57 protein-coding genes are annotated in these 54300 nt (G+C 72.2%); 30 read left to right on the top strand and 27 right to left on the bottom strand.

Going from position 1 to position 54300, the window contains the following annotated elements; all coding sequences use genetic code 11:
• The 3 genes from Q0817_RS16080 to Q0817_RS16070 form a co-directional block, all read left to right on the top strand.
• A partial coding sequence (locus Q0817_RS16080; RefSeq protein WP_298590494.1) for an HpcH/HpaI aldolase/citrate lyase family protein occupies positions 1-801 on the top strand: 801 nt, incomplete at its 5' end.
• The gene (locus Q0817_RS16075; RefSeq protein WP_298590491.1) at positions 798-1712 is read left to right on the top strand and encodes a hypothetical protein; all 915 of its coding nucleotides are present in this window, start codon (positions 798-800) and stop codon (positions 1710-1712) included. The genes Q0817_RS16080 and Q0817_RS16075, both read left to right, overlap by 4 nt.
• 88 nt (positions 1713-1800) lie before the next feature.
• Positions 1801-2754, top strand: a complete 954-nt coding sequence (locus Q0817_RS16070) for a hypothetical protein (RefSeq protein ID WP_298590488.1) — start codon at positions 1801-1803, stop codon at positions 2752-2754.
• A gap of 69 nt (positions 2755-2823) precedes the next feature.
• On the opposite strand, the gene Q0817_RS16065 is transcribed toward Q0817_RS16070, so the two are convergent.
• Positions 2824-3456: a hypothetical protein gene (locus Q0817_RS16065; RefSeq protein WP_298590485.1), complete on the bottom strand. Its 633-nt coding sequence runs from the start codon at positions 3454-3456 to the stop codon at positions 2824-2826.
• Positions 3457-3618: 162 nt separating this feature from the next.
• Between Q0817_RS16065 and Q0817_RS16060 the strand changes: the two genes are divergently transcribed.
• The 3 genes from Q0817_RS16060 to Q0817_RS16050 all read left to right on the top strand — a co-directional run bounded on the left by Q0817_RS16060 (position 3619) and on the right by Q0817_RS16050 (position 5558).
• Complete coding sequence (locus tag Q0817_RS16060; RefSeq protein ID WP_298590482.1) at positions 3619-4755, top strand: Gfo/Idh/MocA family protein; 1137 nt, start codon at positions 3619-3621, stop codon at positions 4753-4755.
• A gap of 63 nt (positions 4756-4818) precedes the next feature.
• Positions 4819-5160, top strand: coding sequence for a nuclear transport factor 2 family protein (locus Q0817_RS16055; protein ID WP_298590479.1), 342 nt, complete (start codon positions 4819-4821; stop codon positions 5158-5160).
• 35 nt (positions 5161-5195) lie between these two features.
• Complete coding sequence (locus Q0817_RS16050; RefSeq protein ID WP_017834993.1) at positions 5196-5558, top strand: YciI family protein; 363 nt, start codon at positions 5196-5198, stop codon at positions 5556-5558.
• Positions 5559-5580: 22 nt separating this feature from the next.
• On the opposite strand, the gene Q0817_RS16045 is transcribed toward Q0817_RS16050, so the two are convergent.
• The gene (locus Q0817_RS16045) at positions 5581-6477 is read right to left on the bottom strand and encodes a hypothetical protein (protein ID WP_298590472.1); all 897 of its coding nucleotides are present in this window, start codon (positions 6475-6477) and stop codon (positions 5581-5583) included.
• Between the two features lie 147 nt (positions 6478-6624).
• On the opposite strand from Q0817_RS16045, the gene Q0817_RS16040 reads away from it, so the two are divergent.
• The 12 genes from Q0817_RS16040 to Q0817_RS15985 all read left to right on the top strand — a co-directional run bounded on the left by Q0817_RS16040 (position 6625) and on the right by Q0817_RS15985 (position 17698).
• Positions 6625-7173, top strand: coding sequence for a CueP family metal-binding protein (locus Q0817_RS16040; protein WP_298590469.1), 549 nt, complete (start codon positions 6625-6627; stop codon positions 7171-7173).
• 25 nt (positions 7174-7198) lie between these two features.
• Positions 7199-8122: an alpha/beta hydrolase gene (locus Q0817_RS16035; protein WP_298590466.1), complete on the top strand. Its 924-nt coding sequence runs from the start codon at positions 7199-7201 to the stop codon at positions 8120-8122.
• A 111-nt stretch (positions 8123-8233) separates the two neighbouring features.
• On the top strand, positions 8234-8953 hold the full coding sequence (locus Q0817_RS16030) for a GAF and ANTAR domain-containing protein (RefSeq protein WP_298590463.1): 720 nt from the start codon (positions 8234-8236) through the stop codon (positions 8951-8953).
• A gap of 9 nt (positions 8954-8962) precedes the next feature.
• Positions 8963-9244 (top strand): hypothetical protein, encoded by a 282-nt coding sequence (locus tag Q0817_RS16025; RefSeq protein ID WP_298590460.1) that lies wholly within the window; start codon positions 8963-8965, stop codon positions 9242-9244.
• A gap of 192 nt (positions 9245-9436) precedes the next feature.
• Positions 9437-10156, top strand: a complete 720-nt coding sequence (locus Q0817_RS16020) for a GAF and ANTAR domain-containing protein (protein WP_298590457.1) — start codon at positions 9437-9439, stop codon at positions 10154-10156.
• Between the two features lie 84 nt (positions 10157-10240).
• Positions 10241-11308, top strand: a complete 1068-nt coding sequence (locus Q0817_RS16015; protein WP_298590454.1) for an FAD-dependent oxidoreductase — start codon at positions 10241-10243, stop codon at positions 11306-11308.
• A gap of 35 nt (positions 11309-11343) precedes the next feature.
• A complete protein-coding gene (locus Q0817_RS16010) occupies positions 11344-11484 on the top strand; it encodes a hypothetical protein (RefSeq protein ID WP_298590451.1) in 141 nt (46 codons plus the stop codon).
• A gap of 463 nt (positions 11485-11947) precedes the next feature.
• Complete coding sequence (locus Q0817_RS16005; RefSeq protein WP_298590448.1) at positions 11948-13243, top strand: extracellular solute-binding protein; 1296 nt, start codon at positions 11948-11950, stop codon at positions 13241-13243.
• 3 nt (positions 13244-13246) lie between these two features.
• The gene (locus tag Q0817_RS16000) at positions 13247-14239 is read left to right on the top strand and encodes a carbohydrate ABC transporter permease (protein WP_298590446.1); all 993 of its coding nucleotides are present in this window, start codon (positions 13247-13249) and stop codon (positions 14237-14239) included.
• Positions 14236-15162 carry a carbohydrate ABC transporter permease gene (locus Q0817_RS15995; RefSeq protein WP_298590443.1) on the top strand — a complete coding sequence of 309 codons (927 nt, stop codon included), beginning with the start codon at positions 14236-14238 and terminating at the stop codon, positions 15160-15162. The genes Q0817_RS16000 and Q0817_RS15995 overlap by 4 nt, the downstream gene beginning before the upstream one ends.
• The gene (locus tag Q0817_RS15990; RefSeq protein ID WP_298590440.1) at positions 15159-16628 is read left to right on the top strand and encodes a GH1 family beta-glucosidase; all 1470 of its coding nucleotides are present in this window, start codon (positions 15159-15161) and stop codon (positions 16626-16628) included. The genes Q0817_RS15995 and Q0817_RS15990 overlap by 4 nt, the downstream gene beginning before the upstream one ends.
• A complete protein-coding gene (locus Q0817_RS15985) occupies positions 16628-17698 on the top strand; it encodes a LacI family DNA-binding transcriptional regulator (protein ID WP_298590437.1) in 1071 nt (356 codons plus the stop codon). Before Q0817_RS15990 ends, Q0817_RS15985 begins: the two co-directional genes overlap by 1 nt.
• A gap of 79 nt (positions 17699-17777) precedes the next feature.
• On the opposite strand, the gene Q0817_RS15980 is transcribed toward Q0817_RS15985, so the two are convergent.
• From Q0817_RS15980 to Q0817_RS15970, 3 genes are all read right to left on the bottom strand, one after another.
• Positions 17778-18092, bottom strand: a complete 315-nt coding sequence (locus tag Q0817_RS15980; protein WP_298590434.1) for a hypothetical protein — start codon at positions 18090-18092, stop codon at positions 17778-17780.
• 110 nt (positions 18093-18202) lie between these two features.
• Complete coding sequence (locus Q0817_RS15975; RefSeq protein ID WP_298590431.1) at positions 18203-19693, bottom strand: amidase; 1491 nt, start codon at positions 19691-19693, stop codon at positions 18203-18205.
• A gap of 136 nt (positions 19694-19829) precedes the next feature.
• Positions 19830-20327 (bottom strand): DedA family protein, encoded by a 498-nt coding sequence (locus Q0817_RS15970; RefSeq protein WP_298590428.1) that lies wholly within the window; start codon positions 20325-20327, stop codon positions 19830-19832.
• Positions 20328-20517: 190 nt separating this feature from the next.
• Here Q0817_RS15970 and Q0817_RS15965 point away from each other — a divergent pair, with 190 nt between their 5' ends.
• Complete coding sequence (locus tag Q0817_RS15965; RefSeq protein WP_298590425.1) at positions 20518-20928, top strand: hypothetical protein; 411 nt, start codon at positions 20518-20520, stop codon at positions 20926-20928.
• Here Q0817_RS15965 and Q0817_RS15960 read toward each other — a convergent pair.
• The 3 genes from Q0817_RS15960 to Q0817_RS15950 form a co-directional block, all read right to left on the bottom strand.
• Positions 20912-21616, bottom strand: coding sequence for a TrkA family potassium uptake protein (locus tag Q0817_RS15960; protein WP_298590422.1), 705 nt, complete (start codon positions 21614-21616; stop codon positions 20912-20914). The genes Q0817_RS15965 and Q0817_RS15960 overlap by 17 nt on opposite strands.
• 73 nt (positions 21617-21689) lie before the next feature.
• Positions 21690-23135: a potassium transporter TrkG gene (locus Q0817_RS15955; RefSeq protein ID WP_366139887.1), complete on the bottom strand. Its 1446-nt coding sequence runs from the start codon at positions 23133-23135 to the stop codon at positions 21690-21692.
• A gap of 40 nt (positions 23136-23175) precedes the next feature.
• Positions 23176-23772: a LysE/ArgO family amino acid transporter gene (locus Q0817_RS15950; protein WP_298590416.1), complete on the bottom strand. Its 597-nt coding sequence runs from the start codon at positions 23770-23772 to the stop codon at positions 23176-23178.
• Positions 23773-23842: 70 nt separating this feature from the next.
• On the opposite strand from Q0817_RS15950, the gene Q0817_RS15945 reads away from it, so the two are divergent.
• The gene (locus Q0817_RS15945; RefSeq protein ID WP_298590413.1) at positions 23843-24730 is read left to right on the top strand and encodes a LysR family transcriptional regulator ArgP; all 888 of its coding nucleotides are present in this window, start codon (positions 23843-23845) and stop codon (positions 24728-24730) included.
• 453 nt (positions 24731-25183) lie between these two features.
• Positions 25184-25672 (top strand): GNAT family N-acetyltransferase, encoded by a 489-nt coding sequence (locus tag Q0817_RS15940; protein ID WP_298590410.1) that lies wholly within the window; start codon positions 25184-25186, stop codon positions 25670-25672.
• A gap of 345 nt (positions 25673-26017) precedes the next feature.
• Here Q0817_RS15940 and Q0817_RS15935 read toward each other — a convergent pair whose 3' ends face one another.
• From Q0817_RS15935 to Q0817_RS15900, 8 genes are all read right to left on the bottom strand, one after another.
• Positions 26018-27007, bottom strand: a complete 990-nt coding sequence (locus Q0817_RS15935) for a cyclase family protein (RefSeq protein WP_298590407.1) — start codon at positions 27005-27007, stop codon at positions 26018-26020.
• On the bottom strand, positions 27004-27252 hold the full coding sequence (locus Q0817_RS15930) for a hypothetical protein (protein ID WP_298590404.1): 249 nt from the start codon (positions 27250-27252) through the stop codon (positions 27004-27006). Before Q0817_RS15930 ends, Q0817_RS15935 begins: the two co-directional genes overlap by 4 nt.
• 19 nt (positions 27253-27271) lie before the next feature.
• Positions 27272-28612 carry a TRAP transporter large permease subunit gene (locus tag Q0817_RS15925; protein ID WP_298590401.1) on the bottom strand — a complete coding sequence of 447 codons (1341 nt, stop codon included), beginning with the start codon at positions 28610-28612 and terminating at the stop codon, positions 27272-27274.
• Positions 28613-28723: 111 nt separating this feature from the next.
• Positions 28724-29518, bottom strand: a complete 795-nt coding sequence (locus Q0817_RS15920; protein WP_298590398.1) for an NAD(P)-dependent oxidoreductase — start codon at positions 29516-29518, stop codon at positions 28724-28726.
• A gap of 31 nt (positions 29519-29549) precedes the next feature.
• Positions 29550-30191 (bottom strand): methyltransferase, encoded by a 642-nt coding sequence (locus Q0817_RS15915; protein WP_298590395.1) that lies wholly within the window; start codon positions 30189-30191, stop codon positions 29550-29552.
• A gap of 62 nt (positions 30192-30253) precedes the next feature.
• Complete coding sequence (locus Q0817_RS15910; RefSeq protein ID WP_298590392.1) at positions 30254-31252, bottom strand: tripartite tricarboxylate transporter substrate binding protein; 999 nt, start codon at positions 31250-31252, stop codon at positions 30254-30256.
• 89 nt (positions 31253-31341) lie between these two features.
• The gene (locus tag Q0817_RS15905; RefSeq protein WP_298590389.1) at positions 31342-32847 is read right to left on the bottom strand and encodes a tripartite tricarboxylate transporter permease; all 1506 of its coding nucleotides are present in this window, start codon (positions 32845-32847) and stop codon (positions 31342-31344) included.
• A 2-nt stretch (positions 32848-32849) separates the two neighbouring features.
• Positions 32850-33362 (bottom strand): tripartite tricarboxylate transporter TctB family protein, encoded by a 513-nt coding sequence (locus Q0817_RS15900; RefSeq protein WP_298590386.1) that lies wholly within the window; start codon positions 33360-33362, stop codon positions 32850-32852.
• A 253-nt stretch (positions 33363-33615) separates the two neighbouring features.
• Between Q0817_RS15900 and Q0817_RS15895 the strand changes: the two genes are divergently transcribed.
• Positions 33616-34356 (top strand): IclR family transcriptional regulator, encoded by a 741-nt coding sequence (locus tag Q0817_RS15895; RefSeq protein WP_298590506.1) that lies wholly within the window; start codon positions 33616-33618, stop codon positions 34354-34356.
• Here the strand turns inward: Q0817_RS15895 and Q0817_RS15890 are convergent.
• The 3 genes from Q0817_RS15890 to Q0817_RS15880 form a co-directional block, all read right to left on the bottom strand.
• Positions 34304-35029 (bottom strand): MFS transporter, encoded by a 726-nt coding sequence (locus Q0817_RS15890; RefSeq protein ID WP_366139886.1) that lies wholly within the window; start codon positions 35027-35029, stop codon positions 34304-34306. The genes Q0817_RS15895 and Q0817_RS15890 overlap by 53 nt on opposite strands.
• Positions 35030-35157: 128 nt before the next feature.
• Positions 35158-35502: an MFS transporter gene (locus Q0817_RS15885; protein WP_298590384.1), complete on the bottom strand. Its 345-nt coding sequence runs from the start codon at positions 35500-35502 to the stop codon at positions 35158-35160.
• 347 nt (positions 35503-35849) lie between these two features.
• Entirely contained in the window at positions 35850-36596 is a 747-nt protein-coding gene (locus Q0817_RS15880; RefSeq protein WP_298590381.1) for a cyclopropane-fatty-acyl-phospholipid synthase family protein, read from the bottom strand.
• A 249-nt stretch (positions 36597-36845) separates the two neighbouring features.
• Between Q0817_RS15880 and Q0817_RS15875 the strand changes: the two genes are divergently transcribed.
• A complete protein-coding gene (locus Q0817_RS15875; RefSeq protein ID WP_298590500.1) occupies positions 36846-38303 on the top strand; it encodes an L-lactate permease in 1458 nt (485 codons plus the stop codon).
• Positions 38304-38471: 168 nt separating this feature from the next.
• Here Q0817_RS15875 and Q0817_RS15870 read toward each other — a convergent pair whose 3' ends face one another.
• Positions 38472-39320: a DUF1524 domain-containing protein gene (locus Q0817_RS15870; protein WP_298590378.1), complete on the bottom strand. Its 849-nt coding sequence runs from the start codon at positions 39318-39320 to the stop codon at positions 38472-38474.
• Positions 39321-39411: 91 nt separating this feature from the next.
• On the opposite strand from Q0817_RS15870, the gene Q0817_RS15865 reads away from it, so the two are divergent.
• On the top strand, positions 39412-40185 hold the full coding sequence (locus Q0817_RS15865; protein WP_298590375.1) for a Pr6Pr family membrane protein: 774 nt from the start codon (positions 39412-39414) through the stop codon (positions 40183-40185).
• A gap of 94 nt (positions 40186-40279) precedes the next feature.
• Here the strand turns inward: Q0817_RS15865 and Q0817_RS15860 are convergent, their stop codons facing one another.
• Positions 40280-42538, bottom strand: a complete 2259-nt coding sequence (locus Q0817_RS15860; RefSeq protein WP_298590372.1) for an esterase-like activity of phytase family protein — start codon at positions 42536-42538, stop codon at positions 40280-40282.
• 148 nt (positions 42539-42686) lie between these two features.
• Entirely contained in the window at positions 42687-43604 is a 918-nt protein-coding gene (locus Q0817_RS15855; RefSeq protein WP_298590369.1) for a peptidase, read from the bottom strand.
• A gap of 512 nt (positions 43605-44116) precedes the next feature.
• Here Q0817_RS15855 and Q0817_RS15850 point away from each other — a divergent pair.
• The 5 genes from Q0817_RS15850 to Q0817_RS15830 all read left to right on the top strand — a co-directional run bounded on the left by Q0817_RS15850 (position 44117) and on the right by Q0817_RS15830 (position 49504).
• Positions 44117-44743 (top strand): maleylpyruvate isomerase family mycothiol-dependent enzyme, encoded by a 627-nt coding sequence (locus Q0817_RS15850; protein ID WP_298590367.1) that lies wholly within the window; start codon positions 44117-44119, stop codon positions 44741-44743.
• Between the two features lie 145 nt (positions 44744-44888).
• On the top strand, positions 44889-46295 hold the full coding sequence (locus Q0817_RS15845) for an extracellular solute-binding protein (protein WP_298590364.1): 1407 nt from the start codon (positions 44889-44891) through the stop codon (positions 46293-46295).
• Positions 46296-46393: 98 nt separating this feature from the next.
• Complete coding sequence (locus Q0817_RS15840) at positions 46394-47248, top strand: carbohydrate ABC transporter permease (RefSeq protein WP_298590497.1); 855 nt, start codon at positions 46394-46396, stop codon at positions 47246-47248.
• Between the two features lie 28 nt (positions 47249-47276).
• Positions 47277-48164 (top strand): carbohydrate ABC transporter permease, encoded by an 888-nt coding sequence (locus Q0817_RS15835; protein ID WP_298590362.1) that lies wholly within the window; start codon positions 47277-47279, stop codon positions 48162-48164.
• The gene (locus Q0817_RS15830; protein ID WP_298590359.1) at positions 48161-49504 is read left to right on the top strand and encodes a glycoside hydrolase family 32 protein; all 1344 of its coding nucleotides are present in this window, start codon (positions 48161-48163) and stop codon (positions 49502-49504) included. Before Q0817_RS15835 ends, Q0817_RS15830 begins: the two co-directional genes overlap by 4 nt.
• Here Q0817_RS15830 and Q0817_RS15825 read toward each other — a convergent pair.
• Positions 49470-50495 (bottom strand): LacI family DNA-binding transcriptional regulator, encoded by a 1026-nt coding sequence (locus tag Q0817_RS15825; RefSeq protein WP_298590356.1) that lies wholly within the window; start codon positions 50493-50495, stop codon positions 49470-49472. The two genes, Q0817_RS15830 and Q0817_RS15825, sit on opposite strands and share 35 nt — an antisense overlap.
• Positions 50496-50580: 85 nt before the next feature.
• A complete protein-coding gene (locus tag Q0817_RS15820) occupies positions 50581-51915 on the bottom strand; it encodes an HAAAP family serine/threonine permease (RefSeq protein WP_298590353.1) in 1335 nt (444 codons plus the stop codon).
• A 148-nt stretch (positions 51916-52063) separates the two neighbouring features.
• Between Q0817_RS15820 and Q0817_RS15815 the strand changes: the two genes are divergently transcribed.
• Positions 52064-52276 carry a hypothetical protein gene (locus Q0817_RS15815; RefSeq protein WP_298590350.1) on the top strand — a complete coding sequence of 71 codons (213 nt, stop codon included), beginning with the start codon at positions 52064-52066 and terminating at the stop codon, positions 52274-52276.
• Positions 52277-52303: 27 nt separating this feature from the next.
• Here Q0817_RS15815 and Q0817_RS15810 read toward each other — a convergent pair whose 3' ends face one another.
• The 3 genes from Q0817_RS15810 to Q0817_RS15800 all read right to left on the bottom strand — a co-directional run bounded on the left by Q0817_RS15810 (position 52304) and on the right by Q0817_RS15800 (position 54254).
• Positions 52304-52468 (bottom strand): hypothetical protein, encoded by a 165-nt coding sequence (locus Q0817_RS15810; protein WP_298590347.1) that lies wholly within the window; start codon positions 52466-52468, stop codon positions 52304-52306.
• 290 nt (positions 52469-52758) lie between these two features.
• Entirely contained in the window at positions 52759-53595 is an 837-nt protein-coding gene (locus Q0817_RS15805; RefSeq protein WP_298590344.1) for a hypothetical protein, read from the bottom strand.
• Between the two features lie 206 nt (positions 53596-53801).
• Positions 53802-54254 (bottom strand): GNAT family N-acetyltransferase, encoded by a 453-nt coding sequence (locus Q0817_RS15800; RefSeq protein ID WP_298590341.1) that lies wholly within the window; start codon positions 54252-54254, stop codon positions 53802-53804.
• Positions 54255-54300: the final 46 nt, after the last annotated feature.

The following is a 54300-nucleotide window of genomic DNA, read 5'->3' as shown; positions in this document are numbered from 1 at the left end:
AACGGCAACGGCAACGGCAACGGCAACGGCAACGGCAACGGCAACGGCAACGGCAACGGCAACGGCAACGGCAACGGCAACGGGGTGCGTGCGGGGGTGTGGGCCACGCTCGGCGACGCCCGGACCGCGCCCGCCCTCGAGCGCGCCGGCTTCGACTGGGTGGGCGTCGACGCCCAGCACGGCCACTTCGACGACGCCGCCGTCCGCGGCCTCTTCGCCCTGCGGCGCGAGCCGTCCGCCCCGGTGCTGGTCCGGGTCGCCGCGAACGATCCCACGCTCATCGGCCGGGCGCTGGACGCCGGCGCCGACGGCGTCGTCGTTCCCCTCGTCCAGGACGCGGAGCAGGCCGAGGCCGCGGTCGCCGCGGCGCACTACCCGCCGTGGGGCGCCCGGAGCTGGGGGCCGCTCCCCGGGTCACGGGACCCCGCCGCCGGCGTGGCCGCCGTGCCCCGGCCGCTGTGCGCGGTGATGGTGGAGACGGCCTCCGCGATCGCCGGGGTCCGGGCGATCGCGGCGGTCCCGGATCTGGACATGGTCTTCGTGGGGCCCTTCGACCTCGCGCTCGCCCTGGGCCGGGACGTCGACCAGCTGCTCGCGGACACCTCGGAGGACGCGCCCCTGCCCACGATCGTGCGCGCGTGCCGGGAGGCCGGCGTCCTGGCGGGGGCCTACGCCGGGTCCCCGGAGCGCGCCGCCGCGCTGCGGGCGCAGGGATTCTCCTGGATCGCCGTCACGACCGACGCGGGTGTCCTGCAGCTCGGCAGCGAGGCGGCCCGGGCGGTCCTGGCGCGCTCGCCATGAGGACCCGGCCGGGAGGACGGGACCTGCACCCCCTGCGGTGGGTGCTGTCCCGGGAGCTGGTCCGCGACTGGCTGCGCTCGTTCCGGACCAGCCGCAGCGCCCTGTACTTCCGGCTCCGGAACCGCTTCTCGACGGCGCCCGTGCGGGGGGACGCCCCCGTGGTCGTGAGCCTCACGTCCTACGGGAACCGGATCCGGGCGGTCCACCTGGCCGTGGAGTCGATGACGCACGGCACCGTGCGCCCGCGGCGGCTGATCCTGTGGCTCCGGGAGGCCGACGTCGTGGCGGACCCGCCCCCGCCGCTGGCCCGGCTGGTGCGCCGGGGCCTCGAGCTGCGGTGCACCGAGGACTGGGGGCCCCACCAGAAGTACTACCCCTACGTCCGGTCCCGGGCCCGGCACGAACTGCCCCTGGTCATCGCGGACGACGACGTGCTCTACGGCGAGACGTGGCTCGAGGAGCTGCTGGCCGTCCACGCCCGGCACCCCCACGACGTGGTCGCCCACCGCACCCACCGGATCCGCCTCGGCGGAGGGCGGATCCTGCCCTACGCCACGTGGAGCCCCGGGGCCCCGCCCGAGGCGTCCTTCCGCACCTTCGCCACGGGCACCTCCGGGGTGCTCTATCCGCCGCACCTGCTCGACGCCCTGCGCGAGCTCGGCACCGCGTTCAGCGCCTGCGCGCCGATGGCCGACGACGTGTGGCTGCACGCCGTCGCCCTGCGGCACGGGACGAGGACCCGGCCCGTCGACGACGGCCGCACCGCCTACCGGCCCATTCCCCGCACGCTCTTCCGGGGGCTCAGCACCCGCAATGTGCTGCGCGGAGGCAACGACATGCAGATCGCAGCCACGTATTCGGCCTCGGACGTGGAAGAGTTGGAGCGTGCACGGGTGGCCGAGGGCCCCTGAGCACGTGGACGGGCAGTTCCCCCGCTTCCCGCCCACCGGCCGTCCCCCCACGGCCGCTGTCCGCGCTCCCATCCCCCCAGGAGTTCCCATGCCGAACGATCACCGCCGCCCGGGCCCGCCGTACCACGCCACCGCCGACGGGCCGCCGCGGGCAGCAGGGCACTCGATCGTCTTCGACTCGCCCGCCGAGCTGGCCGCCTACATCCGCCACGACCGCCTGACCAGCGAGGGCCCCCTGCTGCTCGCCCGCCGCGCCGGCTACCACCCCGACGGGTCGTGGCCCTGCTCGGCGCTCGAGTCCGCCCAGAACGTCCTCGCCACCCGGGCGCGCACCATGATCGAGATCGAGCTGCGCACCACGGTGGACGGCCGGTGCGTGGTCCTGCACGAGGCCGTCATGGGGCACGGCAGCACCGGCGCCGGCCCGGTGAGCGAGCAGTCGGCCGACTACGTGCTCAGCCAGCACCTGGTCGACAACTACGGCGAGGTCACCCGGTTCCCCATCCGGGAGGCCGCGGAGTTCCTCACCTGGGCGGTCCTGGCCGGCGCGGTGCTGTGGCTCGACGTCAGGAACGTGTCCCCGGAGGCCGTCGTCGAGCTCGTCCGCACGCACCGGGCCGAGAGCCAGGTGGTGGTCGGCGTGAACGGACTGAGGGAACTGGCCGTCTACCGCAGGATCGCCCCCGACCTCGTCTACTTCGTGCCGACCCACCCCGACGGCCTGCCCACGGTCGACGACGTCCGGCGGGAGGTGCCCGACCTCCGCCGGGTCATCGGCTTCGCGGGGCACTACGTCCCGGACATGGAGGAGAGCCTGCGGATGCGGAGCTGGAACGTGCCCATGCGGCTCGAGCTGCACCGCTACGACGAGAACCTGCCCGCCGACGCCCTCGACGTGCACTACTACCGCCGCGCGGTCGAGGCCGGCTTCGGGATCCTCTCCACGAGCCACTACCGCGAGGTGGCCGACCTCCTCGGCCTGGCCGGGTGGGCGCCGAAGAACGCCTCCGCCAGGGACGGCAGGGGACTGTCCCGCCACTGAGCCCGGACGCGCACGAGGACGCCGGGCGCCCCGGTCAGGGGCGCCCGGCGTCCCGACAAGAGGATCCCGCTACGCGGCCCGCCCGGCGCGGATCGCGGCGTAGAGCTGCGCGGGGATCAGCCCGGTCCGGTGGGCGCGCTCGACCGCGGCGAAGCCCTCCTCGGTCTCCTCGTACGGGAAGTGGATGAGGTCCGCCGCGAGCTCCCAGTGGTCGATCATCCCGCCGGCCCAGAGCTGGCAGATCGCCCACGGGGTGTCCGCGGAGAAGGTGGGGGACTCGGGCAGGACGTACTCGCCGGCCGGCACGCGCCAGGCCTCGAGGCTGGCGAGGTCCGCGGCGAGGTCCTCGAGGGTGTCGTAGTGGCCCGCGCGGTCCGGGTCCACGGAGCCGTTCGGGTTGGCCAGCTCGACGTCGTAGCCGCCCTCGGCCGCGGCGAACACGGTGGTGGGTCCCGGCTCCCCGCCGACACCGGCGTCGAGGGGCAGCTGAGACGGCAGCCACTCCCAGCCGTCGCCGAGCTGGTCCATCTCCAGGTCCCGGTAGGCCACCCAGCCGCGGGCGACGAGCAGCTCGTGGGCGTCGTCGTCCCACGTGCCCTGCGCGGCGCCCTCGATGTCGACGGTGCGGGCGGCGGCGTGGGACTCCCGCCGCTGCTGCTTCTTCTTGGCGGCGGCCTTCTTGCGGGGCTTGCTCTTGGGCACGGATCCTCCTGACGGACGGGGACGGACGCGTGCGCGGTCCCTCGGACCTCCTATGATCGCGCATCCGGCGGGATCCGGGGACGCCGGGCCCGCTCCGCCCGGCCGGGACCCTGCGCGGCTAGTCTGGCCGGGACCGTCCGTCCCGACCGTGAAGGATGCCCCATGACCTCTCCCCGGACCGCCCCCTCGACGAACGGCCCCGTGCGTTACGCGGTGGTCGGGCTCGGCCAGATCTCCCAGCAGGCGTTCCTGCCCGCCATGGCCCGGGCCGGCAGCTCCGTGCTGGCGGCGCTGGTCACCGGCACCCCGGACAAGGCCCGGGAGCTCGCGGCCGAGTACGGCGTGCCCGCGTACTCCTACGAGGACTATCCGGCGCTGCTGGCCTCCGGGGACGTGGACGCGGTCTACGTGGCCACGCCCGTGTTCCGGCACCGCGAGTTCGCCGAGCCGGCGCTCGAGGCGGGCGTCCACGTACTGGTGGAGAAGCCGATGGAGACGTCCGTGGAAGACTGCCGGGCGATGATCGACGCCGCCGCGCGCGGCGGGGCCCGGCTGATGGTCGCGTACCGGCTGCACCACGAGCCCGGCACGCTCGAGCTGATCACCCGGGTCCGGGACGAGGGGCTGGTGGGCGACCCCCGGCTGTTCACCGCCGTCTTCACCCAGGACATCGACGAGGCCAACCACCGCGGGCACTCCGGGTACTGGGGCGGGCCCATCCCGGACATGGGAAGCTACCCCCTCAACGCGGTGCGCCACCTGTTCGCGGCCGAGCCCCTCGAGGTCCACGCGATGGGGGTGCGGACCCCGGGGCGCGGCTTCGACTTCGACGACACCGTGGCGGTGACGCTGCGCTTCCCCGGGCAGCGGGTGGCGCAGTTCACCATCAGCTACGCGGGCGAGGCCACCGAGGCGTTCACGGTGGTGGGCACCCGGGGCGTGGTCGCGGCCCAGCCGTGCTTCGGCTTCGGCCCCGAGGTGGGCATCAGCTGGACCGTGACCCGCGGCGGGCGCAGCGAGACCCGCGCCCACGACCCGGTGGAGCAGTTCGCGGGCCAGACCGAGTACTTCTCGGACTGCATCCTCACCGGCACCGATCCCGAGGCCGGCGGGGAGGAGGGGCTGATGGACATCCGGGTGCACGAGGCGGTGCTCGCCTCCCTCGAGACGGGCCGGACCGTGCGCCTGGAGCCCGCGGACCGCGCGGTGCGCCCCGTCGCGGAGCAGGCCCGGGCCCTGCCGCCCGTGGTGGAGCCCGGCGACGACGAGCTGGTGGCTCAGGTCCCGCAGAACGGCTGAGCCCCGGCGGGCGGAACGGGTCCGCTGCTTGTCCCGCACCCCGCCCGGGAGTAGCTTGCGGGCATGACCAGCAGCACGGACGTCGTCCGGCGGCTCTTCGCCGCCTACCTCGCGCAGGACGAGGCGGCGGCCCGCGGGCTCGTCGGGGACGGGTTCCGGTTCACGTCCCCGCAGGACGACCACATCGACCGGGTCGCGTACTTCGAGCGGTGCTTCCCCACGGCGCAGCGGGTCTCCCGGCAGGACCTGCTCCAGGTGGTCGAGGCGGAGCCCGGCCTGGTGCTCGTCCGGTACGAGTACGAGCTCCGAACCGGGGGGACCTTCCGGAACATGGAGGCGATCACCGTGCGCGACGGGCAGGTGGTGGACGCCCAGGTCTATTTCGGCGGGCCGCCGCGACCGTAGACTCCGAGGACCATCCGACGCCCAGGAGGCTCGCCATGAAGCACTACCTGCTCAGCATCGAACAGCCCGACGGCGGACCGGCGGCCCCGGAGATCCTCGAGCCGGTGATGCGGGACGTCGCCGCCTTCAACGAGGAGCTCAGGGCGGCCGGGGCGTGGGTCTTCGCCGGGGGCCTGGACCGGGCGGAGGCGTCCGTCGTCGTGCGCTTCCACGGCGAGGACGTGGTGACCACCGACGGCCCGTACGAGCGCGAGGACGAGCACGCCGGGGGCATCTGCATCGTGGCCGCCCCGGACTACGACGCCGCCATCGAGTGGGGCCGCAAGCTGGCGCAGGCCACCACGCTCCCCGTGGAGGTGCGCGAGTTCCAGGGCGAGCCGGAGGAGCACCTGGCGTAGGGTCCGCCCCGGTCCCGGCGGCTCACCGGCCGATCTGCTCGGCCTGCGCCTCCCAGGCGGCGTGGGCGTCCCGCGGCCGGGCCGGCCGGCGGGTCTCCCGCAGGGCCCGGAGCGCGGCGTTGCGCTCGCGCGCCAGGGAGTCCGCGGCGGCCCGGGCGGCGGCGTCCTCGCGGACCTGGGCGCGGACGGCGGTGATGGTGCCCATGATGGCCTCGACGCCCTGCGACCCGCCCGCCAGATAGGCGGCCCGGACCTCGCGGTCCGGGTGGTACAGGTACCGGTCGTCGGTCTGGCCGCGGTGGGTGTCGAACTCCGCGTCGGTGAGCTCCGAGATCATGGCGGCCACCCGGTCCAGGCGGGCCTCGACCTCCCCGTGCAGGGGCGTCCGGGCGGACGCGTCCCGGACGCACCACAGGGCCTGGCCGTGCCGCCGGAGCCGGATCGCGTCCCAGTCGGCGTGCGGGATCTCGGCCAGCCGGGCGGCGATGAAGGACGCGTCCCCGTGCCGCTGCTGCGGCGGCAGGACGCCGAGCTGCCACCGGATCCAGGCCGTGCGCATGTCCTCCGCGGCGGTCCGCCGGGCCTGCTCGGCAGTCTTCGCGACCGACTTCCCCGTGCTCTTCCGGGGGCTCCTCCCCGGGTTCCTCGCGGTGGTCCTTCCGGCCGTCCGCGCACCCGAGCCCCCACCGGTCCCTGCGGGGCTCCGCAGCATGCCGTGCAGCCCCGCCCGCGCGCGCTCCGCCAGGGAGCGGGTGAGCGCCCGCAGGAGCACGCCGAGCAGCCACAGGCCGGCCGCGGCCAGCAGGAGGAGAAGGATCGTGCCCAGGTTGACGAGGACGAACGAGACCACGGACAGGACCACCGCCCCGGCGACCAGGAGCGCGATCCCGGAGACGTCCTTGTTCTCGGTGTTCTGCATGGCGGATCCTCCCGAACCCTGACACCACTGGACATCCACTCTAGCCGCCGGGACGGGATCTGTGACCGGTCCCACAGGAAACTCCCGGCGTCCCGGGGCGGCCGCGGAGGAGCCGGTGACAGGGGCCGCCCCCGATACCCTGGACCCATGAGATCCGCCGTGCTGTCCGTGTCCGCCGCCGTCCTGCTCCTCGTCTCCGGCTGCGCCGGCGGGAGCTCCGGGCCGGACGCCCTGCTGCGGGAGCACGGGCTCGAGGGCGCGAGCACCCAGGAGGTCGTCGAGCAGCTCGACCGCACCCACGAGGACCGTGCCGCCGGACTCGCCGGCTCCGTGACCTACGACGAGGTGGTCCTCAGCGACGGCACCACCGAGACGGCCCTGCCCATGCCGGAGGACCGGTTCTACCTCGCGGTGGCCCCGTGGACCACCACGACCCACGAGTGCTTCTCCCACAGCCTCTCCGGGTGCCAGGGCGAGCTCGTGGGCGAGGACTTCGACGTGCGGATCACCGACGCCTCCGGGGCCGTGCTCGTGGACGAGACCGTGACCAGCTACGAGAACGGGTTCGTGGGCTTCTGGCTGCCCAAGGACATCACCGGCACCCTCGAGGTCGACTCGGAGCGAGGCAGTGCGGTCGAGGAGTTCGCGACCTCCCCGCAGAGCCCGACCTGTCTCACGACCGTGCGGCTGGTCTGAGCCCGCCCCGAGGAGAGGAACCCGGATGAGCATCAGCATGGCCGTGACGTCCCAGGCCGTCCGTCTGCGCACCCGCCTGCAGCCGTGGACCCCGGTGGAGCAGCTGCGCGGACGCCGGTATCCGGAGCCGGCCAGGATCCCGGCCGACCTGCGGCGCTCGCACGCCGTGGAGCGCACCGAGGTGGCCGGGCGCCCGCTGCTGCGCCTGACCCCGCGCGCCGGGGCGGACGGGTCCCACCTGATCTACCTGCACGGCGGGGCGTTCGTGAACCCGCTGCTGCCGGCGCACTGGTGGATCGTCCGCGAGCTCGTGAAGGACACCGGGACCACGGTCACGGTCCCGCTGTACCGGCTGGCCCCGGAGGGCCACGTGGACGAGGGCTACGACTTCCTCGCCGCGGCCTGGGCCGACCTCGTCGCCCGGCCCGCCACGGACCGGGTCGTGGTGGCGGGGGACTCCGCCGGCGGGTGCCTGGCGATCGGGCTGGCCATGCGCCTGCGGGACGCCGGGCAGCGGCTGCCCGACCACGTGGTGGGCTTCTCCCCGGCGGTGGACGTCTCCGCCACGCACCCGGCCGTGCGGGAGATCGACCCGCACGACCCCATGCTGAGCACCGACCAGGTGGTGCCCCTGGCCGCGGCCTGGGCGCGGGACCGCGAGCTCACGGACCCGCTGGTCAGCCCGCTCTACGGGGACGTGGCCGGGCTGCCGCCGGTGCACGTGGTGCAGGGCGGCAAGGACATCCTGGCCGCCGACGCCCTGGCCTTCGCCCGGGACCTGGCCCGGGCGGGCAACACCGGGAAGCTGCTCTACGAGCCCGGTGCCTTCCACGTCTACGTGGGCGCCTGGTGGACACCGGAGGCCCGGCGGGCCGTCCGGCACGTGCGCTCCCTGCTCCGGGGCCCCGCCCCGGCGGGCCGACCGGGGGCCGACCTGCGCAAAGCCTGAGAATTGCGCCCTGGGGAGGCGCCGGGACCGCGGCGATGAGGCATCATGGAAGCCTGTGCTTCCCGGGGGCGGTGCACCCCTCCCGGTGCGGTGGCGAGGAAAGGATCTCCCGTGGAATCCGAGGTGTCGGCCATGGAGCTGACCACTGCGATCGCCCACGTGCAGCGGATGCTGCTGGACGCCCCGGCCGCCACCGCAGCGGTGGCTCGGCTGGCCGAGGTCGCCCGCGAGCTGATCCCGATGGCCACCGGGGCCGGGGTCACCCTGGTGGACGAGCACGGGCAGCCGAGGACCACCGCGGCCACCGACCCGGCCGTGGAGGCCCTGGACCGCCTCCAGTACGAACTGGGCCAGGGGCCCTGCCTCACGGCGTGGGACACCGTGAGCATGCAGCGCGTGGACGACACCGCGGAGGACACCCGCTGGCCGGAGTGGGCCAAGGCGGCGGTCGCCACCGGGCTGGGTTCGGTGCTCAGCACTCCGCTCGTCTTCCGCGGGCAGGAGGTCGGGGCGATCAAGGTGTACGCCTCCGGCCCCCACGCGTTCACCGAGCACGAGGAGCACCTGTTGGAGCTGCTGGCCGGAGCCGCGGCCACGCTGCTCGGGGCGGCCCAGGATCCGGGCGAGATCCATCGGCTGTCGACCTCGCTGAAGTTCGCACTGGCCGACCGGCAGGTGGTCCTCATCGCGGTGGGGATCCTCATGGAGCGCCACCAGATCGACCGGGAGGCGGCGCACCGGCTCCTGCTCGCGGAGACCCGCCGGCGCGAGATGCCCGTCATCGTCCTGGCCGCGTGCGTGGCGGGCCACGCCGACGATCCGCGGCTGTAGCGGGTGCCGGTGGCGGACGAGGCGACGATCGCCAGGGTGCAGGCGTGCGGTTTGGCGACCGTCCTGGAGGCTGCCGGGGTCGAGCTGGACGGGCTGTGGCTGCAGTACTTCCGCCTCGGCGGGGACCTCGGGGTGATGGAGGTGGAGGCCTACCTGCACCACGCCCTGGTTCTCCCCGCACTGCAGCGGGACCTTCTGGCCTGTGCCTGCAACGAACTGGCCGAGGGGCATCCGCGCCGGGCGCCCTACGCCGCGGACTGCTCTCCCGCCGGCGAGGCCGGTGCGGGCTGATGGGCACGGGCGGGACACCACGGCGCGCGCCGCGAGAGGTGCGGGTCGTTCCGCCCCCGTGCCGGTTCCGGGCGGACAGGCGTAGACTGGTCCCTCAAGACTTGCGAGGGCCGTGGGAAGTAGTGGACGCCGACCGGAGGTCGCCTGCCGGGGCCGTCTCCGGACGAACTTCCGAACGCTGCGAGACCCCCTGTGAAACCTGATTCATCCGCCATCGAACTGACCGCCGCCTTCGCGCGCATCCACGGGATGCTGCTCAGCCAGGAGGCGTCCACCCACGCCGTGCACCAGCTGGCCCAGGTGGCCCGGGAGCTGATCGACTCCGCCGCCGGAGCCGGCGTGACCCTGCTCGAGGCGGAGGGGCGGAAGATGACCACTGCCGCCACGGACCGCCTGGTGGAGGCCGCCGACGACCTGCAGTACGAGGTGGGCGAGGGCCCGTGTCTGTCCGCGCTGGCCACCGGCGCCGTCCAGCGGGTCGACGACACCGCCGAGGACGTCCACTGGCCGGAGTGGTCGGCGATCGCCCGGACGATGGGGGTGCGCTCGATGCTGAGCACCCCGCTCGTGGTGCGCGGCGAGGTGCTGGGCGCGCTGAAGGTCTACGCCACCACCGCCGACGCCTTCACGGTCGAGGACGAGCACATGCTGGGGCTGCTGGCCGGCGCGGCGGCCACCCTCCTCGGCGCGGGCCAGGCCACCGACGCCCCGCAGCGGCTCAGCGACGCCCTGCAGGCGGCGCTGCGGGACCGGCAGTCCGTCGACATGGCCGTCGGGATCCTGATGGAACGCCGCGACCTGGACCAGGACCGGGCCCGGACGCTGCTGCTGGAGCAGTCCCGCAGCAGCGGGCAACCGGTGCTGGAGCTCGCCCGCCGGGTCCTGGAGCGCGGCTCCGACCCCTTCCCGTAGCCGGCACCCCGGTGGCAGCCGGAATGGTCCGGGGGCGTCAACCGTTCTGCAATTGGTGATACATCAACCAATGAGGAGCGTGGCATGAGGGTCGTGGTCATCGGGGCGGGACAGGCAGGGCTCTCCGCCGCCCATCACCTGCAGCGTCGGGGGCTGGTCCCCGAGGAGGAGTTCGTGGTCCTCGACGCCAACCCCGGACCCGGGGGAGCGTGGCGGCACCGCTGGCCCTCCCTCACCTTCGGCGGCGCGCACGGGATCCACGACCTGCCCGGGCTGCCCCTCGGGGTGCCGGACCCGGCCGAGCCCGCCTCCGCCGTCGTCGCCCGCTACTACGGCGAGTACGAACGCCGCTTCGGGCTGCCGGTCCACCGGCCGGTCGCGGTGCGCCGGGTCGAGGCGGAGTCCGACGACGGACCGCTCGACGTGGTCACGGACGCCGGCACCTGGCGGACGGACCTGGTGATCAACGGCACCGGCACCTGGGACCGCCCGTACTGGCCGTACTACCCCGGGCGGGAGTCCTTTCGGGGGCGCCAGCTGCACACCCACGACTTCCGGTCCGCGACGGTGTTCCGCGGCCGGCACGTGGTGGTCGTGGGCGGCGGCACCTCGGCCGTGCAGTTCCTGCTCCAGCTCGCCGCGGCGGGGGCCACCACCACGTGGGTCACCCGCCGCCCCCCGCGCTTCACGGACCGGGAGTTCGACCCGGACTGGGGCCGGGACGTCGAGCGCCGGGTCGACGAGCGGACCCGCGCGGGGCTGCCGCCGACCAGTGTCGTCTCGGCCACCGGCCTGCCCCTGACCCCGCAGTACCGGGCCGGGATCGATGCTGGGACCCTCGTCTCGGCCGGGCCGCTGCGGGCGGTGACGCCGGAGGGTGTCGTGCTCGGCGACGGCCGCGCGGTCCGGGCGGACGTGATCCTGTGGGCCACCGGCTTCCGGCCCGCCCTCGACCACCTGGCGCCCCTGGGGCTGCGCGAACCCGGCGGCGGCATCCGGACGGACGGGGTGCGGGTGCTCCGGGAGCCGCGGGTGCTGCTGGTCGGCTACGGTGCCTCGGCCTCGACCCTGGGCGCCACGCGCGCCGGGCGGGCGGCCGCCCGGGAGGCGGTGCGGCTGCTCTCCGCGGCTCGGGCCGGAGCCGTAGGCTGAGGGGGACACCAGCCCTCCCGACGAAGGAGCACCCAGTGAGCGATCAGCCGACCTCCGGCCCGGACCCCATCCAGGACGCGGTCTCCAACGACGATGCCGACATGACCACCGAGATGACCCCGGTCCCGCACGAGCACGGGGACGCCGAGAACGAGGAGTCCGAGCCGCAGGACTGAGCTGGTTCCGGGCCCCGCCGGACGAGGCGGGCCGCCCGGTCACGGTCGAGCACGGGTGAGCCCCGGCGCAGCGCTGCGCCGGGGCTCACCCGTGCGTGCCGGGTGCCGCCCCCGTCCCCCGGCGCCGTGACGAGAGGGCGGGGTGCCGGGCCCCTGTCGCGGGACCCTCTGCCATGGGCGCCGGGCCGGCACCAGGGATGGATCGACCACCGATATGGGAGCGATCCCACTCCCCAGGGCACCAAGATCAAGCCCTAGGGAGTTGGCCAGCATCAATATCTATCGCCATAGGTCAATTCCTGTCCTTGACAATGTGGTCCACCTCACGCACAGTGAGCACACGGGTGAGAGCGCTCCCACAGAGTGGGCGCCGCTGTCGACCGGACGCACGGGCTGCGGACAGGAGTCCGTGTGCCGTCCGGCGCCGGCAGGACCCGCCCCGTTGACGATGAAGGAGTCACCTGTGCGCACCAGAGCACGCACCACCGCCTTTTCGGCCGCAGCGGCCTGCCTCACCCTGACCCTGACCGGGTGCGGCGCCGGGTCCGCCTCCGAGGCCGCCGGCGTGGACGGCGAGACCGGTACCGAGGACGTCACCCTGACGGTCGCCACGTTCAACGAGTTCGGCTACGAGGAGCTCTTCGAGGAGTACGAGTCGGAGAACCCGAACGTCACCATCGAGCACAAGAAGGCCGCGACCTCCAACGAGGCCCGGGACAACCTCACCACCCGCCTGGCCGCGGGCTCGGGCCTGTCCGACGTCGAGGCCATCGAGGTGGACTGGCTGCCGGAGCTGATGGAGTACCCGGACCAGTTCGCGGACCTGACGGATCCTGACGTGGAGGGCCGCTGGCTGGACTGGAAGACCGAGGCGGCCACCACGGCCGAGGGCCGGCTGATCGGCTACGGCACCGACTCCGGGCCCGAGGCGGTCTGCTACCGCGCGGACCTCTTCGAGGAGGCGGGTCTGCCGAGCGAGCGCGAGGAGGTCGCCGAGCTGCTGAGCGGGGACTGGGAGAACTACTTCTCGGTGGGCCGCGACTTCGTGGCCCAGAGCGAGGACGTGGCCTGGTACGACTCCGCCGGGGCCACCTACCAGGGCATGATCAACCAGGTCCAGAACGCCTACGAGGAGGAGGACGGCACGGTCATCGCGGCCGAGAACCCCGAGGTGAAGGCCGTCTACGAGCAGGTCCTCGCGGCCTCCACCGAGGACGACCTCTCGGCGCACCTGGGGCAGTGGAGCGACGACTGGGCCGCCGGCTTCCAGTCCGACGCCTTCGCGACCATGCTGTGCCCGGGCTGGATGCTCGGCATCATCGAGGGCAACGCCGCCGGCGTCGAGGGCTGGGACATCGCCAACGTCTTCCCCGGGGGCGGCGGCAACTGGGGCGGGTCCTACCTGACCGTGCCCACCCAGGGGGAGCACCAGGCCGAGGCCAAGAAGTTGGCCGACTGGCTGACCGCCCCGGAGCAGCAGATCAAGGCCTTCACCGCGAAGGGCAACTTCCCGAGCCAGGTCGAGGCGCTGGAGAGCGAGGAGCTGCTGAGCCAGACCAACCCGTTCTTCCGCGACGCGCCCTCGGGCGAGATCTTCGCCGAACGCGCCCAGGCCGTGGAGATCACCCCGTTCAAGGGGCCGAAGTACTTCCCCATCAACGACGCCATGCAGCAGGCCCTGACCCGCGTGGACGTGGACCGCACCGACGACGCCGCCTCCTCGTGGGAGAAGTTCGTCACCGCGGTGAACGCGCTCTGATCCATGGCTGTCACCGACCGGGTCCGACCCGCGACTCCCTCCCGGCAGCGCCGGCCGCAACGGCCGCCCGAGGCCGTCAGGCGGCTGGCGTTCTCCCAGAGACTGTCCAAGTGGGACGTGAAGCTCTCGCCCTACCTGTACATCTCTCCGTTCTTCGTCCTGTTCGCCCTCACCGGGCTGTTCCCGCTGCTCTACACCGCGTGGGTGTCCCTGCACGACTGGGACTTCATCGGCGGGCAGGGCACGTTCACCGGGCTGGAGAACTACCAGTTCGTCCTCGCGCAGCCGTTCTTCTGGAACGCCCTGGGGAACACGTTCAGCATCTTCGTGCTCTCCTCGGTGCCCCAGGTGGTCCTCGCCCTCACCATCGCCGCGGCCCTGGACGCGAACCTGCGCGCCAGGACCTTCTGGCGGATGGGCGTGCTCGTGCCCTTCGTCGTGGCGCCCGTGGCGGTGGGCCTGATCTTCAACAACCTCTACGCGGACCAGTTCGGCCTGGTCAACGAGCTGCTGAAGAGCGTGGGGCTGGACCCGGTCCGGTGGCACTCCGACACCCTGGCCAGCCACTTCGCCATCGCCACCATGGTGAACTTCCGCTGGACCGGCTACAACGCGCTGATCTTCCTCGCGGCCATGCAGGCGATCCCGCGCGACCTCTACGAGGCGGCGACCATCGACGGCGCCGGGCGGCTGCGCCAGTTCCTGTCCATCACGGTGCCCATGCTCCGGCCCACCATCATCTTCGTGGTCATCACCGCCACCATCGGGGGCCTGCAGATCTTCGACGAGGCCCGGGTCTTCGACCAGTACGGCCTCGGCGGGGCGGACCGGCAGTGGCAGACCCTGACCATGTACATCTGGGAGCTGGGCTGGGGACAGCGCAACTTCGGGAGGGCCTCGGCCGTCGCGTGGCTGCTGTTCCTGCTGATCGTCCTCATCTCCCTGGCCAACTTCCTCATCACCCGGCGGATCGCCCACCAGGGAGGCCGAAAATGAGCACCTCGTCCCGCATCCCACCCCTCGAGCGCATCGCGGGCGGGGACGCCGCGCGCGGGGCCGCCCGCGGCCTCCGCAGGCGCGGCACGCGCACCGGCCCGGGAGCCGGGCCGCGCCGGCCGGGGTTCCTGACCTACGGATTCCTGGGAGCCGTGGTCCTGGGCGCCCTCTTCCCGCTGTACTGGTCGCTGCTCATCGGCAGCCACGACAGCACCGTGCTGAGCCGGGGCGTGCCGCTTCTGCCCGGCGGGAACTTCCTGGCCAACGCCGCGAAGGTCATGGACAGCATCCCGTTCTGGAAGGCCATGGGCAACAGCATCCTGGTCTCCACGGTGACGGCGGCGTCGGTCGTGCTGTTCTCGACGCTCGCCGGGTTCGCCTTCGCCAAGCTCCGCTTCCGGGGCAGCAAGGGCCTGCTGGTGTTCGTGATCGCGACCATGGCCGTGCCCACCCAGCTCGGCGTGGTCCCCCTGTTCATCGTCATGTCGGAGTTCGGGTGGACCGGCTCCCTCTGGGCCGTGATCGTGCCCGGCGTCGTCACGGCCTTCGGGGTGTTCTGGATGACCCAGTACCTGCGGGACGCGCTGCCGGACGAGCTCATCGAGGCCGTCCGGATGGACGGCGCGTCGATGATCCAGGCGTTCTGGTACGTCGCCCTGCCGGCGGCGCGGCCGGCGGCCGCGATGCTGGCCCTGTTCACCTTCGTGGCCACCTGGACCAACTTCTTCTGGCCCTTCATCGTGCTGGACCCCTCCAACCCCACCCTCCCGGTGGCGCTGCAGCTGCTCCAGTCCGCGCACTTCGTGGACTACTCGGTCGTCCTGACCGGAGCAGTGCTGTCCACCGGCCCGCTGCTGCTGCTCTTCGTGGTCGCAGGCCGCCAACTCGTTTCCGGAATCATGCAAGGAGCAGTCAAAGGATGAGCACCACACCGCTTTCGTTCCCCGAGCACTTCGTCTGGGGCGCCGCCACCGCCGCCTACCAGATCGAGGGCGCCGCCCACGAGGGGGGACGGCAGGACTCCATCTGGGACGTCTTCGCCCGGGTCCCCGGCGCCGTGGCCGACGCCCACAACGGGGACGTCGCCTGCGACCACTACCACCGATCCGCCGCGGACGTGGCGCTGATGCAGGAGCTGAACCTGCAGGCCTACCGGTTCTCCACGTCGTGGGCCCGGTGCGTGCCCGACGGCGTCACGCCCAACCCCGAGGGCATCGCCTTCTACTCCCGCCTGGTCGACCAGCTCCTCGAGGCCGGGATCCAGCCGTGGCTGACCCTCTACCACTGGGACCTCCCGCAGGCCCTCGAGGACCGCGGCGGCTGGGCGAACCGGGAGACCGCCCACCGGTTCGCCGAGTACGCGGCCGTGATGCACGAGGCCCTCGGGGACCGCGTGCGGATCTGGACCACCCTCAACGAGCCGTGGTGCTCGGCCTTCCTGGGCTACGCGGCCGGCGTCCACGCCCCGGGCCGGCAGGAGCCCCGGGCGGCGCTCGCCGCGGCGCACCACCTGCTGCTCGGCCACGGCCTGGCCGTCCAGGAGCTGCGGCGCCGCGACCCGGAGGCCACCCTCGGGATCACCCTGAACCTCACGGTGCCCGATCCGGCGGACCCGGCCAGTGCCGCGGACCGTGACGCGGCCCGCCGCATCGACGGGCAGTTCAACCGCATCTTCCTGGATCCCGTCTTCCGGGGGGAGTACCCGGCCGACGTCCTGGAGGACGTGCGCCACCTCGGCCTGACCGAGCACGTCCGGGAGGGCGACCTCGCCGTCATCGCCCAGCCGCTGGACGTGCTGGGCATCAACTACTACCACGGGGAGGCCGTGACCACGGCCCCGCAGGACGCTCCCGCCGCGCAGGAGGACCACGCCCCGCCGAGCCGTCCCGTCTCCTCCCCGTACGTCGCCGCCGACGGTGTGCGCTCGGTGCCGCGGGGCCTGCCCGTCACCGGGATGGACTGGGAGGTGCAGCCGGAGGGACTGCGCCGGCTGCTGAACCGGGTGCAGGACGAGTACACCGGCCCCGCCGGCATCCCCGTGTTCATCACCGAGAACGGCGCGGCCTACGACGACGTCCCCGACGACTCGGGGTACGTGGAGGACCAGGACCGGCTGCTGTTCTTCGACGCCCACCTGCGTGCGGTCAGGGACGCCATCGAGGACGGCGTGGACGTGCGCGGATACCTCGCCTGGTCCCTCATGGACAACTTCGAGTGGGCATGGGGCTACCACCAGCGCTTCGGTCTCGTCCGGGTCGACTACGGGACCCAGCAGCGCGTGCCCAAGGCCAGCGCCCGCTGGTACGCCTCCGTGGCCGAGGCCAACGCCGTCCCGGCGGAGCCGTCGCGAGGAGCCGGAACCCTCGCGGGTGTCGTATCGTCGGGATGATGAACACTGAGCGGACGCGGCCGGACCCCCCGGTCGCCGGGCGGTCCAGTCCCACGCTGGAGGACATCGCCACGGCGGCGGGGGTGTCCCGGTCCACCGCCTCCCGCGCCATCAACGGCGGTGACCGGGTGAGCCCGCAGGCGCAGGCGGCCGTGGACGCCGCCGTCGTCGAGCTCGGCTACACGCCCAACCGTGCGGCCCGGAGCCTCGTCACCCGGCGCACGTCCTCGATCGCCCTGGTCATCCCGGAGCCGGACATCCGGATCATGGCGGACCCGTTCTTCGCCGTGATCCTCACGGGCATCACCGACGCCCTCCGCGAGACCGACGTGCAGCTGGTCCTGCTCATGTCCCGCAACGGGGACGACTCGGGGCGGGCGCTGCGGTACCTCCGCGGCGGCCACGTGGACGGCGCCATCGTGGTCTCCCACCACCAGGCCGACCCCTGGTCGACGTCCCTGCCGGGAACCGGGCTCCCCACGGTGTTCGTCGGCCGCCCCTGGGACGCCCAGCCCGGGGTCACCTACGTGGACACCGACAACTACCAGGGCGGCCGTCTGGCCGCACAGCACCTCGCGGCCGGTGGTCGCACCCGGGTCGGGACGGTCGCCGGTCCCGCGGACATGACGGCGGCCGCGGACCGGCTCGCCGGGTGGCGGGAAGGACTGCGCGAGGCCGGCCTGCCCGAGGGGCCGGTGGCGCACGGGGACTTCACCACGGCCGGCGGAAGGGCGGCCGCCCTGCGGCTCCTCGAGGAGACCCCGGGGCTCGACGGCGTCTTCGCCGCCTCGGACCTCATGGCCCTCGGGGTCATCGAGGCCGTGCGCGAGCTGGGCCGGTCGGTTCCCGAGGACGTCGCGGTGGTCGGCTACGACGACCACGCCCTGGCGGCGACCGCCGTGCCTCCGCTGACGACCGTCACCCAGCCCATGTCGGCCATGGCCACCAAGGCCTGCGAGATGCTCCTCGAGGAGATCGACTCCCCGGGGGTCCACCCGGCGCCGTTCATCTACCCGGCGCAGCTGGTCGTGCGGGAGAGCAGCGGTGGAGGGCAGGACTCCTCGTCCTGAGCCGCCGGGACGCCCTCGGCCGTGGCGACGCCCTCCCCGCCCGGACCGTGCGCGGGGAGGCGCGCAGAGGTCACACCGGTCAGGCGGCCGTCCGGAAGAGGGACGCGCGGAGCTCCGACAGGGGCGGCGCGTGCTCGGCCAGCTCCTGGAGGTAGCCCAGGTCGTCCAGGTCGCCCAGGGCGGCGGCGAGCTCCTCACGGGTCAGCTGGGCGTTCTCGGCGACGGCGTCGAGGGCGGGCGCCTCCTCGGCCGTGACGTGCTCGGCCAGGGCGTCGAGGACGACCACGGCGTCGACGCTGACGTGCTCGTCGTGGATGGCTTCGGCGAGCAGCCGCTCGGCGGCGTAGAGGGGCGCGGCGAACATGTGGGGCACGGGGGTGCGCAGTGGGGACATCACTGCCGGAACACTACTCTCGGTTCTTAAGAAAATCCTGAGACCCGTTGCAGGGACGATCGTCCTGCCCGCGGCGCCGGCCGCCCGGGGCGCGGCGAGACGTGCCCCGGTCAGGCCTCCAGCTGCGGTGCCCTGCGCGCGTCGAGCGTCGCCTCCACACCCCGGGCCACCGCGAGGAGGTCGGTCTCCTCGAAGCTGGAGGTCATGATCTCCAGGCCCACGGGCAGGTGGTCCTCGGTGAAGCCGGCCGGCACGGTGGCCGCCGGGAAGTGCAGCTGCGAGGCGATCACCGTGTTGGTCGGGTAGGTGAGGCACGTCCAGCGGCCACCGAGGACGTCCTCGTGGGTGGGGGCCGCCAGCTGGACGTCGGGAAAGACCATGGCGTCCAGGTCCAGGTCCACGAACTGCGCCTGCACGGCGCGCACGAAGTCCTCACGGGTCAGCACCCGGTCCAGGTACTCGGGGTCGGTGCGCGGGTCCTCCGGGCCGTCGGTGATGCCCTCGAAGAGGTCCAGGTGCGGGTCGTAGGTGCCGTTCGCGCGGACCTCGTCCACGCCGCTGATGCCCGTCTCCGGGTGGGCGGCGAAGAAGGCGTTCATGTCCTGCCGGGAACGGGTGAAGTACAGCGACGTGAAGCCGACGTAGTCCATCAGGCCGGGGATCTCCACGTCGACCAGTTCCGCCCCGGCCTCGGCCAGCCGTGCCAGCGCGCCCTCGACCACGCGGACGACGGCCGCGGCCTCCGGGTCGGCCGGATCGCCGAACGCCCCGCGCAGCACGCCCAGGCGCCGGCCCTGCAGCGATCCGCCCGCGGCCGCCTCGGTGAAGGACGTGCTCCGCCGACGCCGACGGACCGCGACCGTGTAGGAGTCCGCCGGGTCGAAGCCGACCAGGACGTCCAGGACCTTCGCAGCGTCCTCCACCGTCCGGGTCATCGGTCCGGCCGTGTCCTGGGGAACCACCAGCGGGGACATGCCGTCCCGGCTGATCAGCCCCGGTGTGACGCGCACGCCCACGAGATTGCAGAAGGACGCCGGGAGGCGGATGGACCCGCCAGTGTCCTCGCCGATGCCCACCAGCGCCAGGTTCGCGGCGATCGCCGCGCCGGTGCCGCTGCTGGAGCCGCCCGGATCCCGGGAGAGGTCGTAGGGGTTCTTCGTCACCCCGGACACGGACGAGGTCGAGAACCAGGAGGTCGCGAAGTCCGGCATCGTGGTCTTGCCCAGGATGATCGCCCCCGCGGCCCTCAGCCTGGCGACCGCCGTGGCGTCCCGCTCCGGGACGTGCTCGGCCGTGTTCCGGTTGCCGTAGGTGGTCCGCAGGCCGGCGGTCGCGATCTGGTCCTTGACCAGGACCGGCACACCGTGCAGCGGTCCGGACAGCTCACCGGTGGCCGTGTACTGCTGGTCGAGGGCGTCGGCCTCGTCGAGGGCCGTCTCCGAGACGGTGACCACGGAGTTCAGCGCGGGCCCGTCGACGTCGAGGGAGGCGATCCGGTCGAGGTAGGCCTGCACCACCTCGCGGACCGTGGACGTCCCCTCCCGGTAGGCCGAGTGGACTGCGTCGATGGTGGCTTCTTCGATGTTCCAGCTCAGGCTCACGGGAGATCCTCACGGTCAGGGGGTCGCCCGGCGCGCGGCCGCTGAGAACGATCCGCGGCGCCGGATGCTGGAGCCACCGTACTGTGACCTGCCTCGCACGACAACGACCGGGGCGGAGTCCGCCGGGTCCGGGGCGTCAGCGGGGGATCGGCTGCTTCTCGTCGCGGCGCTCGCCGCGGGTCCGGCACCGCGCGTGGGCCCGGCGGCCGAGCAGCGCCAGGAGCACGACGACGACGATCGGCGCGACCACCCACGGCTGCTCCAGCCACGCCCAGACGACCGCCATGCCCACGGTGCCGTAGATGACGCCCCAGATGAGGGTGCCCACGAGCATCGCCGGGATCCAGCGGCGCAGGGGCATGCCCGTGACGGCAGTGGTGAGGATGACCGCGGTCTGCAGGCCCACGGTCAGGAAGCACGCGGGCACGGCCAGGACACCCCAGCGGTGCACCAGCCGCTGCGCCCGCCGGTAGACGGCGGTGTCCATGAGCTCGCGGACGCGGTCGGAGCGCCGGCTCCCTCCGGTGGCGGCGGCGCGGCCCAGGGCGAAGATGGTGGTGGTCCGCACGATGGCCCCGGCCCAGAAGAGCAGAATCGCGGCGCCGAGGGGGAGGGACTCCAGCCAGGCCTGCACCCGTCCAGTCTAGGGAGGGGTCCTGACAACCACCGACGACAGGTTGTCACTGCGGGTGCGGTGCGCTCGTGCAGTGGGGACCGGAGCCGGTCTGCGGGAGGGATCCTCCGGTCCTGAGGTGCCGCCCGGGGGTACTCTCGCCCTACGTCCGGCCCGCCACCGGCGCCGGAGCCCCGACCGAGGAGGACGCATGAGCGTGGAGATCGACGAGCACGGGACCGTGACCGCCAACGGACGCCCCGTGGACTACGCGACGGCCTACGCCTGGTGCGTCGACTCGCCCGAGACGATCACCGAGCTGGTCCAGGACACGAAGGCGTTCGCCACGGTGATCGCCGCCGCCGAGCACGCCGGCCCCGAGGAGCAGGCCGAGGCCGTCCGGCAGGCCTTCGTCGCCGGGGTGCCCCGGGAGCCCGGTGCCTCCTGGGTCGAGGCGACGACGCAGGAGCCGGCCGCCGAGGAGCCCACCGCCGAGGAGCCTGACACCGAGGAGCCCACCGCCGAGGAGCCTGACACCGGGGAGCCGGCCCCCGAGGAACCAACCGCCGAGGAACCGGCCGGTGGGGAACCGGCCGCGGCTGACCTCAGATCAGGTCGCTGAAGGCTTCGGCTTCGGCCGTGGGCCCCGTGACGAGGATCTGGTCGTTGTCGTACAGGACCGTGCCGGGTTCGGTGGCCTCCCACCCCTGGCCGGGGCGGCGGACCGCGACGATCGACACCCCGTAGCTGCGCCGGATGTTGAGCGTGTCCAGCGGGCGCTGCTGGACCGTCTCCGGGGCCGGGCAGCGGATGAGCGCGAAGCCCTCGTCGATCGCCATGAAGTCCAGGACCCGGCCCTGGATCAGGTGGGCGGACCGGACGCCCATGTCCCGCTCCGGGCTGATGACGTGGTGCACGCCCAGCTGCTCCAGGATCTCGGCGTGCGGGGTGGTGATGGCCTTGGCCCAGATCTCCGGGTGAGCGAACTTCAGCAGCCGGGAGGCGACGAGGATGCTGGCCTGGACGTCGGAGCCGATCCCCACGACCACCTTCTCGAACTCGTCGACCCCGAGCTGGCGCAGGACCTGCTCCTGGGTGGCGTCGGCGCGCACCACGGTGGTCAGCTGCCCGTTGAGTTCCTGGACGATGCCCTCGTCGAGGTCGATGCCGAGCACCTCGGCACCGTTGCGCATCAGTTCCAGGGCCAGGGCGGCACCGAACCGGCCCAGGCCGATCACGGCCACCGTGCCCGGTGACCGGCGGCGGCCGGAGGGGCGGTGTGCGGCGGAGCCGGGGCGGGAGGGGAACATGTGGGGACCTCCGGGAGGTGTCGGGGCGAGCCGTGGGGCCGCCGGGATGCTGAGAGGAGCGAGTGCGGTGGAATCAGCCGATCAGCGGGCGTTCCTTGGGCAGGTCGTAGAGGGCTTTCCGTGGGCGGGCCGCCATGGCCGTGGCCACCGTGATGGGCCCCAGCCGGCCCAGGAACATCAGCGCGATCAGCACTCCCTGGCCCGCCGGTGAGAGATCAGCGGTGATCCCGGTGGACAGGCCCACGGTGGCGAAGGCGGAGATCACCTCGAACAGGATCCGGTCCAGGCCCAGGTCCTCGTGCAGCAGCATGAGGACCATCGTGGCGGTGGTCACAGCGCCCAGGGCCAGCACCACCACCGTGATGGCCTGGCGCTGCACCGAGCGCGAGAGCCGTCTGCCCAGGACGTTGACCGCTGCTCCGCCGGTGATCTCGGTGTAGGCGATGAAGCCCAGGACCATGAAGGTGGTCACCTTCAGGCCGCCTGCGGTGCCGGCCGGTCCGCCGCCGATGAGCATCAGGAGGTCCAGGCCCAGCCAGGACACCGGGTGCATGGCGGAGACGTCCACGGTGTTGAACCCGGCGGTGCGGGCGACGGTCGACTGGAAGAACCCCGCCAGCACCTTCTCGTCGGCCCGCATCGGCCCGAGGGTGGAGGGGTTGGACCACTCCACCGCGCACAGGAAGACGGTGCCCAGGGGCAGCAGCACCGCGGTGGCGAAGAGGACGATCCGAGTGTTCATGCTCCACCGCCGGGGCCGGCGCCACTCCCGGCGCAGCTGGTAGAGCACCGGGAACCCCAGACCGCCCAGGACCACGGCCGCGATGATCGACAGGTTGATCCAGGGGTCGGTGGCGAAGTCCATGATCGACAGGGTGTACAAGGCGAACCCGGCATTGTTGAACGCCGAGACCGCGTGGAACACCCCGTGCCACACCGCCTGTCCCGGCCCGTACCCGTAGCCGGCGGAGAAGCGCAGGGCCAGCGCCACAGCCACGATCGCCTCGATCACCAGCGTGGTGGCCAGGATGCGCAGCAGCACCCGGCGCATGTCCCCGTAGCCGGGATTCTTCGTCTCGGTCGAGCTCGTGATCCTGGCGATCAGACCCAGCCGGCGGGCCAGCAGGATCCCCAGCATGGTCGCGAAGGACATCACCCCGAACCCGCCGATCTGGATCAGGGCCAGGACGACGGCCTGGCCGAACGGGGTCCAGTAGACGGGGGTGTCCACCACGATCAGCCCGGTCACGCAGATCGCCGAGGTCGCGGTGAAGAAGGCCTCCATGAACGACGCCCCACCGGGGCCCGTCCTCGCGACCGGCAGCATCAGGAGGACGGTGCCGGCGACCAGGGCGATCGCGAACGCACCGATGATCACCTGGGCGGTGCGCGCCGCAGTGACCTCCCGCGGATCAGTGCTCCGCCGGCTCCGCGGCCGAAGGCCGTGGGGGGAGCGGCCCCCGTAACGTCTGGTGAGTCGACGCACCCGGGCACGCAGCAAGGCCTCTTCCAAGGGCATGAGCCACAACCTACACCCGCGCCCGCGCCCGGCGGTGGGGTCAGCCCCGGATCAGGTTGACGGCCAGGGCGAGCATCACCACGCCGATCACGAGGTCCACCACCCGCCAGGTGCGCGGGCTGCTGAGCACCCCGGACAGGGCGCGGGCGCCGTAGCCCAGGGCGGAGAACCACACGACGCTGCCCAGCACGGCCCCTGCCGCGAAGACCCACCGGGTGTCGGGGCCGTGCTGGTTGGCGAGGCTGCCCAGCAGCACCACGGTGTCGAGGTAGACGTGGGGGTTGAGGTAGGTCAGGGCCAGGGTGGTGGCGACCACCGATCCGCGGGACCGTGGGGCCTCGGCGGTCAGGGACGACGGCTTCAGGGCGGAGACGAAGGATCGTAACGCCCACCACGCCAGATAGGCGGCGCCACCCCACCGCAGCACGTCCAGGGCCTCGGGGAATCGGGACACCAGCGCCCCGATCCCGGCGGTGCCGCCGAGGATCAGCACCGCGTCGCTGACCGCGCACAGTGCCACCACCACGCCCACGTGCTCGCGGCGGATGCCCTGCCGCAGCACGAACGCGTTCTGCGCGCCGAGGGCGATGATCAGTGCCAGTCCGCTCATCAAGCCGGTACCCCAGATGCTCCACATGATCTCGACGGTAGTCAGCCCTCCAGATGCAGACAAACGAATGATTTGACGGGTGCATTAGTTTTGCTTCATGAACTTCGAGCACCTGCGCGCCCTGACCGCGATCGTCGACGAGGGCACCTTCGAGGCCGCGGCGGACGCCCTGGGGATCAGCCCCTCGGCGGTCAGCCAGCGGATCAAGGCCCTCGAGACCTCCGTGGGGCAGGTCGTGGTGCGCCGCGGCGTGCCCTGCGTCCCCACCGAGGCCGGGGCCGTGCTGCTGCGCACCGCCCGCCAGATGCAGGTCCTCGAGGCGGAGGCCCTGCACTCCCTGGGCCACGGCGCCTCCTCCCGGACGGTGACTCCGGTGGCCGTCAACGCCGACTCCCTGGCCACCTGGTTCGTGCCCGTCCTGCACGAGGCCGCCGGCTGGTCGGACACCACTCTGGACCTGCACGTGGAGGACCAGGACCACAGCAGTCGGCTCCTGCGCCAGGGAGACGTCATCGGCGCCGTCACCTCAAATCCCGCGCCCGTCAACGGGTGCCGGCTCGAGCGGCTGGGCTTCATGCGCTACGTCCCCGTCGCCGCCCCCGCACTGCGCCGTCGGTTCACCACCGAGGCCGGCGTCGACTGGGCGGACATGCCCGTGCTCCGGTTCAACGCCAAGGACGACCTGCAGCAGCACGCCCTGCGCGTCCGTGGCGTCGACCGGACCCCGCCCACGCACACCGTCCCGTCCGCCGAGGGGTTCCTCGCCGCCGTGCGGGCGGGCCTGGGGTGGGGGATGCTCCCGGAGCTCCAGCTGGGCACGGACCTCGCCGACGGGTCCCTGGACCTGCTCGAGGACCACGCGCACCACGACGTCGCGCTCTACTGGCAGAGCTGGACGCTGGACTCCGAGCGGCTGTGCCGCATCACCGAGTGCATCCACAGGGTCGGCCGAAAGCACCTGCGCAGCGCGGCGCAGGGCGAGTGAGCTCTCGCGGAACCGCCACCGCGGTGGTCACGGGGTCTCGGCGACTCCGAAGATCGTGTCCGCCATCGCTCACCTATGTGCCGGAAAGCAGGGGATGCGAGACGTCTCGTCCGAGAAATTTGCGCCCGCATATTTCCACGGTTCGGAGTATCTCGTATCCATGGGCCTGGAATCAGATGCTCAACGTTGGTTGCGAGACAAAGTGGGGGGGACATGGGGAAGCTGATCGGACGTTCGCGCGGAACAGCGCCTCGCAGCGGGTCTTTGAGAAAGCAGGGCTGGAACTCGTTGAGGAGGTCCTGACCGAGGGCCAGCAGTGCCGTGTCTTCCGAAAGCGCTGACGTTCCTGTCGTGTGGTGAGGCAACCTGGCCCCGGTATGCCTCCGGCCTCGAACAGGTGGCCTCAACAGCCGTAGCACCGACCCATGCCGCGGTTTTACCTAGCATGAGGACATGCGCCTGCGAGAGACGGTCCCAGCCGATCTGGACATCTTCCTGGGCTGGGTCCCCTCCGAGGCGGACATGGTGCTGTGGTCGGGGCGCACCTTTATCTGGCCCCTGGACCGGGGGCAGCTGGAGAGCTACCTGCACAATGATCAGCGCCGGAACTGGACCGGGTTGGACCCGGGGTCGGGGAATCCGATCGGTCACGCTTCCTTGCTCGTCGACCACGACGCGGCCATGATGCGGCTCGGTTGCATCCTTCTCGATCCGGCAGCTCGAGGGCGTGGTTTGGGGCGGGAGCTGATCAGCACGGCGGTGCGAACAGGCTTCGAGGCCACGGAGCTGCCGACCATGAAGCTGGGGGTGTACGCGCACAACGTCTCAGCTCGGCGCGTGTACGAAAGCCTGGGGTTTCAAGAGACCGGCCGGGTGCGCCGCACCGAGGTGGACGGCCAGCCCTGGCACGCCGTGGAGATGGAACGACCACGACCGGATTGAGCCGCTCGTGCATGCCGGCTCTTTCCCTGGATCGAGTGGGGCCGCCACGGTCCCTCAACACACACGCCGACGCATGCCTGCCCGAGACAACATGCCTGGCAGACTCAAGGAATGTTTGAAGATCAGTTCGAACTGCCCATCCTGTTGTTTCTGCTCATCTATAGCGCGGTGACTTCTTTGCTTTTCCTACGGGCGAGCAGGCGCAATAAGTGATGCTTTAGGCCCTGTCATTGTTCAAACCAGTTGTGACAGCGAACTCTACATATGGCCCGGTTGGCGGACCCCGCCTCATGGGCCTGTTCTGGCGTTGGCGCGCATCTCGGATGGCGCCATGCCAGCAGGTGTTCAGCAGATGGCTGTGGCATTGGCGGGTGATCCGGTGGCGCCGGTGATGTTGAGGGGTTTCACGATGATCATGGCGTCCCAGTGGCTGGTGTCGCGCATGTGCTTGGCGAGGTGGTCCAGGCGCCACAGTTCACCGAGGGGCATGCCGAGTTTGGCCAGCAGTTCCTGGTGCATCATGCCCTTGTCGTGAGGAGCCGATTCCAGGAACGGCGTGTCTGCAATCGGGGGGAGGCATTCGACGGCGAAGTTGTCGGCGGCGACCAGGGTCAGTCGGTGGTCCCAGACCCATTCGAGGAACTCCCGGGACTGGGCGATGCCGGTGGAGCGGCGGGCTTCTTTGGTCTGGAGCTTGGTCTGGTGGTCGAGGTCGAGGAACCATTCGCACCAGCCGGTGCGGATCATCAGGATGTCCCCGGGTGCGACGGTGGCGTCCTGGGCGCGGATGGTGTCCTCGAGCAGGTCCAGGTGCAGGGGTTCACCGCCGGCGTGGTCAATGGGATCGCCGTGGGTCTGGCGGTGTCCGGCGACGTCGAGCAACAGTCCGCGGGAGACGATCGGGGTCTCGGCCCAGGCCTGGATGCCGATCGGGCGGGTGCCGGGGCGGATGAGCTCGTCGTCGGTGCCGCCGTAGAAGCCGATCTCGTCGGAGCGTCGGTGGCGCAGTCCGTCGATCTGGGTGGAGCCCTGGAGGTAGAACCCGTCGAGGTAGTCGTCGCGGTGGGCGGGGTGGCCGGAGTAGATGGTGTGCACCGGGGCGGTGCGACGGGCGGACATGCCGGGGTCGAAGGCGTCGAGGGGGTAGTCCAGGCCGAACAGGGTGCCGGTGCGGATGCAGGAGCGGGCGGCCAGGACCTGTTCGGGGCCGGCGAAGGTGGGCGTGCCCCGATTGGGGTCGGGGAACAGGCCCCAGGAGGTGCCGGCCGGCTGGCCGGTGCGGGTGTTCAGCTGCGCGTAGGTGGGGTATCCGGAGTCGTGGTCGGGGGCGGTCATCGGTGTGCGGCCTCCGGGGTGGTGGGGACCGGGGCGGGGGTGCGGTAGCTGAGCAGGAACCCGGCCACGGCGCACACCGAGGCGGCGATGACGACGGGGATCTTGGCGGTGTCGTTGAGGAAGACCAGCCAGGGGCCCTGGCCGACCAGCAGTGCCACGGTCTGGGCGAGGACCAGCAGAATCCCGCCGAGCAGGGAGATGCCGAGGGTGAGGGTGAAGATGCCGAGTGTGATGCGGTGCAGCATGTGGGATGCCTTTCGGGTCTCAGACGGGCAGGATGCCGAGGGCGATGAGCACCCCGATGGCCAGGAGGGGAAGGGCGTAGTAGAGGAAGAGGCGGGCGAAGGTCTTGAACGGGTCGACGTCGGCGATGCCGCAGGCCACGTACAGGGGGGCCCCACCCGGTGGGACGGCGGCTTCGCAGGAGGAGAACACCAGCACGGCCACGGCGGCGGTGGTGGCCGGGACTCCGGCGGCGACCAGGGCGGCGACCCCGACGGTGCCCACGGCGGCCATGGTGGCGGTGGAGGACAGCGGGGCGGCCACGGCGATGACGATCAGTCCGACCAGGATGGCCAGCGCCCACAGGGGCAGGTTGAGATCGCCGAGCAGGCCGGTGAGCTGTTCGGGCAGCCCGGTGGTGGCCAGGACGTTGGCGCCGGCGAAGGCGAAGAGCACCGTGATGCCCACGATCCCGAAGCGGGGGGCGGAGCTTTCCAGCAGGGACCACCAGCCTGAGGTGGTGCGGGGCAGCTTCGCCAGGCCCAGCAGGATCCCGGCGATCGTGAGGACGATCGGGATCCAGAAGATGATGCTCACGGCGTCGGTGATGTCCTCGAGCCCGGTCCAGGCGGCGGCGGCCTCGGCGGTGGCTCCGGAGGTGAGGATCAGCGGGATCGCCACGGCGACGAAGAGCAGCAGGGTGACCCCGCCCTGGCGGAAGGCGGTGGCCACGGCGAGCCGGTTCTCCGGGGCAACGGCGGACATGCCGGACTTGCGCACGAGGATCACGGTGACGATCAGCCGGTGCAGCATGCACCAGAGTCCGCCGATGAGCAGGGGGACCACCAGTTCCTGGATGTCGAGCAGCGGCCCGACCGTGGCGGAGCCGACGAGGACGAACATGGAGGCGCTGAAGGGGAAGGTGATGCCCATCCCGGCGTTGCCGGCCACCAGGGTGGCCGCGGTCGAGCGGTCCATCTTGGTGCGTTCCATCCAGGGGATGGTCACGGAGCCGACGGTGGCGGCGATGGCGGCCTGGTTGTGCACGATGCTGCCCAGCCCGGCCGAGGACAGGGTGGAGACGTAGGCCGGTCCGCCCCGGTAGCGTCCGAGCAGGGAGTTGAGCAGGTTGATCAACCGGTCCAGCACCCCGCCACGGTCCAGGAGGTAGCCCATGAAGACGAAGACCATGGTGGCGTAGACGATCTCGTCGGTGAGCGCGTCGTAGAGGGACGCCCATCCCACGCTCAAGGCCTGGGTACCGGTGAAGATCAGGGCGGTGAAGAACCCCAGGATCATTCCCTCGCCGACGCTGCGTTTGGCCAGGGTGGTCCACCCGATGATGACGGCCAGATAGGCCAGCAGGGCCCACACTCCGATCACGACGTACTCACTTCCTTCAGGGGGCGCTCCTGCTGTTCGCGGGGGCGCTGGTTGTCATTGTGGCCGTGGGCCCGGCGCCGGTGGGGTGCCGGGCCCACGGCGGGTGGTGGGTCAGGACGCGGTAGCTTCGATGCGGTGGTCGCTCGTGTGTGCGGCCATCCGTTCCATGGCCGCGGCTGAGGCCTCGGTCATCTCCGCAGGTGCCCCGAGGTCGGTGAGGTACTGGGCGGTGGAGCGCATCTCGTGGGCGCGGCGGGCGGCGTGCTTCGGGGTGCCGGTGAGCCACCGGTCGATCACGGCCTGGCCGTCCCCGGCCAGCTGGCCGGCGATCTGGGTGCGGATCCAGTCCTCCAGCCCGGCCGCCCGGGCGGCGATGACGGCCTCGACCACCACCGAGGCCATGCCTTTCATCACCACGCTGCGCAGCAGCTTGTGGGCCATCGCCGCACCGGGGGCGCCGTCCACGACCTCCACGGGGGCGCCGATCCCGCCCAGCAGCTCGGCGAGCATCTGTGCGCCGGGGCCGCTGACCATCAGTGGGGTGCGCGCTCCGTGCACCGGGACGGGACCGAGGATGGCCACATCGGCGAACAGTGCCCGGGTCGGGGTGCGGCCGAGTTCCTCCATGGTCTGCGGAGAGGAGGAGGTCAGATCGGCGTAGCAGGTGTCCTCCTGCATCGCCGGCAGGCACTCGGCGGCCACCGCCCGGGCGGCACCGGCCCCGGTGAGGACCAGGACCACGTCGGCTGCGGCGCAGGCTGAGGCGGCGGTGTCAGCCCGGGTGACCCCGGTGGGGGTGGTGGGGGCCACCGGGTCGTAGCCGGTGACGGTGTGCCCGGCCTCGACGAGGGCGGTGGCGTAGATGGCGCCGGCCTCTCCGAGGCCGATGACGGTGCATGCGCTCATGATGACTCCTTGGAGACGCGGTGGAAGAGGATCAGGCGGGAACGTGGGCGCGGGAGGCGACGATGCTGGTGCGGCGCTGCTCCTCATCGGCGAAGACGGCCTCGGCGGCCTGGGCGATCCGCTCGGCCTGGACCTGGGGAACGACGACGAGCCCGTCGGAGTCACCGATGACGATGTCACCGGGCAGCACCGGCACCCCGCCGAAGGCCACCGGCACCACGACGCGGGAGGGCCCGTGCTTGTAGGGCCCGGCCGGGGTGGTGGCCTTCGCGAAGACCGGCATCCCGATCTCCTGGAGCACCTGGGCGTCACGGGCGGCCCCGTCCAGGGCGAAGCCGGCGATCCCGGCGGAGATCGCCCGTTCCCCGATGAGCTCCCCGAGCAGGGCGCGAGTGGTGTCGCCTTGGCCGGCGACGACGATGACGTCGCCGGGCTGGGCCAGGGTCAGCGCGCGGTGGATGCCCTGGTTGTCCCCGGCGCGCACCCACACGGTGAAAGCCGGCCCGGCCAGGCGGGCCCCGGGCCAGATGGCCTGGATGGCGGAGTCGGCGATGCCCAGCCGGTCCATGGCGTCGCCGATGTTGGCCGCCGGCAGGGCGGCCAGGCGGGCCACCAGGGCGGGGTCGGGGCGGGTGAAGTCGGCGATCGTGGGGTCGTCGGTGATGGTCGTCATCGGAGGGACTCCGTTTCTGCGAGAAGAGGAGGGTGAATGCGTCGGGCAGGGGTGGGGGACGGTCACTCGTCGGCCTGGACCATCGGCAGGACCTCCTTGTAGTCGGTCTCCTGCTGGGCCCAGAACTGCTCGTATTCCTCAGCACCCAGGTAGCTGGTCTCCAGGCCGAGGTCCTCCATCTTCTGGACGACCTCCGGGTCCTCGATGGCGGCCTGCAGGGCCGCCTCGAGCTTCTCGGCCACCGGTTCGGGCAGCCCGGCCGGGGCGGAGTAGCCGCGGGCGGTGGCCGAGACGATCTCGTAGCCCTCCTCGGTGAAGGTCGGGACCTCGGGCAGGGCCTCGGCGCGTTCCTCACCCATCACGCCCAGCACGCGGGCCTTGTCCTGAGCCACCAGGTCGGTGACGTCGCTGACGTTGGCGACCAGCACGTCGACGTGCTTGCCCAGGAACGCGGTGGTGGCCTGGGAGGCGCCTTCGGAGAAGTGCACCGGGGCGAAGGAGGCGTCGGCGGTCTCGGCGATCTGGGCCAGGGCGAAGTGCTCCCCGCCCTGCTGGCCGGTGGTGGTGGCGGTCATGGACTCGGGGTTCTCCTTGGCCGCTTCCAGCAGCTCCTCCAGGGACTGGTAGGGGCTGTCGGGCTGGACGGCGATGACGGCCGGGTCGACCACCTGCCGGGCCAGGGGCTGGAAGTCCTCACGGGTGTAGGAGGCCCCCCGGCTGGGGTCCAGCGGGGAGACGACCACCGAGGGGGAGCCGGTGGCCCCGATGGTGTAGCCGTCCGGGGCGGCGTTGGCGATCTGGGTGTAGCCGATCTGCCCGCCGGCCCCGGGGGCGTTGATGACCTCGACGTTGGTGCCCAGCTCTTCCTCCAGCACCGGCTGGACGAGGCGGGCGGCGGTGTCGACCGCTCCGCCGGGGGCGAAGGCGACGATCATCTCCACGGGCTTGCCGTTGGCCGGGTAGTCCTCCCCCTCGGCGGTGCTCCCGTTGGAGGCGGAGCAACCGGTGGCGGCGAGCAGGCCCAGGACGGTCAGGCTGGCGGTGACGGTGCGACGGTTCATGGCTTTCTCCTGTGAACAGTGGTGACGAGCGGTGACGGGACGAACGGTGCGAAGGAGGGACGTGCAGGGATCGAGCAGGTGGGGCTGGGCTAGGACTCGGGGTCGTCGTTGGCCAGGACCTTGGGCTTGCGCAGCTTCAGCAGCGGGCTGCACACGATGACCAGGGCGATCACCAGCAGGGTCGCGGTGATCGGCCGGGTGTAGAAGACCTCGAAGCTGCCCTGGGAGATCTCCAGGGACTCGCGCAGGGACCGTTCCATCAGCGGGCCCAGCACCAGGGTCAGGACCATGGGCGCCAGCGGGATGTCGAGGTGGCGCATGGCCAGGCCGAGCACGCCGAAGGCGATCATCACGAACACGTCGAAGACGGTGAAGTGGATGGTGTAGGCCCCGATGACCATGAACAGCAGGATCAGGGCGGCCAGGATCGGGTAGGGCACCTTCAGGATCGAGGTCCACAGCCCCACCAGGGGCACGTTGAGGATGATCAGCAGCACGTTGCCGATGAACAGGCTGGCGATGATGGCCCAGGCGATCTCGGAGTTCTCCGCGAACAGGGTCGGGCCCGGAGTCAGGCCCTGCTGCAGGAACGCCCCCATGAGCACCGCGATGGTCGGGGAGGCGGGGATGCCCAAGGTGAACAGCGGGATCAGGGCACCGTTGGCGTGGGCGTTGTTGGCGGTCTCGGGACCGGCCACTCCTTCCACGGCGCCGTGGCCGAGTTCGCTGCGGTAGCGGGAGAACTTCCGCTCCGCCCCGTAGGACAGCAGCGAGGACACCGATCCGGTCATGCCCGGGATCAGGCCCAGGCCGAAGCCGATGCCGGTGCCCCTGGCCATGGCCGGGGCGCTGCGGCGCCATTCGGTCCGGTTGGGCAGCAGCGATCGCAGGTTCGGGGCGTGGATGGCATCAGGAGTCTTGCCGGCGCGGTAGGCCAGGATCTCGGACAGGCCGAACACCCCGACGATCACGGCCACGAAGCTCACCCCGTCCAGCAGCCGCTCGGAGCCGAAGGTGAAGCGTGGGGCGCCGGCGACCGGGTCGATGCCGACCATGGCAATGAGCAGACCCAGCGACCCGGAGATCAGGGCCCGGACGATGGACCGGCCCGCCAGGGCGACCAGCAGCGTGATGCCCACGGTGACCAGGGCGAAGAACTCCGGCGGGCCGACGAGCAGGCCCAGCTCGCCCAGGGGTTTGGCGGCCGCGACCAGCCCGACGGTGGCGATGCTGCCGCCGACGAAGGACCCCACCGCGGCGATGGTCAGTGCGGCTCCGGCCCGGCCGAGTTTGGTCATGGCGTAGCCGTCGAAGGTGGTCACCGCCGAGGCGGCCTCACCGGGGGTGTTGAGCAGGACACTGGTGATCGTCCCGCCGTAGGTGGTGCCGTAGAAGATCGCGCAGAGCATGATGATCGAGCCGGTGGCGTCCATGTTCAGCGTCAGCGGGATCAGCAGGGCCACTCCGGCCACCGGGCCGATGCCGGGCAGCACCCCGATCATGGTGCCCAGCAGGCACCCGATGAACGCGAAGAGCAGGTTCTGCCAGGTCAGGGCGGTGGCGAAGCCACCCATCAGGTCGTTGAGAACATCCATGGTCACAGTCCGATCAGGCTGAAGGGCGGGATGGAGGCCACGGGCAGGGAGACCTTCAGGCCCAGGGTGAAGAGGTAGAACACCCCGACGCTGCCGGCCACCGAGATGATCAGGGACTTCACCCAGCCCAGCCGGGCGCGGATCCGCAGGTGGTACATCAGGAACAGCAGCAGCGCTATCTGGAACCCCAGGAAGGGCAGCACCGTGGCCAGCACCAGGAGGCTGCCGATCACCGCGGCGATCTGCGACAGCTCCACCTCCTCCCGAGGAGTGGAGGGAGCGTGCTGCTCCTGGACGACCCAGATCAGCGACATCAGGGTCAGCACCGCGCCCATCGCGAACGGGAACAGTCCCGCGCCCGGGCCCAGGGTGGTCCACAGCCCCAGCTCCAGGGAGCCGTACAGCACGTAGAGGCCCAGCAGCAGGAAGGCGGCTTGGGCGATCAGCACCGACCGCGCCGGCCGTGGTCGGGACTGCGTCGGCGCAATCTCCGTCGTCGGTGATTCCGTCGTCATCGGATGCCCTCACTCCTTCATTGGGTGAAATTTAGTTTCATTGTGTGGAAGACTATTGCGTAGAAGGAATGGTGACACGGCTCACGCAGTGACGTCAACCACAGGAGAAGGGCTCGCTCATGTCAGGGGTCAGTGCGCTTGGACCGTCGAAGGGTCTCCGATGAGGACCGAACTTCCATACAATGAAAGAATGTCGACGGTTGATGACCCCACTGCCCCACCCGGACCGGTGGCCGGCAAAACCGCCACCACGATGCGGTCCCTGTCCCGGGCCCTGGACGTGTTCGAGCAGCTGCAGCGTTCGGATCGTCCCCAGCGCCTGAGCGAACTGGCCCGCAGCTGCGGCATCACCCTGCCCACCACCCTGCGGTTGCTGCGCGTGCTGCAGGACTACGGGCTGGTCAGCCAGACCGAGAAGAACTACCGGATCGGCCCGGCCGTGTTGCCGGCCGCCCGCAGTTTCCTCGAAAACGACCCGCTGCTCCTGGCGGCCCGGCCGATCCTCCTGCAACTGGCCACACAGACCCACCTGACCGCATCCCTGTACTCCCGCCTGGGGCTGGAGCGCATCCTCGTGGCCCGCGTCGACGGTGACAACCCGCTGCGCTACGACCTGCCCCTGGGCAAGCGGTTGCCTCTCACGCGGGGTGCGGCAGGAAAGATCCTGATCGCTGATCTGCCCGACGAGGAGCTCCAGCACATAGCCGAAGCCGCCGTGGACCGACGCCAGGAAGAAACCTCATTCGACCTGGAAGTGCTCAAGTCCCGACTGCCTGACCCTGAGGCGGGCTACGCCTTCTCCGTGGACGAACGCGCCAGTGGCGTGATGTCCGCCGCCGTGGCTGTCCCCCACCCCACAAGCGCCGTCACCGAATCCATCGCCCTCACCACACCCGTCGAGGCCTACCCCCAGGAAGACCTGCGTGCCCAGGTGCCGGAACTCAGACGTGCGGCCCGCAGACTCTCCGAACTCCTGGAAGGCGTCGTGTACTGACGCCTGGGACCAACCGTCGATGCCACCCGAGTACCGCCCCTCGGGCGCCGAGTGAAATCAACGGCGGCGTCCAGCACACCGAAACCGTCCCCGCCCCGGTAACGGGGGCCGGGCAGATCGGTGCTTCCTGCTTTAGATATGGCTGACTACCGGCCACTAACTCCAGCGCGACGACGTCTGTGTCGGGCAGGAAGGAGCCGGACGGGCTCATCACGGAGGAGGGTGTGCGCGTCGAGGGCATGCAGGGCCTTGGCATACATGGTCTGGTTCGGGCCACGGCCGCTCCTCGCGAGGACCCGTGCAGCATCAGCGCGACTCCGCTGAGCAGTGACACCGCGGCGGTGATCACGAGCAGGGTCCCCAGGCCCAGGCCGGGGATGACCGCACCGGCGAGGGCCGGTGCTGCGACCGAGCTGATGGCCCCCACGACCAGGCAGGCCGTGAACGCCGCGCCTGCCCGGTCGGGCACCAGCTCGGCGGTCCAGACGGCGAGCACGGCCGATCCGGTCATGTACCCCATGCCGAAGATGCACGCCGAGGCCATCGTGGCGGTCAGGGAGTTGCTGGCCAGCCCGAGCAGCGCCAGCGCCGCGGCGACCGTCACGAGACTCAGCGCGGCGACCCGCAGGCTGCCCATCCGCTGTCCGAGGGCTCCGGTGGTCACTCCGACCATGCCGGTGAGGCCGATGGCCGCGTACAGCGCCGGGACGGCCGCCAGGGGGAGGCTGCCGCTGTCGAGGGCGTCGGCGGCGTAGGTGAAGTAGATGACGACGACTGCGAAGTAGACGACGGAGTAGGCGCTCAGACCCAGCCGCCGGCAGCGCCGGCCAGGACGACACCGACGGCCAGGAGCCAGGGGGCCTGTGCGAAGGTCACGATCACCGCCCCCGCAGCGCCGCAGAACCCGCCCACGGTCGTCGGCGCGCGCGAACCGTGCCGAGCGGCGAGCCGTCCCGCGAGCAGCAGACCGCCCAGGTAGCCCGCGAACGTGGCGCTGGAGACCAGCCCGAGCATCAGCTCGGAGAGCCCCAGGTCCTCCCGGATGCCCGGCAGCGTCAGACCGTTGGCGTACCGGGCCATGCCGAAGGGGACCCCGACCACCGCCGCTCCGGCCAGCCCGATCCGGTGGCCCGCGGAGAGTGTCATGCGTGTCCCTTCAATGCTGCGGCGTGCCCTGGCGCCGCGACCGGCCGCAGCGGGATCGGCCTCACCCGCCGCTCGACCGGACCGCTCATCGATGTCCTGGGGCGGACGAACTGGGAAGCTGCTCGAGCCGTCCGACCGAGCTCAAAGCTGCCGCGAGGGCTGATCAGGGTTCAGGGTCAGCGCCGGACCACGCCTCGATGGGCGTGCCGGGCACAGGTCTGCCAGCACGCCAGGGCGGGGAGGGAGCCGGGCCCGGTTCGCTCATGCTGCCGACCGCTGTGCCGCGGTGTCGGCACGTCCGGTGCGGGTCCCGGAGGGGAGGTTCGGGACCTGCACGGGACGAGAGATCAGCGCTTCATGAGGGCGAAGACTCCCCAGCCGAGATACTCACGCGTGGAGCGCGCGTAGCGGGCGGGCTCGGCGGTGAGTTCTTCCCGGACCTCGGTGGCCAGTTCGTCGTCCGGGTTCTGGTCGAGCCAGCGGCGCAGGTTGAGCCACTGGGCCGCGGCGTAGCGGTCCCAGCTGTCCTGGTCGGCCAGCATCATCTCGACGACGTCGTATCCGAGCTCCTGGAACTGCTCGATGAGTTCCGGCAGGAGCAGGAAATCAGCGATGCCGGTGGCGTGGCATGCCTGGGCGGTCTCCTCGTCCGGAGGGGTCCGCCGCCAGTAGGGCTCGCCGATCAGCAGCATTCCTCCGGGGTGGAGGCTGCGGTCGAGCAGCTCGGCCGTGCCGGCGACGCCGTTGCCGATCCACGTGGCGCCGACACACGCGGCGAGGTCGACCGGTTGGTTTGCGACATAGCCGGCGGCGTCACCGTGGACGAACTCGACCCGGTCGGCGACGCCGAGGTCGGCGGCGCGGGCCCGGGCCTGCTCGGTGAAGACCGTGCTGAGGTCCACCCCGGTGCCCGTGAAACCGAGGTCACGCGCCCAGGTGCACAGCATCTCGCCCGAGCCGCTGGCCAGGTCGAGCACCCGTGTCCCGGGGGCGAGGTGGAGCGCTTCGCCCAGGGCGGCGAGCTTGTCCGCGGTCAGCGGGTTGTGGATCCGGTGGGTGCTCTCACGGATGGTGAAGATGCGGGGAAGGTCCATCACCAGATTCTTCTCCGTCACGCCCTGCGATGGGAAGAGCGGTGGGACTGCCGCGCCACCAGGTGTCATCCGACCCTGCTTCAGCACCCTTCCGCTCCACCTGTGGCGGACCACCGGCCCGGCTCACGATGCGGTGGTGCAGGAGGAGCTGCCCTCCGCATCGGCGGTCACTCTGACGCCGTCGGGGCGTAGCATCGGCCGGTGACAGAAACCTGACGGGAGAAATGTGGAGGTGGGCCGCCGTTGGACGTGCTCATGGCGGCCCTGCCCATCGTGCTGACTCTGGGTCTGCTGCTCGTGCCGGCGCCGTCCTGGGTGGCTCCCGGGGCCGGCCTGGTCTCCGCCGTGGTGATCGGCCTGGTCTGGTTCGCCACCCCGGTGGCGGAGGTGGTCTCGGCCTTCGGCGAGAGCTTTTGGACCCTGGTCGAGGTGCTGGCGATCATTGCCGGCGGGATCCTGCTCGCACGCGTCATGGACCGGACCGGTGCTCAGGAGAAGCTGGCCCGCTGGCTCTCGGACGGTGGCGGACCCACGGTGGTCTCGGCGCTGCTCATGGTGCACGGGGTGGTGCCGTTCATGGAGACGGTCACCGGGTTCGGCGTGTCCGTGATCATCGGGCTGCCGCTGCTGCTGTCCCTGGGGTTCACGTCGTTGCGGGCGGCCTCGCTCTCGCTGGTGGCGCTCATGGTGGGCCCCTGGGGATCCATGGGCCCCGGCACTCTCCTGGGCTCCCAGATCGCCGGCGTCTCCCTGCAGGACCTCGGGGTGGCCTCCGGGGTCCTGAACGTCATCGCCTTCTGGGGTTCCGGTGCCGTGGCCGCGGTCATCGCCGGCCGGGGGCTGCCTGCGTCCGACGGCCGGCCCCGGCCTGCTGACTACGGCGCCTGGATCGGCATGGGACTGGCATCGGGGGCGGTGCTGTCCGTTCTGGTCCTTGCCGCCAATCTGGCGTTCGGCACGGCCGTGGCCGGTGCGGTGGCAACCCTGGTGATGTCCGCGGCCTGGGCCGGCGTGATCAGCCGGGGACGCATGGGGCCTGTCCCGGCCCGCGCTCTGGTGCCGTACCTGGTGCTGCTGGGGGGCACCATCATCGGCCAGCTCTTCGAAGGCCTGCTGCCGGCCGGTGGGTTCGGCGCGGTGCTGGGCTCGCCGGCCCTGTGGTCCATCACCGGTGCCCTGGTCGGCGTCGTGGTGCTCTCCATGGACCAGGACCACCGGCGGCGGCTGCCACGGGAGTGCGGCCGGATGTGGCTTCAGGTGGCGGTGCCGACCGGCCTGTACCTGGTGCTGGGCGCCGCGGTCTCCGGGGGTGGGCTGGCCGAGGCGTTGGCCGCGGCGCTGACCGGGCTGGGGGAGGCCTACCTGTTCCTGGTGCCGCTGCTCGGTGGCCTGGGGGGTTACATCACGGCCTCGGGCACGGGCGCCAATGCCATGTTCGGCGGCACCCAGGACGCCGCCGCGCATGCCCTCGGCATGGACCCGCTGTGGATGATGGCCTCGCAGAACGTGGCGGCCGGACTGGCCTGCCTGGCGAGCCCGGCGCGCATCGAGCTCGCCTACCGGATGGCCGGCCCACTCCAGCGGAAGGACACCCCCGGGCCCGCCCTCACTCGCGGAGCCCTGGTCGCCAGGACCCTGCCGTTCGTGCTGGTGTGCTTGGCGCTGTGGGGCATCGGGAACATGCTCTGGATGCCGGCGGCAGGCTGACTCCCGCGGCGGATCCTGCCGGTCCTGCGGCACGGATCGGGGTTCGGCGACCTGACCGGGCCACCGGCTCGGACAGGATCTCGGGGGTCGTCGCTCCCACTGCCCAGAGCCGTGGACGGGCCGGCCCCCGGGAACCTCGTGGCCCCTGCTGCATCGGGGTGCCCGCCCTCACTCGCAGGCCAGGCCCTCGACCCCACCCCGGTCCAGCGCCGGGCGGTAGCCGGGCTGGTCCGAGCGCAGAGGAGCCGCGCCGGCCGCGCGCACGGCAGCGCAGTCCGGGTAGTAGACCTCGTCCGCCGGGGACGGTCCCGCGGCCGCACCGTCCCCGGCGGGCGGGACGCCGGTGGGCAGCTCCTGGCCCGGGCACCCGGCCAGCACGTCCGCCATGGCGTCCCGCTCAGGATTCGACACGAAGAGCTCGTAGCGGGTCTTGACCGCGATCTGGGTGGCCACGTACGCGCACCGGTGGGACTCGTTCGGCGGCAGCCACCCGGCGGCGTCGGCGGCGGACTTCTCCCCGTTGGCCGGCCCGTCCACGGCCCGCAGGTTCAGGGGGTCGTTGGCCAGGGCCGTGCGCTCGCCCGGGGCGAGCCGGTCGGCCCCGGAGACCCACGCGTTCTTCAGGGCCACCACGTGGTCGATCTGCACGTCCGAGGACGTCAGGGGTCCGCGCTCGAACGCGATCGTCCGCCCGGTGTAGGGGTCCTCGAGGGTCCCGGAGAGGACCGTGCACCCGTCGTCGTCGACGACGTCACGGGTCAGGTCCCGGGCCAGGATGTCGTTGCGGGCGTCGCAGCCGTTGCCGTCGGGGTCGGCCCACTCCCCGAACTGGGCGAGCCGGTCGTAGTCCTCGCCGCTGCCGGCGTCCTCGACCGGCAGGGCCGCGAGCGCCCGACCGGCGGGGGAGGAGACCTCCGGGACCGGCGGGGTGCACCCGGCCAGCACGCCCAGGGCGAGCAGGAGCGGGACGAGCCCCGCCCGCCGGGCACGGGGCTGCGGGGCGTCGGTCCTGCGCACGGTGGTCCCTCCGCTCCGGCCGGTGGTGTCGGGGGTCCCATTCTCGCAGGTCAGCGGGCAGGGTAGATTGCGGCACCGGAGGAGGACGCAGATGAGACGGTTCTTCGCGGTGGCCCGCGTCCTGATGGCCCTGGCCCTGGTGGTGGCCGTGGCCGCGCAGCTGCGGGTCTCCCTGCGCTTCTGGATCGACCGCGGGGACCAGGCCCTCGCGGTCGACGTCGCCAACTTCTTCAGCTATTTCACGATGCAGACCTCGCTGTTCCACGCCGTCGTCTTCGCGCTCGGGGCGTGGTTCCTGCTCGCCCGGCGGGGCGCCGACCCGGGATGGCTCGGTGCCCTGCGCGCCGCGGCGACGACGTACACGGTCACCACCGGGGTGGTCTACAACGCGCTGCTGCGCGGCCTCCCGCAGGAGCCGGGCCTGGAGCAGCCGTGGGCCGACGAGATCCTGCACTCGATCGTCCCGGTCTGTGCGCTGCTGGACTGGCTGCTCGCCCCGGGGCGCAGCCCGGTGCGGTGGCGCACGGTCGGGTGGATCGCGGTCTATCCGGTGCTGTGGGTGGTCTACACCATGGTGCGGGGACCGTTCGTGCTGGACGAGGGCACCGGCGACCCGTGGTGGTACCCGTACCCGTTCCTGGACCCGATGGCGTCGGCGGGCGGCTACGGGTCCGTGGCGGTCTGGGTGGCGGTGCTCGCGGTGGCGATCACCGCGATGGCCGCGGTCCTCGTCGGGATCTCCCGGTGGCGGACCAGACCTGCCGACGACCAGCACGGCGACGACCACGGCGACGACGGGGGCGACGACGGGGGCGACGACGGGGGCGACGACGGGGGCGACGACGGGGGCGAGCGCAGCCGCTGACGGGCCGGCCCGCGCCGACACGGGCACCAGGGGCCGCCCGGCCGGACCGGGCGGTCCCTGGTGCCTGTGTCGGGGCGGAGCGCGGGTCAGGCCGTCAGGACCGGTCGTCCACGGCCGCGACCGCGAGGTCCGGGTGGTCGGAGAAGAGCCCGTCCATGCCGGCCTCCACGAAGGCCTCGATCTCACCGGCCAGGTCGCCGTGCTCCCGGGGGTCGGCGCCGGCCCGGTACTCGGCGGGGAGGAAGACGTTCTCCGCCCGGAAGGTCCAGCCGTGGACCTCCAGGCCCGCGGCGTGGGCGTCGGCGATGACGGTGGTCGGCTCCCCGAGCGTGTCGTCGGCCTCCCGGGGGATCATGACGTCCTTGCAGGCGCCGAGGATGTCGGCGTAGGACGCGATCTCCTCCAGGCCCTCCGCCGTGGTGAGGTCCGCGTAGCCGCGCGGGTCCCCGGCGGCGGCGAGGTCGAAGGGTGCGCCCGAGCAGTTGACCAGCTGGGCGAGGCGCACATCGGTCATCCCGTCGAGCTCCCGCAGGTTGGCGGTCTCGAAGCTCTGCAGGACGACCGGGTCTCCCTCGTCGCCGTAGCCGTTGCTCTCGAGCACCGCGACCGCCTTCTCCTCCAAGGACAGGCCGATGGAGTCGAAGTACGTGGGGTGCTTGAGCTCGGGTGCGATCCCCACCGGTCCGCCGTCGCACGTGCGCGAGCGGCGGGCGAGGTCCACGACCTCCTCGAAGGTCGGCACCGGGTAGAGGCCGTCGTAGGCGGTGCTGCCCGGGCGCAGCTCCGGGATGCGCTCCTCCGCGCGCAGGGTGCGCAGCTCGGCCAGCGTGAAGTCCTCGGTGAACCAGCCGGTGACCTCGGCGCCGTCGATCACCTTGGTGGTGCGCCGCTCGGCGAACTCCGGGCGGTCCTCGACGTCCGTGGTCCCGCCGATCTCGTTCTCGTGCCGGGCCACGAGCTCGCCGTCCTTCGTGGGGACGAGGTCGGGCTCGATGTAGTCGGCGCACTGCGTCATGGCCAGCTGGTAGGAGGCCAGCGTGTGCTCGGGCCGGTAGCCCGAGGCGCCGCGGTGACCGATCACCTCGGTGCCCGTCCCGGCCCCTGGCTCGAGGCGCTCGCGGTCCAGCACGATAAGCTCGGTGTCGTCCGGGGTGCCCGGGACGCGGGCGTCGTTGCCGGGGTAGTTGTTGTCGTTGCCGACCAGCAGGCGGCCGTCCCGCAGCTGCAGGACCACCTCCACCGACTGCTGGGGGAACGAGAACTGCTCGCCCACGCCGTAGGCCCCGGGGGAGGTGCCGGTGCCGATGCCGGCCGGGTTGTCGACGGCCAGCAGGTCGGCGACCAGTTCCTTCTCGAGGTGTCCGGAGTCCTCCGTGCGGCGGAGGTCGACGGCGTAGACGCGCTTGGTGACCGCCGCGGCGCCGTCGAAGTCGTCGCGCTCGAGGACCAGCAGCCGGTTCTGCCGGGTCAGGAACGCGTCGCCCACGAGGTTGGCGTCGGTGTCCGTCTCGTAGTCCCACGTGCGGCCGGTGTACTCCCGCGTCCTCGTGTCGAACTCCAGGACCAGCCGGCGGCGCGGATCGTCGTCGTCGGCGAGGGCGCCCTCCAGGATCGGGTAGAGGTAGCGGCCGTTCCTCGAGCCCGCCATGGCCTCGAAGCCCTTGCTGGCGCCCACGGCGGGCTGCTCCCCGTCCTCGAGGTACGGGCTCTGCGGCGATCGAAGCGTGCCCTCGCCGCCGTCACGGACGTCGGCCAGCGGGACGGGCTCCTCGAGCACCACGCCCTCGGCGTCCACGTGCAGCAGGAAGGGGCCGAACTCCTCGCCGATCCAGAAGGTGCCGTCCGGCTGGCGGACCACGGACTCGACGTCGAAGTCGTTGCCGGTCAGCAGCCGCTCCTCGGTGTCCTCGTGCACCACGGGGAAGGGGATGCGGTGGTGCGGGTCCCGCAGCGACACGTGGTCCTGGACCTCGATGTCCCCGTCCCCGCCCTCGGCGGTCTCCCACTGCGGGGCGATGCGGTAGAGGCGCAGCAGGAAGTCGGCGGAGTTCTCCTGGTTGCCGAAACCGTTGTCCGGCATGGCCCAGAAGGTGCCGTCGCCGTTGTCGACCATGGCGGAGAAGCCGGGGATCACCTGGCCGTCGAAGGGGCCGGTGCGGCCGTTGGCCGGCGTGGCGTCCGCCCCGGACGGCGGCCCCTCGGCGAGGTGGTCGGCGGAGAGGGTGGCGCGCTGCTCGAGCACGGGCGCGATGGCGGGCCCTCGGCCCGGATCGCCGTTGTGGGCGGCCGCCCCCGGCGTGGAGGTGAAGAGGACGGCCGCGGCCAGCGCGGCGGCTGCTGAGACTCTGCGCATGCGCCGAGCGTAGGACCGGGGCGTGGCCGGCCGGTGGCCTCCGGGGAACATGACGGCGAACGACGACGCTCCCCACGTTCACCGATGACGCTGTGACCTGGGGTTCCGGGGCGGGGTCACGGGGTCTGCCGGGGCTGGACGGGTCGGATCAGAGCTGCGGCACGCACTGCCCGGAGCCCAGCTCCGCCAGGCCGGCCCGGTCCCCGGCGGAGAGCGCCGTCGCCCCGCCGCCCGGGTGCATGAGGTGCGCCGGGTCGTCCACGTGGGCGAGCCCCACCACGTGCGCCAGCTCGTGGATGATGGTCGCGCGGACCTGGGTCGCTCCGTCCGGGCGGTCCAGGACCTCCGTCAGGCCCGGGGCGTCGAGGGCGACCTGCCCGGTGACGTAGACGAACGGCCGCCCGGGCGCCTGCCGGGCCGTGCTGCCGCCGAGGCCCACGACGTTCCCGGCCAGGTCCGGGACCTCGGTGGTGTCGGACCACGTGATGAGCACGGGCGCCCACTGCCGGCCGTAGCGGTCCGGCTGATAGGGCGCGCGCTGCTCGGAGGGTGCTTCCGTCGTCGTCCCGTCGGGGACGAACCGCAGGCCGGTGGCCGCGGAGATCTCGGCGACGGCCTCCTCGATGAGCTGCTGCCCGCCCGGCGGGGCGTCGTCCGGGCGCACGACGTAGTGCACGGGGCGGCAGGGGTCGTAGGCGACCATCGGCTGGCCCGGGTCCGGGGAGTCCAGAAAGCGGTGGCCACCGGCGTCCTCGACCGCCGGGGGCGTGCCGAGCGGCGCCGGTGCAGCCCCGACCCCGGGCGGGGGCGCCGAGGCGTTCGGGAGATAGAGGCGGATGACCGGCAGCGCGTAGTCCTGGACGAGTCCGGGCGTGAACCACAGCATGAGCAGCACCACCACGCCCACGGCCGGCGTGGCCCGCCACGCCCTGCCGCGGCTCCGGGGCGCCCTCGCCCGGCGGCGGGCGGAGCTCCGGGCGTCCCGGGCGGCGCGCCGGGCGCGGCGACGTCGCTCGCCCGGGCTCAGCAGCGCCTGCTGCCGCTGTTCCAGCGCCTCGTCCAGCACCCACCGCGGAGTGCGTCCGCTCGGGGACCGCGGGAGACGCGCGGCGGCGGTGTGCTCGTCGCGGGTCCGGGGCGACGCTCCCCGATGCGGCGTGGTACCACCGGACTGGTGCATGCTTCCTGGCTTCTGTGCTCGATCGGGCGGCCGGACAGACCGTACTGAAGTGTACGAAAGCAAACGCAGGAGGTCATCCTTCCTCGGCACTGTGACGGGAGTCCGCCTGTCCACAGTCCTGCGGACACGGACACGGACACGGGCTCGGCGCAGCCCGCACGGCCCCGCTCCCGGCCGTCCCGGCGCCGGCCGCAGGACCCTGCGGCCGAACGGTTCCCCGGACGCGCCCACCTGGGTAGCGTTCGAGGCACGGCCGGGACCTCTCCGCCGACGTCGCCGCCGACCTCTCCGCCGGTGTCGACGAGCGCGCCCTGGGCCGGTACGAACGCCTCCTGGGCGCACCGGCCCACCGCAGGGCATCCGTCCGGCGCCGTGCACCCGAGAACCGAGGAGTCCGCATGACCCGCACCACCGGGATCTGGCCCGTGGTCCACGCCGAGCGCCGGGCACTGATCCGGGACCTGGAGGACCTCCCGGCGCAGCAGTGGGCGACCCCCTCGCTGTGCCCCGGATGGGACGTCCACGACGTCCTGGCCCACCTCGTCAACGACGCGCGGACCACACGCCTGGGCTTCCTCAGCGGGCTCGCGGCCGCCCGCTTCGACTTCGACCGCTGCAACGCCCGGGGGGTCGCGCGGGAGCGCCGAGCGGATCCGCGGGACACGCTGGCCGCCTTCCGCGCGGTGAGCGGCCGCACGACGAGCGCGCCCGCGCCGCCGGCCACCCGGCTGGTGGAGGCGTTCGTGCACGGGGAGGACATCCGGCGCCCGCTCTCGCGCACCCGCGCCTGTCCGGCCGGACCGGTCGCCGAGGCCCTCCGGCACCAGCTGCGGACCAGCACGAAGCTCGGCGGCGGGAAAGAGCGGGCGGCGGGCCTGCGGCTCGTGACCACCGACGCCGACCTCGACGCCGGAACCGGCCCGGAGGTGTGCGGCGGCGTCCTCGCGCTGCTGCTGGCCGTCTCAGGGCGTCCGGTCGGCGCGGAGGAGCTCACCGGCCCCGGAGCCGCAGCCCTCCTGCGCTGAGCGCTCGCCGTTGCTCACGGCCCCCGACGCAGTCTCATGACGGTTCCGCCGTGTGACCCTTGACACCTCGACCCGGATGTCCCTACTCTCCTAACACGTGTCAGGAACCTGACACGTGTTAGTTCAGCAGAGTGAGGACACGCGGATGACTGCAGCGAGCAGCATGACCCGTCGCGCGCTACTGGGGGTCGGCGGCGTCGCCCTGGCCGGAGCCACGGTCGGGGCGTGGCCGCGACTGACCGGTTCCGACATCCCCGGTCGTGGTGAGGACGTCCTGACGATCGCGATCCAGGGCACGTCCCAGGACGCCGCGAAGCGCCAGCAGCTGGTGGACGAGTTCCGGGCCGAGCACCCGGACATCCCGGTGCGGATCCAGGCCGTCCAGAGCGCCGACTGGGGAGACTTCTTCTCCAAGATCCTCACCATGGTCGCGGCCGGCCAGGCGCCGGACCTGGTGTACGTGGCCACGGAGGGCACCCAGCTGTTCGCCGACCGGCTCGCGGTGCCCCTGGACAGCTTCGTCCAGCGGGACGCCGCCACGATGGGCGAGTACTTCCGCGACGTGCACCCCAGCCTCGTGGAGGCCTTCATGTACAAGGGGAACCTGTACCAGCTGCCGCTGGAGTTCAACGCGGCCAACATGTACCTGAACACGGCGGCGCTGCGCCGGGCCGGGGCCGAGCGGCCCGCCGACGACTGGACCAAGGACGACTTCACGGGGCTCATGCGCGCCATGCAGCGCTCCAACGAGGGCTCCTTCCGCCCCTACTACTGGACGAACCGCCTGTTCGGCGGCGTGGTCCCCTGGCTCTACGCGAACGGCACCAGCTTCCTCACCGAGGAGAAGGCCCCGGGCGGCGGCTGGCTGTGGAACAGCTTCTACGGGGACCACCCGGCGGGTGCCGACCGCAGCGGCGGCTACCTGTGGACGGGCTCCAACGTCCGGGACAAGCGGGTCACGGAGACGTTCGACTTCCTGCGGGAGCTCGTGCAGGAGGACCTTGGCGTGCGTCCCGAGGAAGGCGGCGGCAACGCCCTGATCGGCCTGTTCGCCTCCAACCGTGTCGGCGCCACCCCGGCCGGCGGGTACTGGGCGCAGGGGCTCAACGAGGCCGGGATGGGGCCGGAGGCCTTCGACGTGCAGTTCTTCCCACGCTGGCGCACGCAGCGGCACCAGTTCGGCGGCGCCGGCTACGCGCTGATGAAGACCTCGGAGCGCAAGGACCAGGCGTGGGAGTGGATCAAGTTCACGGCCCGCAAGGAGTCGATGCAGCTGGCCATGCCCCACCCGAACACCACGCCGAGCCGGCGCTCCATGGTCACCGCGGACTTCTACCGCGGGGCCGGTCCCGAGCACTGGCAGGTCTTCTACGACACGCTGGACCGCTTCCCCAGCACCGGCCCCATCCCGGCCCCACCGCAGCAGGCCGCCGTCGAGTCCGCGCTCATGAAGAACGTGGCGGTCGCCATGGGCGGCGGGGCCGGCCAGATGACGACGGCCCTCGACCGGCTCGACACCGAACTCGCTCTCATCCTCGGGGAGGACGCATGACCACCATCGCACCGGCGCCGGCACCGGACGTCGCACGGACAACGGCCTCCGCGCCCGCGCCGCCACCGCGGCGGACCCGGTCCCGGGCCGAGAAGTGGATGACCGTCGCCTTCCTGGCCCCCACCGTCATCGGGATGGGCGTGTTCACGGTGCTGCCCATCCTGGCCTCCGTGGTGCTGGCCTTCTTCCAGTGGGACATCATCTCCGCACCCGAGTTCGTGGGGCTGCGGAACTTCACCGAGCTCGTCACGGACCGGACCGTGCGGGTCTCCTTCCTCAACACGGTCGTGTTCGTGGTGGTCGCGGTGACCCTGCAGCTGTCCCTCGCGATGACCCTCGCCGTACTGGTGCAGGGGAGGATGCCGGCCTGGCTGCGGCTGTTCTTCCGCTCCACGTTCTTCTTCCCGCTCATCCTCTCCGCGGCCAGCGTCTCGATCTTCATGCGCTACATGTTCAACGAGCAGTTCGGCGTCGTGAACTGGCTCCTCACCAATGTCGGCCTGCCCGCGGTGCCCTGGCTGACCACCACGACCGGGGCCTCGCTCGTGGTGGTGCTCGTCTACGTGTGGCAGAACTTCGGCTTCACGTTCCTGATCCTGCTCGGCGGGATCGCGTCCATCCCCAAGGAGCTCTACGAGGCGGCCGACCTCGACGGCGCCAAGGGCTGGTCCAAGTTCCGCAACGTGACCCTGCCCCTGGTCAGCCCCACCCTCCTGGTGGCGTCCGTGACGGCGATCATCACGGCGCTGCAGGTCTTCGACCAGCCCTACGTGCTCACCCGCGGCGGCCCCGGGGACTCGACCCGCTCCGCCGTGATGGTCGTCTACCAGACGGCGTTCCAGCAGCTGGAGTTCGGCAAGGCGTCCGCCATCGGGCTCGTGCTGATGGTGCTCATCATGCTCGTCACCCTGGCGCAGTTCCGCCTCTCCCGGCGCTACGTCCACTACCAGTGAGCTCTCCCGACCGACGAAGGACCACCTCATGTCTGCACCTGCTCACACCCCGTCCCGGGCGGCCGGCTCCGCGCCCCGCCGTCGTCGGCGCCGGGGGCTGCCCACCCCGGGACGCGTCGCCGGCTTCCTCTTCCTGCTGGTCGCCGCCGTCGCGGTCCTGGGCCCGGTCATGTGGACCCTGTCGACGTCGCTGCGCAGCCCCAGCGAGGCGTTCGACCTCCCGCCCAAGTTCTTCCCGACCGACCCGGACACCACGGCCTATTCCGAGGTCGCCCGGCAGATCGACCTGGTGCGGCTCGTCCTCAACAGCGCGCTGGTCACCGCCCTCATCGCCACCGGGCAGATGCTGACCGCGGCCATGGCCGGGTACGTCTTCGCCCGCATGCGCTTCCGGGGCTCCGGGCTGATGTTCGGCGTGGTCCTGGCCACCATGATGGTCCCGGTCCAGGTGACGATCGTGCCCGTGTTCATGCTGGTCCGCGGCATGGGCCTGGCCGACACCCTCCTGGCGCTGATCATCCCGGCCATCCCCACCGCGTTCGGCACGTTCCTGATGCGCCAGTACTTCATGGGGCTGCCGAACGACTTCGCGGAGGCCGCCGCCCTGGACGGCGCGAGCCCCTGGCGGACCTTCTTCTCCATCTACGCGCCGCTGTCCCTGCCGGGCATGGCCATCGTGGGCATCCTGGCGTTCAACTACCACTGGAACGAGTTCTTCCGGCCCCTCATCCTGACCATCTCGGAGCAGAACTTCACCCTCCCCCTGGGCCTCGTGTCCCTGCAGGGGAACCTGGGCACGGGCTCCATCTCCGTGGTCCTGGCCGGCGTCGTGATCTCCATGATCCCCGCACTCATCGTCTTCGTCTTCGGGCAGCGCTACCTGCGCGAAGGCCTCACCGCAGGAAGCAGCAAATGACCCTCTCGCCCAGCACCGCCTCCGCCGTCCTGCCCACCGGCCGGGCCTTCCCCCGCACCCACCCCCGGCCGGCCCGGGGCTGGCTCAACGACCCCAACGGGCTGTGCCGGGTCGACGGCACCTGGCACGTGTTCTTCCAGTACAACCCCGGCTCCGCGCGGCACGACGCCATCCAGTGGGGGCACCTGTCCTCACCGGACCTGGTGACCTGGCAGGAGGAGCCGGTGGCCCTGCGCCCGCAGCAGCACGGCCCCGACGCGTTCGGCTGCTGGTCCGGGGTGCTCACCGTCGAGGACGGGCGCCCGGTGGCGGTCTACAGCGGTGTCGAGGCCGGCGACGACCGGTCCCGCGTGACGCTGGCCACCGGCTCGGAGGACCTGCGGTCCTGGCGGCAGGAGGGCGTCACGGCGGCGGAGATGCCTGCGGACCCCGACGTCGTCGCGGTGCGCGACCCGTTCCTCTTCCGCTGGGCGGGGCGGCGGTACGCCCTCCAGGGCGCGGGCCTGGCCGACGGCCGGGCGGCGATCCTGCTCTACGACGCCGCCGACCTGGAGCACTGGACCTACCGGGGCGTGTGGCTGACCTCGGACCACCCCGTGCTCAGCGCGGACCTCGACGCCTCGATCTGGGAGTGCCCCCAGCTCTTCGAGGTGGTCGAGGGTGGGGTGTCCCGCTGGGTGCTGATCGTCTCCCGGTGGATGCGCCAGGAGGACGGGTCCGGCCGGCTCCAGGACGTGCGCTACGTCGTCGGGCGCATGGACGAGGACCCCGACGACGACGACGGGGGCCGGGCCCGGGGAGCCGCCCCCCGCTTCACCCCCGAGGCCTGTGGCGCCGTGGACACGGGGCCGGCCTTCTACGCGCCCCAGGTGCTGGCGCTGGAGGACCGCACCCTGCTGTGGGGCTGGTCGTGGGAGACGCGGCCGGAGGAGGTCAGCGACGAGGAGGGATGGGCCGGTCTGCTCACCTGGCCGCGCGAGCTCCGCCTGGACGGCGACGTCCTCGTCCCCGCTCCCGCCGCCGAGTGCGCGGGGCACCGGCGCGAGCCCCTCGAGCCGGCGTCCGCGGACGGGACGGTCGAGCTGCCCGACGCCGCCGAGCTCCGCGCCACAGGCCCGGACGCCGCCGTGCGCCTGCTGCTGCGCGGTCCCGCCGGCGAGCGCGAGGTCTGGTCGGGGCGCGCGGCGACGGTCGTGGTCGACGGCTCCCTGGTGGAGGTCTACGCGCAGGACGGGCCCTCCCACACCCTCCGGGCCTATCCGCAGGACGGCGAGACCTGGTGCGCGGCGGTCGAGCCGGGCGCGGTCACCGGGTGGGTGCTGGGCCCGTCGACGCCCTGACGATCAGCGGGCAGTCGATGCGCTCCACCGCGGGCGGGACCTCGCGGCCGTGGAGCTGCTCCAGGAGCAGCTCCACGGCGCGCGCCCCGATCCGCAGGTGCGGCAGGGCGACGGTCGTCAGCGCGGGGACGAGCTGATCGGCCACGCTCTGCTGGTCATCGACCCCCACGAGGGAGAGGTCCTCCGGGACCCGCAGGCCGGACGCCGCCGCGCAGAGCAGCACGCCGGTGGCCGTGCGGTCGTTGGACGCGAGGACCGCCGTCGGCGGCTCGGGCAGGGCGAGCAGCCGCTGCGCAGCCCGGTAGCCGTCCTGGATCTCCCAGCCGGTCGGCTCGACCGTGAGCCGCAGGCCCTCGCGGCCGAACGCCTCGCAGGCCGCCTCGAAGCCCTGCCGGCGCAGCGGCGTGGCCGGCGAGTCGGACGTGCCGGTCAGCAGGGCGATCCGGCGGTGCCCCAGTCCGAGCACGTGCTCCGTGGCGCGGCGCATCCCGGTCACCTCGTCCGGGATCACCGCGGCGAGCCGTTCCCGCGGGTCGTAGCAGTTGGCGAGCACCGCGGGGCGGTGCAGCAGCGGCTCGGGCGGGTCCAGCTCCACGAGGCCGCCCGTGGCGTAGACCAGCCCGTCGACGTGCCGGTGGATCAGGGCCTCGGCGAGCTCGAGGTCGCGCCCCGGCACCCCTTCCGTGTCGGCCACGGTCAGCACGTAGCCCGCCGGGCGGGCGACGGAACCCGCGCCGCTGATGATCCGGCCGGCGAAGGGACTGGTCACGATCTCGTCGGTGATCACGCCGATGGTGTTGGTGCGCTGGCTCTGCAGGGCGACCGCCACCGCGTTCGGCACGTAGCCCAGCCGCTGCACGGCCTCCCGGATCCGCTGCTGGGCGGTGGGCGAGACGTTGCCGTCGGCGTTGTTGTTGAGGACCATCGAGACCGCGCTCCGGGAGACCCCGGCCTCGCGCGCGACATCGGCGGCAGTGGGGTTGCGGGCCATGTTCCTCCGGCGGTAGCACCGGTCTCGAACCGGGTCGGTGTGCGGTCCCCAGTCTATCGGGGACGCCCCGCCCGGCGCCGCGGGCTCAGCGGACGAGGGCGAAAAGGATGCCGCTGATGGCCACGAGCCCGGCGACGGTCACGAACACGTTCGACAGCTGCCCCCGGTAGGGCACCAGCGCCGGGATCCGGCGCACGGCGTACATCGGCATGAGGTACAGGATCACGGCGATGACGGGCCCGGCCAGGGACTCGATCAGCGCCAGGATGCTCGGGTTGAGCACCGCGGCCGCCCACGTGGTGAGGAAGATGAACACCGCGATCCCGCGGCGCAGCGTCCGCTCCTGCGGCTGCCGGACCCGGGCGGGGAGCATGCTGCGCACGATGCCGGCCGCGCCCTCACTGGCGCCCAGGTAGTGGCCGAAGAACGAGGAGACGATCGCCACGATCGCCACCGCCGGGCCGAGGTAGCCGATCAGGGGGTTGCCGTGCACGTTGGCCAGGTGGGAGAGCACCGGCAGGTTGGCCTCACGCGCCTCCTGCAGACCCGCGGTGCCCAGGGACAGGACGCAGGACCAGACGAACGCCATGGTGAACAGCACCAGCAGGACCGTGGTGCGGCGGAGCACCCGGGACGCGGCCTCGGGCGCGTGCGCCCCGTGCTCGCGCTGCATCGCCAGGGAGAACTGCGAGATGGCGGGGGAGTGGTTGAACGCGAAGACCATCACCGGGATGATCAGCCACACCGACAGCGTGAGCTCGTCCGCGGACGGCACTGCGGCGAGGTCGCCCACCTGCCAGGTGGGCACGAGGTAGACCGTCACCCCGAGCAGCGCGAGGATCAGCGGGTAGACCAGCCACCGGGTCACGGCGAGCATGAGGCGCTGACCGGCGACCATGACCAGCATCATCAGGGCGATGAGCACCCCGGCGAGCAGCACCCGGGGCACCGGGGGCAGTCCCAGCTGGTTGACCATCAGGCTGTCGACCGTGTTGGTGATGCCCACCCCGTAGATCAGGACGATGGGGTAGATCGCGAGGAAGTACAGGACGGTGATGACCCGCCCGGCGCCCTCTCCGAAGTAGTCGCGGGCCACGACCGTGATGTCCTCTCCCTGCTTCGGCGAGGCGCACACGAAGCGGGCGAGGGCCCGGTGGGAGAGGTAGGTCATCGGCCCGATGAGGACCGTGACGACGAGCAGCGGCCACAGTCCGCCGGCGCCCGCGTTGATCGGCAGGAACAGGATGCCCGCACCGATGGCGGTGCCGAACAGGCCGAGCATCCAGCCGGTGTCGACCGCAGAGGGCCGTCCCCGGGGAGCGGGGGCCGCGGTCGGTCGGTCCTGGGCAGAGGTCGTGGTCGGGAAGAGGGCGGGTTCTGCGTCGGCGGAGATCGTCCGCGGGGCAGGGGAGCGCGACATGGTGGTCCTCGCTGGGTGCACGGTGTGGGGTGGACCACAGGGACGATACCAGCCGGACGACGGCCCTCCGGGCCGCCCGTGCCGGCCCGCGCGCGACACGGGCGCCGACGTTCCGCTCCTGGACGGCACTCGTGCTTACGGTGCGTGCATGAGCGATCGTGAAGCACCGGGCAACGAGCTGTTCGTCCTGGGAATCGCCCTCGGGCCGGCGTTCGGGGTCGTCGTCGGTGTGCTGATCGGCAACGTCGGTCTGGGCGTGGCCATCGGTGTCCCCGCCGGGCTGATCCTCGGGCTCATCGGTCAGTCCGTGGTGCAGCGCCGACGCCGGGACGAGGACGGAGAGCCTGCCCCGCACGAGTGACTTGCCGGTGGCGTCTCCGCCGGGAGATCAGTGCTGCCGCAGGGGCCGTCCCACGATGCCGGTGGAGACCGCGAAGTACGCGGCTGCCGCGAACAGCAGCGTGGCCCACCCGTAGGCCTGGGGACCCAGGGCCAGGACGGCGCCGTTGGCGACGAACAGCACGACCGCCGCGACCGTCAGCCACTGCGCCACCTGATTTCCGCGAACCTCTCGAACCCCTGCCACTGTCTTTCCCTTCGTCGTTTCCCGCCCGTCTGCGACCGCAGCCGGATGAGCCCAAGTTAGGTGCCGCCCGGAGCATATGTCAGGCGACTTAAGTCCAGACCTCGCGGCGGCGGCGCAAACATCGCGCCTGGTCAGGGGCGGGAAGCGAACATGACGAAAGATGGCGTCGCCGGCACCCGGTCGAACGTGCCGGAACGGGACGGGGCGGGGACGTGGTGTCCACGTCCCCGCCCCGTCCCGCCGGTGCGTGCGCCCGCCTACGGTGCGGCGGGGACCGCCCCGGCGTCGGCGCCGGTCACGCCCTGCTCGGCGGCCGGCTGACCGGTGTCGGTCAGGGTGCCGTCCAGCTGCTGGCTGCCCGTGTCCGGGAGCTCCTCGCCGGACGTGGTGCCGTCCCCGGTCACGGCTCCGCTGGTGGGGGCGACCTCGCCCGGCGCGACACCGCCGGGGGCCACGGCGGACTCGGCGGTCGGGGCGGTGCCGTCCGCGGGGGCGACCTCGCCGGTGCCCGCGGCCGGGTCCTCGGCCGGGGCGGGCGTGGGAGCGCTGCGCACGGCCACCGACTCGCTGCCGGTCACGGATCGCTGGATCGTGCCCGTGCCCCCGGAGAGCTCGGTGCCGGTGAGCGCCTGGACGCCGAAGATCCCCGCGACCGCCAGGCCGAGGATCGCACCGGTGCTGATCAGGACAGGCTTCAGACGGGGGCGCAGCGCGCTCCAGCGGCTGCCGTCGGTCACCGCCGTGCTGCCGTCCGAGCCGGAGGCGTCGAGCCCCGGGCGCGCGAGCACGCGCTCGGCCACGGTGGTCCGCACCTTCTTCAGGCCGCGGCGGCTCTTCTCGAGCGAGGTGGAGTAGACGACCACCGCGATGCCGGAGACGATGCTGGTCAGCGCGGCGCCGAGGACGGTGCCGACCACGCTGAGGTGGCCGCCGAGCACGGACATGGTCGCGGCGGTGGCGGCGCCGGCGAGCAGACCCGGGATGTTCAGGACGGGGGTCTTCTTCTCGGGCTGCTCCTCGGCCTCCGGCTGGGCCGGGGACTGGGGATGGTCGTCGGGCGCGGGGGCCTCGGTGCGTGGTCTTTCCAGAGTCATGCTGTCCTGCTTCGCTTGCGGGGAAGGGGGAGCTGTTCCCCGCGACGTTGCTCGGGCCAGCCTTCCCCATTATCCGGGGCCACCTGGGAATACGCGGGCCGAGTGGGCACTCTCACATCTGCTGGGCCCGGGCGGGTGCAACATGACGTCAAAGGGCCTGGTCACCGCCCGGGCGGCGGCGAGCGGGTGGAAGCAGGGCACCCCGCTCAGGGCAGCGGCAGCCGCATGAGGACGCGCGGGAACCCGTTGAGGACCGAGGTGGTGTCGGCGGCCTTGCTGAAACCGGCGCGCTCGAACATGGCGCGGGTGCCGACGTAGGCCATCGTGGTGTCGACCTTCCGGTCCCCGTTGTCCACGGGATACCCCTCGACGGCCGGGGCGCCGTGCTCGCGGGCGTGCTCGACGGCGCCCTCGAGCAGGGCCTGGGCCACGCCCCGGCCCCGGTGGCCGCCGCGCACCCGGAAGCACCACACGGCCCAGACCGGGAGGTCGTCGACGTGCGGGATGGTCCTCCCGTGGGTGAAGGCGTGCAGCTCGGCCCGCGGGGCGACGCCGCACCAGCCGACCACGGTCCCGGTCTCGTCGTAGGCGAGGACGCCGGGCGGGATCGGCCGGGCGCACAGCTCCTTGAATCCCCCCAAGTTCTCTGCCGCTCTCATACCGGGTGGCCCTCGTGGATGAGGGAGGTGTAGTGGGCGTTTTCGA

This window comes from uncultured Kocuria sp. (assembly GCF_947500125.1).
Lineage (GTDB): Bacteria > Actinomycetota > Actinomycetes > Actinomycetales > Micrococcaceae > Kocuria.
This window is presented reverse-complemented; position numbering and strand designations above follow the sequence as displayed.

Coding starts and splice junctions, on each gene's coding strand:
- Q0817_RS16075 (WP_298590491.1), top strand. CDS start 798: ATGAGGACCCGGCCGGGAGGACGGGACCTGCACCCCCTGCGGTGGGTG.
- Q0817_RS16070 (WP_298590488.1), top strand. CDS start 1,801: ATGCCGAACGATCACCGCCGCCCGGGCCCGCCGTACCACGCCACCGCC.
- Q0817_RS16060 (WP_298590482.1), top strand. CDS start 3,619: ATGACCTCTCCCCGGACCGCCCCCTCGACGAACGGCCCCGTGCGTTAC.
- Q0817_RS16055 (WP_298590479.1), top strand. CDS start 4,819: ATGACCAGCAGCACGGACGTCGTCCGGCGGCTCTTCGCCGCCTACCTC.
- Q0817_RS16050 (WP_017834993.1), top strand. CDS start 5,196: ATGAAGCACTACCTGCTCAGCATCGAACAGCCCGACGGCGGACCGGCG.
- Q0817_RS16045 (WP_298590472.1), bottom strand. CDS start 6,477: ATGCAGAACACCGAGAACAAGGACGTCTCCGGGATCGCGCTCCTGGTC.
- Q0817_RS16040 (WP_298590469.1), top strand. CDS start 6,625: ATGAGATCCGCCGTGCTGTCCGTGTCCGCCGCCGTCCTGCTCCTCGTC.
- Q0817_RS16035 (WP_298590466.1), top strand. CDS start 7,199: ATGAGCATCAGCATGGCCGTGACGTCCCAGGCCGTCCGTCTGCGCACC.
- Q0817_RS16015 (WP_298590454.1), top strand. CDS start 10,241: ATGAGGGTCGTGGTCATCGGGGCGGGACAGGCAGGGCTCTCCGCCGCC.
- Q0817_RS16000 (WP_298590446.1), top strand. CDS start 13,247: ATGGCTGTCACCGACCGGGTCCGACCCGCGACTCCCTCCCGGCAGCGC.
- Q0817_RS15995 (WP_298590443.1), top strand. CDS start 14,236: ATGAGCACCTCGTCCCGCATCCCACCCCTCGAGCGCATCGCGGGCGGG.
- Q0817_RS15990 (WP_298590440.1), top strand. CDS start 15,159: ATGAGCACCACACCGCTTTCGTTCCCCGAGCACTTCGTCTGGGGCGCC.
- Q0817_RS15985 (WP_298590437.1), top strand. CDS start 16,628: ATGAACACTGAGCGGACGCGGCCGGACCCCCCGGTCGCCGGGCGGTCC.
- Q0817_RS15980 (WP_298590434.1), bottom strand. CDS start 18,092: ATGTCCCCACTGCGCACCCCCGTGCCCCACATGTTCGCCGCGCCCCTC.
- Q0817_RS15965 (WP_298590425.1), top strand. CDS start 20,518: ATGAGCGTGGAGATCGACGAGCACGGGACCGTGACCGCCAACGGACGC.
- Q0817_RS15960 (WP_298590422.1), bottom strand. CDS start 21,616: ATGTTCCCCTCCCGCCCCGGCTCCGCCGCACACCGCCCCTCCGGCCGC.
- Q0817_RS15955 (WP_366139887.1), bottom strand. CDS start 23,135: ATGCCCTTGGAAGAGGCCTTGCTGCGTGCCCGGGTGCGTCGACTCACC.
- Q0817_RS15950 (WP_298590416.1), bottom strand. CDS start 23,772: ATGTGGAGCATCTGGGGTACCGGCTTGATGAGCGGACTGGCACTGATC.
- Q0817_RS15945 (WP_298590413.1), top strand. CDS start 23,843: ATGAACTTCGAGCACCTGCGCGCCCTGACCGCGATCGTCGACGAGGGC.
- Q0817_RS15940 (WP_298590410.1), top strand. CDS start 25,184: ATGCGCCTGCGAGAGACGGTCCCAGCCGATCTGGACATCTTCCTGGGC.
- Q0817_RS15935 (WP_298590407.1), bottom strand. CDS start 27,007: ATGACCGCCCCCGACCACGACTCCGGATACCCCACCTACGCGCAGCTG.
- Q0817_RS15930 (WP_298590404.1), bottom strand. CDS start 27,252: ATGCTGCACCGCATCACACTCGGCATCTTCACCCTCACCCTCGGCATC.
- Q0817_RS15920 (WP_298590398.1), bottom strand. CDS start 29,518: ATGAGCGCATGCACCGTCATCGGCCTCGGAGAGGCCGGCGCCATCTAC.
- Q0817_RS15915 (WP_298590395.1), bottom strand. CDS start 30,191: ATGACGACCATCACCGACGACCCCACGATCGCCGACTTCACCCGCCCC.
- Q0817_RS15910 (WP_298590392.1), bottom strand. CDS start 31,252: ATGAACCGTCGCACCGTCACCGCCAGCCTGACCGTCCTGGGCCTGCTC.
- Q0817_RS15905 (WP_298590389.1), bottom strand. CDS start 32,847: ATGGATGTTCTCAACGACCTGATGGGTGGCTTCGCCACCGCCCTGACC.
- Q0817_RS15900 (WP_298590386.1), bottom strand. CDS start 33,362: ATGACGACGGAATCACCGACGACGGAGATTGCGCCGACGCAGTCCCGA.
- Q0817_RS15895 (WP_298590506.1), top strand. CDS start 33,616: ATGCGGTCCCTGTCCCGGGCCCTGGACGTGTTCGAGCAGCTGCAGCGT.
- Q0817_RS15890 (WP_366139886.1), bottom strand. CDS start 35,029: ATGGTCGGAGTGACCACCGGAGCCCTCGGACAGCGGATGGGCAGCCTG.
- Q0817_RS15885 (WP_298590384.1), bottom strand. CDS start 35,502: ATGACACTCTCCGCGGGCCACCGGATCGGGCTGGCCGGAGCGGCGGTG.
- Q0817_RS15880 (WP_298590381.1), bottom strand. CDS start 36,596: ATGGACCTTCCCCGCATCTTCACCATCCGTGAGAGCACCCACCGGATC.
- Q0817_RS15865 (WP_298590375.1), top strand. CDS start 39,412: ATGAGACGGTTCTTCGCGGTGGCCCGCGTCCTGATGGCCCTGGCCCTG.
- Q0817_RS15860 (WP_298590372.1), bottom strand. CDS start 42,538: ATGCGCAGAGTCTCAGCAGCCGCCGCGCTGGCCGCGGCCGTCCTCTTC.
- Q0817_RS15850 (WP_298590367.1), top strand. CDS start 44,117: ATGACCCGCACCACCGGGATCTGGCCCGTGGTCCACGCCGAGCGCCGG.
- Q0817_RS15845 (WP_298590364.1), top strand. CDS start 44,889: ATGACTGCAGCGAGCAGCATGACCCGTCGCGCGCTACTGGGGGTCGGC.
- Q0817_RS15840 (WP_298590497.1), top strand. CDS start 46,394: ATGACCGTCGCCTTCCTGGCCCCCACCGTCATCGGGATGGGCGTGTTC.
- Q0817_RS15835 (WP_298590362.1), top strand. CDS start 47,277: ATGTCTGCACCTGCTCACACCCCGTCCCGGGCGGCCGGCTCCGCGCCC.
- Q0817_RS15830 (WP_298590359.1), top strand. CDS start 48,161: ATGACCCTCTCGCCCAGCACCGCCTCCGCCGTCCTGCCCACCGGCCGG.
- Q0817_RS15825 (WP_298590356.1), bottom strand. CDS start 50,495: ATGGCCCGCAACCCCACTGCCGCCGATGTCGCGCGCGAGGCCGGGGTC.
- Q0817_RS15820 (WP_298590353.1), bottom strand. CDS start 51,915: ATGTCGCGCTCCCCTGCCCCGCGGACGATCTCCGCCGACGCAGAACCC.
- Q0817_RS15815 (WP_298590350.1), top strand. CDS start 52,064: ATGAGCGATCGTGAAGCACCGGGCAACGAGCTGTTCGTCCTGGGAATC.
- Q0817_RS15805 (WP_298590344.1), bottom strand. CDS start 53,595: ATGACTCTGGAAAGACCACGCACCGAGGCCCCCGCGCCCGACGACCAT.
- Q0817_RS15800 (WP_298590341.1), bottom strand. CDS start 54,254: ATGAGAGCGGCAGAGAACTTGGGGGGATTCAAGGAGCTGTGCGCCCGG.